The 57,671-nt window shown below is 40.6% G+C and carries 50 protein-coding genes and 1 pseudogene (1 of these 51 running past the window's edge); 37 read left to right on the top strand and 14 right to left on the bottom strand.

The features are described 5' to 3' along the window. From ODU37_RS01820 to ODU37_RS01810, 3 genes are all read left to right on the top strand, one after another. Positions 1-766 carry the 3' portion of a YfcC family protein gene (locus tag ODU37_RS01820; RefSeq protein WP_024413009.1) on the top strand. 737 nt of this gene lie to the left of the window's left edge, so only the last 766 of its 1,503 coding nucleotides appear in the window; the start codon falls outside the window, past its left edge; the stop codon is at positions 764-766. A 118-nt stretch (positions 767-884) separates the two neighbouring features. After that, positions 885-2,225 carry a dipeptidase gene (locus ODU37_RS01815; protein ID WP_013730306.1) on the top strand — a complete coding sequence of 447 codons (1,341 nt, stop codon included), beginning with the start codon at positions 885-887 and terminating at the stop codon, positions 2,223-2,225. 371 nt (positions 2,226-2,596) lie between these two features. Next, positions 2,597-6,856, top strand: a complete 4,260-nt coding sequence (locus tag ODU37_RS01810; protein WP_398580408.1) for a family 16 glycosylhydrolase — start codon at positions 2,597-2,599, stop codon at positions 6,854-6,856. A gap of 289 nt (positions 6,857-7,145) precedes the next feature. On the opposite strand, the gene ODU37_RS01805 is transcribed toward ODU37_RS01810, so the two are convergent. Further along, positions 7,146-7,619: an arginine repressor gene (locus ODU37_RS01805; RefSeq protein WP_002941715.1), complete on the bottom strand. Its 474-nt coding sequence runs from the start codon at positions 7,617-7,619 to the stop codon at positions 7,146-7,148. Positions 7,620-7,682: 63 nt separating this feature from the next. Further along, positions 7,683-8,711 (bottom strand): tRNA preQ1(34) S-adenosylmethionine ribosyltransferase-isomerase QueA, encoded by a 1,029-nt coding sequence (queA, locus tag ODU37_RS01800; protein WP_014638187.1) that lies wholly within the window; start codon positions 8,709-8,711, stop codon positions 7,683-7,685. Positions 8,712-9,058: 347 nt separating this feature from the next. Here queA and ODU37_RS01795 point away from each other — a divergent pair, with 347 nt between their 5' ends. The 10 genes from ODU37_RS01795 (at position 9,059) to dltD (ending at position 17,443) form a co-directional block, all read left to right on the top strand. Beyond that, entirely contained in the window at positions 9,059-9,763 is a 705-nt protein-coding gene (locus ODU37_RS01795) for a glucosamine-6-phosphate deaminase (RefSeq protein WP_023370745.1), read from the top strand. Between the two features lie 466 nt (positions 9,764-10,229). Next, entirely contained in the window at positions 10,230-10,574 is a 345-nt protein-coding gene (locus ODU37_RS01790; protein WP_398580407.1) for an SSU0592/SSU0593 family protein, read from the top strand. A 401-nt stretch (positions 10,575-10,975) separates the two neighbouring features. Then, positions 10,976-11,290 carry an SSU0592/SSU0593 family protein gene (locus ODU37_RS01785; RefSeq protein WP_398580406.1) on the top strand — a complete coding sequence of 105 codons (315 nt, stop codon included), beginning with the start codon at positions 10,976-10,978 and terminating at the stop codon, positions 11,288-11,290. 430 nt (positions 11,291-11,720) lie between these two features. Then, positions 11,721-12,056, top strand: a complete 336-nt coding sequence (locus ODU37_RS01780) for an SSU0592/SSU0593 family protein (RefSeq protein WP_012775034.1) — start codon at positions 11,721-11,723, stop codon at positions 12,054-12,056. 109 nt (positions 12,057-12,165) lie between these two features. Next, on the top strand, positions 12,166-12,513 hold the full coding sequence (locus ODU37_RS01775; RefSeq protein ID WP_172013463.1) for a hypothetical protein: 348 nt from the start codon (positions 12,166-12,168) through the stop codon (positions 12,511-12,513). Between the two features lie 474 nt (positions 12,514-12,987). Then, entirely contained in the window at positions 12,988-13,113 is a 126-nt protein-coding gene (gene dltX, locus ODU37_RS01770) for a teichoic acid D-Ala incorporation-associated protein DltX (protein WP_002937209.1), read from the top strand. Between the two features lie 16 nt (positions 13,114-13,129). After that, positions 13,130-14,665 (top strand): D-alanine--poly(phosphoribitol) ligase subunit DltA, encoded by a 1,536-nt coding sequence (gene dltA / locus ODU37_RS01765; protein ID WP_024413515.1) that lies wholly within the window; start codon positions 13,130-13,132, stop codon positions 14,663-14,665. Then, a complete protein-coding gene (gene dltB / locus ODU37_RS01760) occupies positions 14,662-15,903 on the top strand; it encodes a D-alanyl-lipoteichoic acid biosynthesis protein DltB (RefSeq protein WP_011922177.1) in 1,242 nt (413 codons plus the stop codon). The genes dltA and dltB overlap by 4 nt, the downstream gene beginning before the upstream one ends. A 42-nt stretch (positions 15,904-15,945) precedes the next feature. Beyond that, positions 15,946-16,185 (top strand): D-alanine--poly(phosphoribitol) ligase subunit DltC, encoded by a 240-nt coding sequence (gene dltC / locus ODU37_RS01755; protein ID WP_002937198.1) that lies wholly within the window; start codon positions 15,946-15,948, stop codon positions 16,183-16,185. Next, a complete protein-coding gene (dltD, locus tag ODU37_RS01750; protein WP_249562271.1) occupies positions 16,178-17,443 on the top strand; it encodes a D-alanyl-lipoteichoic acid biosynthesis protein DltD in 1,266 nt (421 codons plus the stop codon). Before dltC ends, dltD begins: the two co-directional genes overlap by 8 nt. 89 nt (positions 17,444-17,532) lie before the next feature. Here the strand turns inward: dltD and ODU37_RS01745 are convergent, their stop codons facing one another. Together ODU37_RS01745 and ODU37_RS01740 are read right to left on the bottom strand one after the other, a co-directional pair. Beyond that, positions 17,533-18,648: a low temperature requirement protein A gene (locus tag ODU37_RS01745; protein ID WP_249562270.1), complete on the bottom strand. Its 1,116-nt coding sequence runs from the start codon at positions 18,646-18,648 to the stop codon at positions 17,533-17,535. Positions 18,649-19,099: 451 nt separating this feature from the next. Further along, a complete protein-coding gene (locus ODU37_RS01740) occupies positions 19,100-20,062 on the bottom strand; it encodes a glutathione S-transferase family protein (RefSeq protein ID WP_172032809.1) in 963 nt (320 codons plus the stop codon). A gap of 132 nt (positions 20,063-20,194) precedes the next feature. On the opposite strand from ODU37_RS01740, the gene ODU37_RS01735 reads away from it, so the two are divergent. Both ODU37_RS01735 and ODU37_RS01730 read left to right on the top strand, forming a co-directional pair. After that, positions 20,195-20,911 (top strand): pseudouridine synthase, encoded by a 717-nt coding sequence (locus tag ODU37_RS01735; RefSeq protein ID WP_105105513.1) that lies wholly within the window; start codon positions 20,195-20,197, stop codon positions 20,909-20,911. A 14-nt stretch (positions 20,912-20,925) separates the two neighbouring features. After that, a complete protein-coding gene (locus tag ODU37_RS01730; RefSeq protein ID WP_249562269.1) occupies positions 20,926-21,405 on the top strand; it encodes a glutathione peroxidase in 480 nt (159 codons plus the stop codon). Between the two features lie 18 nt (positions 21,406-21,423). On the opposite strand, the gene ODU37_RS01725 is transcribed toward ODU37_RS01730, so the two are convergent. The 5 genes from ODU37_RS01725 to ODU37_RS01705 all read right to left on the bottom strand — a co-directional run bounded on the left by ODU37_RS01725 (position 21,424) and on the right by ODU37_RS01705 (position 27,048). Continuing rightward, entirely contained in the window at positions 21,424-22,425 is a 1,002-nt protein-coding gene (locus tag ODU37_RS01725; RefSeq protein WP_249562268.1) for an iron ABC transporter permease, read from the bottom strand. After that, positions 22,422-23,447, bottom strand: coding sequence for an iron ABC transporter permease (locus tag ODU37_RS01720; protein ID WP_172032807.1), 1,026 nt, complete (start codon positions 23,445-23,447; stop codon positions 22,422-22,424). The genes ODU37_RS01725 and ODU37_RS01720 overlap by 4 nt, the downstream gene beginning before the upstream one ends. Positions 23,448-23,460: 13 nt before the next feature. Further along, positions 23,461-24,390 (bottom strand): ABC transporter substrate-binding protein, encoded by a 930-nt coding sequence (locus tag ODU37_RS01715; protein ID WP_249562267.1) that lies wholly within the window; start codon positions 24,388-24,390, stop codon positions 23,461-23,463. A 12-nt stretch (positions 24,391-24,402) separates the two neighbouring features. Beyond that, on the bottom strand, positions 24,403-25,188 hold the full coding sequence (locus tag ODU37_RS01710; RefSeq protein ID WP_014636900.1) for an ABC transporter ATP-binding protein: 786 nt from the start codon (positions 25,186-25,188) through the stop codon (positions 24,403-24,405). Positions 25,189-25,602: 414 nt separating this feature from the next. Further along, positions 25,603-27,048: a UDP-N-acetylmuramoyl-L-alanyl-D-glutamate--L-lysine ligase gene (locus ODU37_RS01705; protein WP_249562266.1), complete on the bottom strand. Its 1,446-nt coding sequence runs from the start codon at positions 27,046-27,048 to the stop codon at positions 25,603-25,605. Between the two features lie 147 nt (positions 27,049-27,195). Between ODU37_RS01705 and ODU37_RS01700 the strand changes: the two genes are divergently transcribed. From ODU37_RS01700 to ODU37_RS01675, 6 genes are all read left to right on the top strand, one after another. Further along, positions 27,196-27,942: a 1-acyl-sn-glycerol-3-phosphate acyltransferase gene (locus ODU37_RS01700; protein WP_014735985.1), complete on the top strand. Its 747-nt coding sequence runs from the start codon at positions 27,196-27,198 to the stop codon at positions 27,940-27,942. A gap of 68 nt (positions 27,943-28,010) precedes the next feature. Next, positions 28,011-28,673, top strand: a complete 663-nt coding sequence (locus ODU37_RS01695) for a helix-hairpin-helix domain-containing protein (protein WP_105153282.1) — start codon at positions 28,011-28,013, stop codon at positions 28,671-28,673. Continuing rightward, positions 28,657-30,894, top strand: a complete 2,238-nt coding sequence (locus ODU37_RS01690; protein WP_105158683.1) for a DNA internalization-related competence protein ComEC/Rec2 — start codon at positions 28,657-28,659, stop codon at positions 30,892-30,894. Before ODU37_RS01695 ends, ODU37_RS01690 begins: the two co-directional genes overlap by 17 nt. A gap of 255 nt (positions 30,895-31,149) precedes the next feature. Further along, positions 31,150-31,806 carry a CBS domain-containing protein gene (locus ODU37_RS01685; RefSeq protein WP_002935353.1) on the top strand — a complete coding sequence of 219 codons (657 nt, stop codon included), beginning with the start codon at positions 31,150-31,152 and terminating at the stop codon, positions 31,804-31,806. A gap of 93 nt (positions 31,807-31,899) precedes the next feature. Next, complete coding sequence (locus ODU37_RS01680; protein ID WP_105159131.1) at positions 31,900-32,727, top strand: hypothetical protein; 828 nt, start codon at positions 31,900-31,902, stop codon at positions 32,725-32,727. Positions 32,728-32,732: 5 nt separating this feature from the next. Continuing rightward, on the top strand, positions 32,733-34,004 hold the full coding sequence (locus ODU37_RS01675) for a toxic anion resistance protein (protein WP_249562265.1): 1,272 nt from the start codon (positions 32,733-32,735) through the stop codon (positions 34,002-34,004). A gap of 36 nt (positions 34,005-34,040) precedes the next feature. Here the strand turns inward: ODU37_RS01675 and ODU37_RS01670 are convergent, their stop codons facing one another. Next, positions 34,041-34,907 (bottom strand): YitT family protein, encoded by an 867-nt coding sequence (locus ODU37_RS01670; protein WP_044668687.1) that lies wholly within the window; start codon positions 34,905-34,907, stop codon positions 34,041-34,043. A gap of 174 nt (positions 34,908-35,081) precedes the next feature. Between ODU37_RS01670 and tmk the strand changes: the two genes are divergently transcribed. From tmk to ODU37_RS01625, 9 genes are all read left to right on the top strand, one after another. Then, entirely contained in the window at positions 35,082-35,720 is a 639-nt protein-coding gene (tmk, locus tag ODU37_RS01665; RefSeq protein ID WP_105159129.1) for a dTMP kinase, read from the top strand. Next, positions 35,717-36,601, top strand: coding sequence for a DNA polymerase III subunit delta' (locus tag ODU37_RS01660; protein ID WP_105159128.1), 885 nt, complete (start codon positions 35,717-35,719; stop codon positions 36,599-36,601). The genes tmk and ODU37_RS01660 overlap by 4 nt, the downstream gene beginning before the upstream one ends. A 19-nt stretch (positions 36,602-36,620) precedes the next feature. Next, entirely contained in the window at positions 36,621-36,938 is a 318-nt protein-coding gene (gene yabA, locus ODU37_RS01655; RefSeq protein ID WP_002935361.1) for a DNA replication initiation control protein YabA, read from the top strand. Position 36,939: 1 nt separating this feature from the next. Continuing rightward, complete coding sequence (gene rsmI / locus ODU37_RS01650; protein WP_105159127.1) at positions 36,940-37,803, top strand: 16S rRNA (cytidine(1402)-2'-O)-methyltransferase; 864 nt, start codon at positions 36,940-36,942, stop codon at positions 37,801-37,803. A 726-nt stretch (positions 37,804-38,529) separates the two neighbouring features. Continuing rightward, positions 38,530-39,621, top strand: coding sequence for a 3-phosphoserine/phosphohydroxythreonine transaminase (gene serC / locus ODU37_RS01645; protein ID WP_015646952.1), 1,092 nt, complete (start codon positions 38,530-38,532; stop codon positions 39,619-39,621). Next, the gene (locus tag ODU37_RS01640) at positions 39,621-40,178 is read left to right on the top strand and encodes a GNAT family N-acetyltransferase (RefSeq protein WP_172041663.1); all 558 of its coding nucleotides are present in this window, start codon (positions 39,621-39,623) and stop codon (positions 40,176-40,178) included. The genes serC and ODU37_RS01640 overlap by 1 nt, the downstream gene beginning before the upstream one ends. A 53-nt stretch (positions 40,179-40,231) precedes the next feature. Further along, entirely contained in the window at positions 40,232-41,413 is a 1,182-nt protein-coding gene (locus ODU37_RS01635; RefSeq protein ID WP_105134758.1) for a phosphoglycerate dehydrogenase, read from the top strand. A 2-nt stretch (positions 41,414-41,415) separates the two neighbouring features. After that, positions 41,416-41,922, top strand: coding sequence for a methylated-DNA--[protein]-cysteine S-methyltransferase (locus ODU37_RS01630; protein WP_105158922.1), 507 nt, complete (start codon positions 41,416-41,418; stop codon positions 41,920-41,922). After that, complete coding sequence (locus tag ODU37_RS01625) at positions 41,906-42,259, top strand: arsenate reductase family protein (RefSeq protein WP_014735973.1); 354 nt, start codon at positions 41,906-41,908, stop codon at positions 42,257-42,259. Before ODU37_RS01630 ends, ODU37_RS01625 begins: the two co-directional genes overlap by 17 nt. A gap of 16 nt (positions 42,260-42,275) precedes the next feature. Here the strand turns inward: ODU37_RS01625 and ODU37_RS01620 are convergent, their stop codons facing one another. Both ODU37_RS01620 and ODU37_RS01615 read right to left on the bottom strand, forming a co-directional pair. Then, positions 42,276-43,175 (bottom strand): cation transporter, encoded by a 900-nt coding sequence (locus ODU37_RS01620; protein ID WP_053867342.1) that lies wholly within the window; start codon positions 43,173-43,175, stop codon positions 42,276-42,278. 389 nt (positions 43,176-43,564) lie between these two features. Then, on the bottom strand, positions 43,565-44,392 hold the full coding sequence (locus tag ODU37_RS01615) for an exodeoxyribonuclease III (protein WP_012775042.1): 828 nt from the start codon (positions 44,390-44,392) through the stop codon (positions 43,565-43,567). Positions 44,393-44,547: 155 nt separating this feature from the next. Here ODU37_RS01615 and ODU37_RS01610 point away from each other — a divergent pair, with 155 nt between their 5' ends. The 3 genes from ODU37_RS01610 (at position 44,548) to ODU37_RS01600 (ending at position 48,923) form a co-directional block, all read left to right on the top strand. Continuing rightward, positions 44,548-46,209 carry a hypothetical protein gene (locus tag ODU37_RS01610; RefSeq protein ID WP_249562264.1) on the top strand — a complete coding sequence of 554 codons (1,662 nt, stop codon included), beginning with the start codon at positions 44,548-44,550 and terminating at the stop codon, positions 46,207-46,209. Between the two features lie 159 nt (positions 46,210-46,368). Further along, entirely contained in the window at positions 46,369-47,757 is a 1,389-nt protein-coding gene (locus tag ODU37_RS01605) for an amino acid permease (RefSeq protein ID WP_011922209.1), read from the top strand. Between the two features lie 329 nt (positions 47,758-48,086). After that, on the top strand, positions 48,087-48,923 hold the full coding sequence (locus tag ODU37_RS01600) for a DUF975 family protein (RefSeq protein ID WP_029172764.1): 837 nt from the start codon (positions 48,087-48,089) through the stop codon (positions 48,921-48,923). Between the two features lie 17 nt (positions 48,924-48,940). Here ODU37_RS01600 and ODU37_RS01595 read toward each other — a convergent pair whose 3' ends face one another. Further along, complete coding sequence (locus ODU37_RS01595) at positions 48,941-49,816, bottom strand: CPBP family intramembrane glutamic endopeptidase (protein ID WP_249562263.1); 876 nt, start codon at positions 49,814-49,816, stop codon at positions 48,941-48,943. Positions 49,817-49,938: 122 nt separating this feature from the next. On the opposite strand from ODU37_RS01595, the gene ODU37_RS01590 reads away from it, so the two are divergent. The 4 genes from ODU37_RS01590 to ODU37_RS01575 all read left to right on the top strand — a co-directional run bounded on the left by ODU37_RS01590 (position 49,939) and on the right by ODU37_RS01575 (position 56,473). Continuing rightward, on the top strand, positions 49,939-50,550 hold the full coding sequence (locus ODU37_RS01590) for a DUF3885 domain-containing protein (protein ID WP_029172766.1): 612 nt from the start codon (positions 49,939-49,941) through the stop codon (positions 50,548-50,550). Between the two features lie 470 nt (positions 50,551-51,020). Further along, positions 51,021-51,113, top strand: coding sequence for a putative holin-like toxin (locus ODU37_RS01585; protein ID WP_222132918.1), 93 nt, complete (start codon positions 51,021-51,023; stop codon positions 51,111-51,113). A gap of 527 nt (positions 51,114-51,640) precedes the next feature. Further along, a complete protein-coding gene (locus tag ODU37_RS01580) occupies positions 51,641-53,371 on the top strand; it encodes a site-specific DNA-methyltransferase (RefSeq protein ID WP_194283626.1) in 1,731 nt (576 codons plus the stop codon). A gap of 3 nt (positions 53,372-53,374) precedes the next feature. Further along, positions 53,375-56,473, top strand: coding sequence for a type III restriction-modification system endonuclease (locus tag ODU37_RS01575; protein ID WP_105158918.1), 3,099 nt, complete (start codon positions 53,375-53,377; stop codon positions 56,471-56,473). Between the two features lie 335 nt (positions 56,474-56,808). On the opposite strand, the pseudogene ODU37_RS01570 reads toward ODU37_RS01575, so the two are convergent. Further along, positions 56,809-57,671: pseudogene (locus tag ODU37_RS01570) on the bottom strand (IS4 family transposase); the annotation flags it as partial.

Raw genomic sequence — 57,671 nt, 5'->3', positions numbered from 1 at the left:
TGTAACAGCAACTCAAGAAGTGAATGCAGAATTATCACCAGCTCAAAAACGTGTTCTCTGGGTATTTGTATTAACATTTGTTCTCATGATTTGTAGCTTTATACCATGGGAAGACTTGGGTGTTACTATCTTTACACAATTTAAAGATTGGTTGATTGGTCTTCCGTTCATCGGTCAAGTGATTGGTTCTTCAACAGCTGCTCTTGGTACTTGGTACTTCCCAGAAGGAGCAATGCTCTTTGGTATCGCAGGGATTGTAGTTGGTTTAGTTTATGGTATGAGTGAAGAACGTTTGGTAAAATCCTTCATGTTCGGTGCGGCTGATATTTTCAGCGTAGCTTTGATTTGTGCTATCGCGCGTGGTATTCAAGTCATCATGAACGATGGTATGATTACTGCCACTATTCTCCACATGGGTGAAGAAGGATTGCAAGGTTTATCTTCACAAGTATTCATCATTTTGACCTATCTCTTCTACCTACCAATGTCCTTCTTGATTCCATCTTCATCAGGTCTTGCAGGGGCTTCTATGGGTATCATGGCACCTCTTGGTGAGTTTGTAAATGTACCAGCAAGCTTGGTTATCACAGCTTTCCAAGCTGCATCAGGTCTCTTGAACTTGGTAGCTCCAACATCAGGTATTGTAATGGGAGCCTTGGCACTTGGTCGTGTTGAAATTGGTACTTGGTATAAATTTGTAGGTAAGTTAATCGTAGGCATCATGATTGCCTCCATAGCTATTTTGGTCATTGCGACATTCTTCTAATCGAAATTCTGGGTCAGATTTTATCATGAATACAGATAAAATTTGGCTCAGTTTTTCCTTTTATGATAGAATAGTGCTAGAAAATATATCATATCTTATTATGTTGAAAGGGGACACAATGAGAACAAGTTTTATTCAGTCATCGCATCAGGAGGCATGTATTCAAGCCATCCAAGAACTGGTTGCTTTTCCTTCTGTTTTGCAAGAACATCAGGCAGATACGCCATTTGGTCAAGCGATTCAGGATGTTCTGGAGCACACGTTGGCTTTGACGGAAAAAATGGGTTTTAAAACTTATTTAGACCCTGCTGGCTATTATGGCTATGCTGAAATTGGGCAAGGCGAAGAATTATTAGCAATCCTTTGCCACTTAGATGTGGTACCTGCTGGTGATCTTAGTCAATGGCAGACGCCGCCTTTTGAGGCTGTGGTAGAGGGAGATTATATTATTGGACGCGGGGTTCAGGATGATAAAGGTCCTTCGATGGCGGCCTTATTTGCAGTAAAAGCACTTCTTGATGCGGGAGTCCAATTTAACAAACGGATTCGTTTCATTTTTGGAACAGATGAAGAGACCTTATGGCGGTGTATGAACCGCTACAATCAGTTGGAAGAAGTGGCAACTATGGGCTTTGCGCCAGATTCTTCCTTCCCTTTGACTTATGCTGAAAAAGGATTGTTACAGGCCAAATTGCATGGTCCAGGTCACCCTTGTCTGAGTATCGAAGCGGGAACTGCTTATAACGTAGTACCTGCCAAGGCAAGCTATTCTGGTCATTTATTAGCAGGAGTTATTGCGGAATTAGATCAATTAGGCTTTGATTATGAAACAAAAGATGATCAAGTAACGGTTCTTGGTATTTCGCGGCACGCCAAGGATGCTGCCGAGGGGGTCAATGCCATCGTTCGTTTGGCAAAGGCCTTGGAACATTTCGAAAGCCATCCAGCCTTGGACTTTATCGTCAATGCAGTTGGTGAAGATGCTACAGGATTTAAGCTTTTTGGTGATGTGACTGATGAACCATCAGGGACACTCAGTTTCAATATTGCAGGTCTAACCATTAGCGCAAAAAAATCAGAAATTCGCTTGGACATTCGTATTCCTGTCACTGCGGATAAAGAAGCCCTAGTTTCTACTTTACAAGCCAAAGCGCAATCATGTGGCTTGACCTATGAAGAGTACGACTACCTTGCTTCCTTGTATGTGCCATTAGACAGCCAGCTGGTATCTACGCTCATGTCTGTTTATCAAGATAAGACAGGAGATTTGACAAGCGAGCCAATCTCGTCAGGTGGGGCCACCTTTGCTCGTACTATGCCAAACTGTGTGGCCTTTGGTGCATGTTTCCCAGATACAGAACAAACAGAGCATCAGGAAAATGAACGGATGCCATTAGAAGACTTATATAAAACAATGGATATTTATGCTGAGGCAGTCTATCGCCTAGCTGCGGAATAGCCATTGTCAGCATTGACTATTAAATTACAGTTTAAAAGCACTTAGTGAAATATCTAAGGGCTTTTCTTATGAAGAATAACATTAAAAAGATGAGATAGAAATGTGTCACTGTTTACAAGAAGTGGACAAAAATATATGAAAGTGTGACTTATTATATGCTGTTTTAAAAATAGACCCCATCTGCATATAGAATAAGTCAAGTTAGACTATTCTACAATAAAACGCTTACATGTTATATTTGTGACAGAAAATGCGATCGCACATCAACCAGTAAACTGAATTTTGAGTCTTATACGAGGCTAAAAAGGTTTACAAACTGCTTTATTTTGGCTATAGGTAGGATAAACTTGCAGACTTTATAGGAGGAAATAATGAAAAAAGAAACAAGTAAGTTTACGAAAAAAGTCATCCTTGGTCAGCTTCTCATCTGTACCAGTTTTTTGGTATGGGCAGGACAGACCGTTGCAGCAGAGGAAGTATCTCAGGGAGAACCAGTAGCAATCAACAATGAAACTCCACCTGCTATTGAAGCAAAACCACTTGTAGAAGCTACTCCATCAACTGAAACAGAACCTTCAACTCCAGAAGAAAAACAGGAGGAACCACAAGTAGCTGGTAAAAATGTGGTAGAAGGGAAAAAGCCAGTAACCAACAGCCAGCATCAGATGGTTTCTGAATTATCAACGGTCCCTTCTGTTTCTATAAAAAATCCAGATGCAGCTACCGATGGGAGTGCTTACGGTAGTAGCGACGATGCCAATAGCAATACCAAAATCATTGCTGGTAAAGAAACTGGCGAATCAGATAACGGTTACTCCAAGTGGGATCATGTTTACGTTCAGTATGATTTTGAAAAAGAAGTTCCCGTCCATACTGTAAAAATTCATCGTAATACTTATGACAATGCAGTGTCTACTTTTAAAGATGTTAAAGTGGAATTGTCTACAAGTGCAGATTTTTCTCCTGAAACCACAGAAGTCATTTTCAAACAGGCAGATGTAGAAGAAACAGTTGCAAATAAAGGACAGCCTCAAGTCATCCAATTGCCAACACCAATCAATGCTCGTTATATTCGTATTTGGGGACGGGGGCATTATATCCAAAATACAAACAGTTCCTGGAAGGGATATAGTAATGGCGTTCTCTTTAACGAGATAGAAGTCTTGGCGCAGGTTGAAGCAGATGCTGGTACGAATGAAGAACCACAAACCGAGCTAGTCAACCTCGCTAAATTAAAAAAACCATATTTCTATGGTAAGGCTCCAACCAATCCAGAAGCCATTAACGATGGCAAGTTCGACGAGAATTATACTACTCAAGAATCAATAGGGAACCAGGCCTATCTTCAATACGAATTTAGAAATGTCTATACTATTGAGGAAATCAAGGTTCAGTTAGCTCCTGGAGAGTATCGTAATTTCCGGATAGATTTGGATGATGATTATAATGATGGTAATAATTATAATACAATCTATAAGAATGAAAATTTCACCATTGACAAGGAACAGATTATAACGATTAAAACTCCGAAGAACTCTAAAGCGCGTTATGTTCGCTTTAGAGGTACTCGCGTAGACGATACTCCTCTTCGCTATTCAGAAATTCAGATTATGGGACGAGGAAAATCTTATGACGAATCTGCTCCAGAATACGTTCCACCAAAATCTGAATACGATACATTAGTCTGGTCTGATGAATTTAATGGCGACAAGATTGATGAAAGTAAATGGCAAATTATTGATGGCATGTGGAATCATGCGGCTATATACAATCGTAAAGCAGTTTCTATCAAAAAAGATGGTGACAAGAGCTATTTGTCTATCCGTAGCACGAACCACAAGGATAAAAAAGCTTTGGTTGAAGCAGTTGGGCACGATCGGTATGATGATAAAGAATTACCAGATAAAGTAACATGGTCTTCTGGTCGCCTAGAATCTAAAGATAAGTATTCTTTCCAATTTGGTCGAATGGCTGTTCGAGCTAAGGTAAATGACTCTAAGGGAATCTGGCCTGCTATTTGGATGTTGGCACAGGATGAGACCGGGCATGACGAAATTGACGTTTTGGAATACCTTGGTCAAAATCCATGGGATGCATGGACAACTAACCATTTTGGTATTTTGGCAAAAAATAAAAAATCTGATGGCTCAGCTTATAAGAATTACGAAGCTTGGAGTCAGGAATTCCATGTCTACGAAGTCGAATGGACTCCAGATGTCATCAAATGGTATATTGATGGAAAATTTGTTTTTCAAACAGACCGTGGTAAGGATCGGGATGGTATGCACACCCGCCCTATGTTCCCGATACTGGAAACCCAAGTTGGTGATGGCTGGGTTGGTGATGTTGATTACAAACGCAACATGACTAAACAGGATAGTGAGTACTTGGTTGATTGGGTTCGAATTTATCAAAAAGCAGATCAAAGTAAGGTACGTTTTGATAATCTAGATGATGCCAAGCCTAATGATTATGTCATTAAGCCACAGCAAAAACTTGGTCACCTCGTAACAGTCTCTAACGGGAAAGCAGCTCATGAAAACAAAAATAATTTCTACTATGGAGGTCAACCACGTTACGAAACAAGCAGGCTCTATGCTGATGGTGATGGCGAAAATGCACTAGTTTACAAGATTGCTAATCCAGAGGCTTTGCACTTAACAACTTATTACAAAACACTTGAAGACTATTCTGTCTATAATAAAGAAGCAGGGGCTAATGAAGGAAAATCTGTTCGCAAACATTTGATAAATGCAAAAGACGGTGAAATTGACTTCACTGTGTACTCATCTGTTGACGGCAAAAGCTGGAATAAAGAGAATGTTACTGTAGTGGATAATTTTGTAGAAGCAACCCCAGCTTATGCACGCACTACATTTGATATTCGCAACATTCGAAAAGGTACTAACTTTGTGAAGATCGTCTTTCCAACGGTCAAAGGTATTTCCTATAAGTTGGAAGATGGAACAGAGAAAGGCCTGCAAGCCAGTGATGTTCAGTTAGCAAAAGTAACTTTTGTAGCTGCTCATCCTGAAGCAGAACCAGAAAAACCTATTGTTGATCAAGAAAAACTAGCTTTGTCCAAAGTCTTTTCACTTGATGCCGGTCGCAAGTATTTCTCTGTAAATCAGATAAAGGAGATTATTGATTTAATTTCTTCTTATGGTTACACGGATATGAACCTCTTATTGGGAAATGATGGTCTGAGATTTTTATTAGATGATATGAATTTGACCGTTGGAGATAAGGTGTATGACAGTGAAGCAGTTAGGAAAGCAATAATAAATGGTAATAAGCATTATTATGACGATCCAAACGGTACAACCTTAAGCCAGAGTGAGATGGATGATATCCTTGCTTATGCTAAGGAAAAAAATATTTCCATTATTCCAACTATCAATAGCCCAGGGCATATGGATGCGATTGTAGAAGCAATGGAAGAATTGGGGATAAAATCGCCAAAATTTAGTTATAATGGTAAAACATCTGCACGTACAGTTGATTTAAAAAATGACCAAGCAGTTGCTTTTACTAAAGCCTTAATTGATAAATATGCTAGTTACTTTGCAGGCAAATCTAAAATTTTCAATATTGGCTTAGATGAGTATGCTAACGATGCTACAAATGCTTCTGGATGGCACATTCTTCAGACACAAGGTGATTATGGTAAGTTTATTCAATATGCCAATGATTTAGCAGCTATCGTCAAGAAGCATGGTTTAGAGCCAATGGCTTTCAATGACGGTATCTATTATAACCACGATACTAGTTCGGGTACTTTTGATAAAGACATTATTGCTTCTTTCTGGACAGGAGGTTGGGGAGGATATGATGTTGCTTCCTCAAAATTCCTTCATGAAAAAGGGCATAAAATTCTTAATACAAATGATGCTTGGTACTATGTTATTGGACGTGAAGCAGAAGGTTTGGGATGGTATAACCTTGATCAAGGTCTTCGAGGAACTAAATCAACAAGGTTTGATCAAGTACCGAAATCTGAGAATACTAAGGTACCCATTATCGGTAGCATGGTTGCGGTATGGGCAGATGACCCAAGCAAGCCTTACAGCTATGACTCAATTAAAAAACTTTTGCACAGTTTTACGGAAAACAATTCTGATTATTTTTGGGCAGAGTACCGAGATTTGCGAGAAGAAGTTGGGAAGATTCCTACTGATTTAAATTCCTATACACCAGAGAGCGTGGCGACTTTAAAAGAGGTCTTGAACAAGATTGATTGGAAACTAAGTAGAAATAACCAAGCGTTTGTTGATGGTTACTTGGCAGAAGTAAAAGCAGCGCGTGAAGCGTTAGTTCCTGTGACAGCAAAAGGAGACAGCGTCAAAGCGGAGCCCTTACCAGAAGGCAAGCTACCTCTGATTACTGCTAAAGGAAAAAGTGTCCAAGCAGAACCACGCCCTGCCTTTAAGGGATACCTGACATCAAACTATGGACCATCTGTCACACCTTTATCCCTCGTATCAAAACCAAGCAGTGAGCAGTCACGCTCCCAGCAAGCAGCTTCTCAGAAGAAAGAATTGCCAAATACAGGCGCAGTAGATGGTCTTGGATTCTCTCTCCTTGGTATGCTTGGTCTGGCATTTGCTAGTCGCCGGAGGAAAGAGGAGTAACATAGCCATTTGAGTGAATGTTCAGGGCTTTCTAATTGTAATTATATAGTTATCTAGTTTTTCTTTCACTCGCTTTGCTGTACCCAAGTATAGCATGTAGCTCATTGCCTTGTACAAAAAGTAAACTAGAAGGCTATGAATAACAGGATAATTTTTTATAGGCTACTAAAAATCCCCGTAATAAATCTTATTACGGGAGATTTTCGTTTATGAGTATAAAGGGAAGTTATTGATATTTATTTGAAAAATTATCTTTAAAATTAAGTATGTTGTTTGTGAACACAAATTTTTATAATTTACTAAAGAAAAATGGTGGAGTAAACTGTTTCAAGTGCTCGAAGCAAGCTTGTGCCCCCTCGACATCTTCACAAATGATGAGACAGACATCGTCACCGCAGACGGTCGCTACAATTTGAGGAATCTCCATGGCATCCAAAATAGAACCGAATGAGTTGGCCAATCCAGGTAGGGTCTTGAGCACCACTTGATGTTGGATAGGTTTTAGCATGACCAAAGCATCTTCCATATAGAGTCGCAGTCGTTTTTCCCAGCGAGTAGGAGCAATGGGGTTGATGACATAGTGAGAAGAATCATCTTCGTTGACTTTGACAAGATTGAGCATCTTGATGTCACGGGAGAGGGTAGATTGGGTGACGGAGACTCCGTTGACCTCTAGTAATTCTTGCAATTCCTGCTGGGTATGTATTTTCTTCTCCATGATTAGAGACAGGATCAGCTGATGGCGGCTTTCAATCTTGTTCATAGGGCCCTCCTTGAGATGTAAGGAAAATAAAATCTGAACTCAGAATAAATTGGTGATAACAGCCTATTGAATAAACATTGCATCCCCAAAACTAAAGAAGCGGTAACGTTCTTCAACAGCATGTTTATAGGCATCTAACGTAAATTCTCTACCTGCAAAGGCAGAAACTAGCATAACCAAAGTAGATTTTGGCAGGTGGAAATTGGTTGAGAAGGCATCAACGATTCGGAAGTTGTAGCCAGGTTTGATGAAGATATTTGTCCAACCAGAATCAGCTTCCAAACGGCCATCAAATTTATTACCGATGGTTTCGAGGGTGCGGATGGATGTCGTGCCGACTGCGACGATACGACCACCGCTATCTTTGACCTGATTGAGGGTTTGAGCAGCTTCTGCTGATAGGTTATAGAATTCCGAGTGCATTTCATGCTCATCAACGTTATCAACAGAGACTGGTCGGAAGGTCCCAAGTCCAACGTGAAGAGTCAAATAGACTAGCTTCACTCCTTTAGCTTCGATTTTTTCGAGTAATTCTTGGGTGAAATGTAGTCCAGCAGTTGGGGCTGCGGCAGAACCGTTTTCCTTAGCATAAACTGTTTGATAGCGTTCACGGTCTTCTAATTTTTCATGAATGTAAGGTGGAAGTGGCATTTCGCCTAGACTTTCCAAGACTTCAAGGAAGATACCTTCATAGGAGAATTCAACAATTCTTCCACCGTGTTCTAATTCTTCTACGATAGTAGCAGTTAATCGTCCGTCACCAAAAGCGACTGTGGTACCGACCTTCAGACGTTTTGCTGGTTTGGCAAGAACTTCCCACTGATCACCTTGGGTATTTTTCAAAAGCAAAAGCTCAACATGTCCCATAGTTTCAGGCTTGTAGCCATAGAGACGGGCAGGCAGAACACGTGTATTGTTCATGACCAGAGCATCACCGGGATTTAGCTGGTCGATGATATGGTCAAAGTGACTGTCAACCATGCTCCGTTTTTCGCGGTCGAGGATCAATAATTTAGAGCTGTCGCGCTTTTCAAGGGGAACTTGAGCGATAAGCTCTTCGGGTAAATCAAAATCAAAATCTGCAGTATTCATATTCACTCCTTAGACTAAAATAAAATATAGGTAAAATAAATCAATAGGGCAAATGGCAAAGCCACCAATAGACTACCAATCAGGTAGAAAATAAACTTTAGGACCTTTGATTTAGAAATAAAATAGCCAGTAAGGCAGAACAGAATACCAATAAAAAATAAGTAAAAAAGCACATCTGTCATAAATGTATTATATCATAGTTAGACACTTAAGTCTTGATGGATGGGAAGAGAATTAAAATTATTCGTGCTGATGTAATACTCTATAAGTATAAATTCTTGACAAAAATTGGTCTATACCATATAATAAAGAAAAACAATAAATGGTATAGACCAAAGAGGTGTGTTATGAAAATTCATGTAGTAAACAATCAAGTTGAAGGAGCAACTGTAGCATTAGACATTTTGAGAGAAAAATTGAACGGAGGTGCCAAGGTATTAGGTTTGGCAACAGGCTCCAGTCCGTTAGAATTTTACAGATTGATTCGTGAGTCAGATTTAGACTTTTCGAATGTGACATCTGTAAACTTGGATGAGTATGTTGGTCTAGGTGAGGAGAGCGACCAATCCTATATTCATTTTATGAAGGAAAATCTTTTCAATGACAAACCGTTTAAGAAATCTTATTTACCGAATGGTTTGGCGACAGATGTAGTTGCTGAAACAGAACGTTACAATAAAATTTTGGCTGAACATCCGGTTGATTTCCAAATTTTGGGTATCGGTCGCAACGGCCATATCGGTTTCAACGAACCAGGTGCTCCATTTGATGGTCAGACTCATCTGGTTGAATTGGCGCCATCAACCATTGAAGCCAACGCCCGCTTCTTTGACAATCCAGAAGATGTACCAAAACAAGCTATCTCCATGGGCATCGCCAACATTATGGCAGCCAAGACCATTGTTCTCATGGCCTATGGTCAGGAAAAAGCTGACGCCATTAAGGCGACTGTGGAAGGGGCAGTGACAGAAGATGTCCCAGCAAGCGTCCTCCAAAACCATGACAATGTCATCCTCATCCTCGACCAAGCAGCAGCGAGTAAATTAGTGTAGTATGTTGTAAACGATTATTCTTAGACATAAAGTTGGTTGTAACAGTACAATAAGTATAATTTCTGAATGAATCTAGGTTCTTTTTCCATTATGAATTTGACAAAAATTGTGAAAAGGCATGTAACTTATATTTTTAAGGGCATGCCTTTTGCTATTCTGATAATCCATATCAGTTGTTATATATTTGAATGGATTATATATAACATTAAGTTGGATGTGAGAGAAAATTTCAACAAGAGATATTGCTATCCTTTATCATGTTGAAAATTGATAGGAACAAGTGAAATGAGCGAAATAGTGTCATTTTTTCTACGTTTTGTATAACGTTTTCAATTTTTTCAGGTAGTTTTCTGGTTTTTATATAATCTTTTTCTAAAGTTGGTTTTTGAGTTATTTTTTTGTGCTATACTGTTACTACGTTTCCGATAGGAGGAAGCAAATATCTATATAAAGGAGATGTTTCATCATGAAACATATTGTAACAAAACGTAATTATAAAGTTGGCGCATGCGCTATGGCACTTGCATTGTTGATGACTACTGCAGGTAGTGCAATTGTAAATGCAGAGCAACGACTTAATTCACCAGTTGGTTTTGAGCAGCGTGACGAAGTACTTCTAGAGCTGAAAGAATCAACCCAACCTTTTGGTCAAGGTGTTCAACATTTAGAGCCTATCAACTCACCTGCGACTCAAATGGCCCCTTCTGTACAAAAATCATCATGGTTTGGTTCATTTTGGAGTGGTGTAAAAACATTCTGGAATGCATTATGTTGTTCTGTGGGACTAACTGGGCTCAAAGTTAGTAAATAACATAGAGTTATAATCTTGTAATATTTAGTCAATTAAATTTGCAAATCCTTCATACTTCACTAACTTTCTTAAATTTTTTAATTTTCTATATATTACCCTCTTAGAAATCTTTTTCATCTATACATTCATAACTTTAATAATATAACTCGAATTAGTATGCCCTCTATGAAAATAGAGGGTTTTAAACATTTTTTCTTTATTACCACAATTATTCGATACAAGTTTTTTGAACCATAAATATAATATTGCATGTGTATTTTTGTTCTTGTATTAATATATGCATATCTTGGAGTTTTATAGTTTTTTATCTAACCTTTTTCTAAAGTTGGAATTTGAGTTGTCTGTTTGTGCTATACTATCATTTGTAGAGACGAATATCGTATAAAGGAGATATTTCAACAATGAAACAACTTGTAACAAAACGTAGTTATAAAATTGGTTTGAGTGCTATGACTTTGGTCTTGCTAATGACCACTGCAGGTGGTGCCACTGCACATGCAAGTACGGGTACCTATAGTGTCGAAACTCGAGGTGATGCCGAAGTGTATAGGCTGTTGGAAACTCCGGCGAGGTCTTTTACACAGGGGAACGTAGTTTTGGAACCTGTGAATAATTCTACAACTAAACCATCTGAAATCAAATCATGGTTTGATTCTTTTTGGAGTAGTGTAAAAACATTTTGGGAAGCAATCTGTCGTGGAGTTGGATGGTGTTAAGTAGAATGTTTACTATTTAGAGTTATATTCTTGTAATATTTAGTCAATTAAATTTGCAAATCCTTCATACCTTCATTAATCTTTCTTAAATTTTTAATTTTCTATAATATTACCCTCTTAAAAATCTTTTTTATCTATACATTCATAACTTTAATAATATAACTCAAAATAGTATGCCCTCTGTGAAAATAGAGGGCTTTAAATTTTTTAGGGATATTCTTTTTATTACTTCGCTTATTCGAGACAAGGTTCTCTTGAACGGAGCGTATCCTATTTCCTGATTTTTATATTAATATTTTTATTTTTTGGAATTTAATGGTTTTTTATCTAATCTTTCTCTAAAGTTGGAATTTACGTTATTTTTTTGTGCTATACTGGCACTACATTGTCTAGAAAAGGGCGAATATTGTATAAAGGAGACATTTCAAAAATGAAACGTATTGTAACAAAACGTAGTTATAAAGTTGGTCTGTGTGCTATGGCTCTTGCTCTGTTGATGAGCACTGCAGGTGGCGTAACTGCAGGTGCACAGGGGCATAATTTTACTTCATCAGATAGCTCTGCAATGAGAAATACTCAGGTGCTTGTTAAGGGAAATACATCAAATCGGAGTTCTCATGATGGTCCAGTAAAAATTGCGATGCCGAGAGCTGCTGGTTCTAAAAAACAAAAAACTTGGTATGAATCTCTTTGGAGTACCATTAAAAAGTTTTTTGAACAACTTCGTCATGGTTTTCATTTAGAAAGACTGTTTAAAAATGGATAGTAATTCAGTTTTGATTTATTAATCTATTAATAATCTTGTAATATTTAGCGCAATTAATTTATAAACCTTCATATTAAAAAAACTAATACTTTGTAAAAGGAGACATTTCATGAAACGAGCTAATTCAAAACTAGCAGCTTTAACACTCATTACAACTCTTGCAGTTACCTCTGTTATTGGGACAACGGTGCATGCCAACGGGCATGCAGAACCTGATCAAGCGGTAGCAGGCAACTATAATCCAATCACAAATGATTATATAAAAAAAACCATTGGAGATAGAGATCCACAGAATATCACTCTACGTGCTAAATTTCCTGAAAATAATAATTTCAAAAATAGAGGAATAACTTCGATTGGAAAAGTTGAAATTCCATCTAAGACTCCTGAAAACTCTTCATGGTTTTGGAAACTTTGGAATCGTTTTACAACTTTTGTCAAAGGTATTTTTAACTAAGGTTTCTATTTTTCGTTGACTTCATATGGATAGAGAACAGTGGTTCATTTGAGCCTTTATTCAAATGAAAAGCGTATAGAATATTGGAGAGATCTAGGCATCTAAATCAGAGATTGTGCAAGAAATTATGTAATAGACCTCACATTTTTTGCGAATGGGATGTTGACACGAATTCTATATTTCTTGAGTCTCGGTTGTAATTTTTCTTAGATAAATTAAAGAGTGAAAAGTTTAGGATATTGTAATTGTTCTAAACTTTTTATATTGCATTGATAAAAAATACAGTCTTTGTGTAACAGGTATATTCTTGTATTTTTTAGTGAAAAAAGAAATAAATTGACAAAATTATGGTAAAATATAGGTTGATTTAAAATTAATCATTTAATGAATGGAATGAGTTCGAAGTAAGTCAAGATTGACTAGACATTGTATTTAAAGCAATTCGCAGGAATAAGAGATGGAAGGAGATAGAACATGCAACATCCAGTTGTACGATTTATCTGTAGAACCCTGTTCTATTTTTTTATATTGTTACTACTTTTGTATCTGTATAGTTATTTAGACATTGGACAGGGAGGATTTATCTATAATGAGTTTTAAGGAGGAGAGTATAAAAATGATTAGCAGCATGTTAGAGCGGGTAGAGCATTTTGCAACAGAAAATCCTGACTACCCTGTTTACCATCATCTAGGACAGTTGTATAGTTATGGGGATTTAAAGGCAGATTCAGATTCTTTAGCAGCCCATATTGATAGTTTGGATTTACCAGCAAACTCTCCTGTCCTTGTTTTTGGCGGACAGGAGTACCAGATGTTGGCAATCTTTGTTGCCTTAACCAAGGCTGGTCATCCGTATATCCCTGTAGATAGTCATTCTGCTTTGGATCGGATTGAAGCCATTCTGGAAATAGCAGAGCCGAGTTTGGTGTTTGCGGTAGCAGACTTTCCGCTAGAGACAAGTTTGCCAGTGCTTGGTTTGTCTGAAGTTGAAGCCATTTTTGAGAAGAAATCGACTTATCAGTTGATGCATCCTGTAAGCGGAGATGATACCTACTATATTATCTTCACTTCTGGGACGACGGGTAAACCAAAAGGGGTGCAAATTTCGCATGACAATTTGCTCAGCTTTACTAACTGGATGATAAGGGATAAGGAGTTTGCGCTACCAGAGCGACCACAAATGTTGGCTCAACCTTCCTATTCGTTTGACTTGTCGGTTATGTATTGGGCTCCGACGCTTGCCCTTGGTGGGACCTTATTTGCTCTACCGAAAGAGTTGACTTTGGATTTTAAGACCTTATTTGCAGCTATTCAAACTTTGCCATTTAAGATTTGGACTTCGACACCATCATTTGTAGATATGGCTTTGCTATCTCGTGAGTTTGATGGGGAACATTTACCAGATTTGACGCATTTCTATTTTGACGGAGAGGAGTTAACTGTAAAAACAGCTCAGAAGCTCCGCGAACGTTTTCCAAAAGCTGTGATTGTTAACGCTTATGGACCGACCGAAGCTACAGTCGCCTTATCAGCAGTTGCCATCACTGATGAGATGCTGGTGAATTATAAACGTTTGCCGATTGGTTATACCAAACCAGACTCGCCAACTTTTATTTTGGATGAGGATGGTCAAGTAGTACCGAATGGTCAACAGGGAGAAATTGTTGTATCAGGTCCTGCTGTCTCTAAAGGATATTTGAATAATCCTGAGAGAACCGAGGCGGCATTTTTCCAGTTTGACGGCTTACAGGCCTATCATACTGGGGATTTGGGTGTAATGACAGATGAAGGTCTGTTACTCTATGGCGGACGTATGGATTTCCAAATTAAATATAATGGTTATCGTATCGAGTTGGAAGAAGTTGCCCAACACTTAAATAAATCAACCTACATTGAGGCTGCGGTGGCTGTTCCACGTTATAATGCTGACCATAAAGTGCAAAATCTGTTAGCTTATGTTGTTCCTAAAGCAGGGATTATGGAGCAGTTCGATCGAGAGTTGGAGTTAACCAGGGTCATTAAGCAGGAGTTAAAAGAACGGATGATGGATTATATGATGCCTTCGAAGTTTATTTATCGAGACAGTCTTCCTTTGACTGCAAATGGGAAGATTGATATTAAGGGGTTGATCGCTGAGGTGAATGCTCAATGATGGAGTTTTTCAAACAGCTACCTCAGTTAGAGCCTTATGGAAATCCATTGTACTTTTTCTATCTAGTCTTGGCGCTAGTACCAATTTTTATAGGACTCTTTTTTAAAAAACGTTTCCCCTTGTATGAAACAGGTGTTAGTTTAGCCTTCATTGTCTTGATGTTTACAGGTACAAAGACAATGCAGTTGCTGTCTTTATTGGCCTATATTATTTGGCAGACAATGTTGATTTTTTTCTACAAGCATTATCGTCAACGGGCAAATCAAAGCTGGGTCTTCTATCTAATCGTGTGTTTAGCTGTTTTTCCGTTGACTTGGGTAAAGTTGGCACCGACTTTTAGTCAGCATGGGGCAATTTTCGGTTTTTTAGGTATTTCTTATTTAACGTTTCGGTCGGTCGGAATGGTGATTGAAATGCGGGACGGTTTACTAACGGAATTTAGTTTGGGAAGTTTTTTGCGATTTTTGCTATTTATGCCAACTATTTCGAGTGGTCCTATTGATCGTTATAGACGGTTTACGGAAGATTACAAACAAATTCCTGAGCGAACTGAGTTATTAAATATGCTCGATCAGACTGTGCATTATATTATGATGGGCTTCTTATATAAGTTTATTCTAGCCTATTTTATCGGGCATACTTTACTGGAGCCTTTAAAGGCAGTAGCCTTGGATCAAGGTGGATGGTTTAACTTACCTACTATTGGAGTTATGTATCTTTATGGTTTTGAATTATTCTTTGACTTTGCAGGCTATTCCATGTTTGCCATAGGTATTTCCAATCTTATGGGTATTCGCTGCCCAATTAACTTTGATCAACCGTTCAAATCGCGTGATCTTAAGGAATTTTGGAATCGATGGCATATCAGCTTATCTTTTTGGTTCCGTGATTTCGTCTTCATGCGTCTGGTTAAGACTTTGTTGAAACATAAGGTTTTCAAAAATCGAAATACGGTATCTAATGTTGCCTATCTGCTAAATATGCTCTTGATGGGCTTGTGGCATGGTGTAACATGGTATTATATTGCATATGGTCTCTTTCATGCTTTGGGCTTGATCATCAATGATGCTTGGATTCGTAAGAAGAAATCAATTAATTTAGCTCGAAAAAAAGCTGGGCAAGAACCACTGCCGGATAATCGTTGGACGAGTTTCGCTGGTATGTTTGTGACCTTCCATACGGTCATGTTCTCTTTCTTGATATTTTCAGGATTTTTAGATAAATTGTGGTTCAAGTAGACAATAGGTAACGATTGTATGAATCGTAGAAAGGAATATAAAATGGATGTAAAAGAAACAATATTGAATATTATCGAAGAATTATTTATGGAAGATGTATCTGAAATGATGGATGAAGACCTATTTGATGCGGGTGTTTTGGATAGTATGGGGACCGTAGAACTTATTGTGGAGTTAGAAAGTCGTTTTAATATTACAGTTCCAGTTTCAGAGTTTGGTCGTGAAGATTGGAATACAGCTAACAAAATCATTTCTGGTGTTGTGGAGTTGATGCATGCGTAAGCAATTGTGGCAGATTTTTGGGCCTGTGATTTGTGCAACGTTTTTAGTTATTCTCACGTTGTTGTTTTTCCCGAGTTCTTCTCGGTCAAATTTCAAAGAAGAAAAACAAGATGCAGTAGCATTGTCTTATATTAGTTTTAAGAGCAAATATAAGAAAAATAGGGCTCTGGGAGACAAAAATCATCGTTTTGTTCCTTTCTTTGGGTCAAGTGAATGGTCACGTTTTGATAGTATGCATCCGTCAGTGTTGGCAGATGCCTATCAGAGAGAGTATACCCCCTATTTGTTAGGACAACGTGGTGCAGCTTCGCTGACACAATATTTTGGCATGCAACAGATTGGGGCACATTTAAAAAATAGTCAGGCTATCTATGTTGTTTCTCCTCAATGGTTTTCACCCAAAGGGGCATCATCTAAGGCATTTGAACAATATTTTAGTAGTGATCAAGCTACTCATTTTCTGCAAACAAGTGCTGGGGATGACTATGATAGATATGCAGCAAAGCGTTTCTTAGAGCTTAAATCAGACTGTAGTTTGACAGGAATGTTTCAAAAAGTAGCTAGTGGTAAGGAATTGTCGAAATGGGATAGAGAGCAGTTGATCTGGCAAGCCTATTTATTAGAAAAGCAAGATGCCTTATTTAGTCGCTTTGCTGATTCTGGTAGTAATTTAGGATTGGTAGAAACGGAAGCGATGAAACTTCCAGAGACTTTTTCCTATGACCGCTTGAGTAAAGTGGCTAATGAGGACGGGAGTCGTTCTACTCAATCAAATGATTTCCAAATTGATGATAGGTTTTATAGAAATCGCCTTCAGTCAAAAATCAAAAAACTCAAACAATCCCAGACAAAAATATCTTATCTGCAATCACCGGAGTACAATGATTTTCAGCTGGTTTTGAATGAATTTGCTAAACATCAGACTGATGTGCTATTTGTAATTCCCCCGGTTAATGAACGTTGGATGAACTACACTGGTCTCAATAAAGATATGTATCGGGCAACAGTAGCAAAGATTAAGTACCAGTTGACCAGTCAAGGTTTCAATCATATTGCTGATTTGTCGGAGCAGGGGGGGATAGATTATTTTATGCAAGATACGATCCACATCGGTTGGCAAGGCTGGCTGGAGCTTGATAAGTATATCCACCCATTCTTGACAGAACAACAGGCGCCTGTTCATTATCAGCTAAAAAAAGAATTTTTAACTTCCGAATGGGCTACGTACAAGGGAGATTTTAACCTATTTTTGAAATAGTTAGATACAGTTATAATAAAAAGCAAGAAGGCTTTGAATTAGGAAGTCTCCTTGCTTTTTTTGTTCTTTTATTGTAATAAACTGAATGATTATATATCTTCTCCCAACAAACTTTGGTTGGCTTTGCGGAAGCGAATAACATGATAGGCAACCATAGCGTGTGAGAGCAGGTTTAAGATAACAAATAGTAGGATATTTGAATGACCATCCAGCAATAAGGCAACATTTCCAATTAGTAAAATGAGAGCATAGATAAACAGCCCTCTCCTGCCAACGTGATGGACTTGTTGATTATAGAAGGAGGTCGAAAGGATACCACTATAGAAGAGAAGGTTTCCTACAATCAGCATGGGCAAGGCCAAATGATTGTGGTGGCTAGGGAAAAGTTCCATTGCCACTGTGAAGAAATTCAAACCAAGGACAATCACCAAGTGAGCGTATAGCAGAACAGTCGCATCTGCCTTGCGGTGATGGTCGATAGTGAGATAGGTCTGAGAAATATAGAAGATGAACAGAGTCGCCATAGCGAAGAAGAGGAGGATTCCTTCCAAAGGAAGTTCTAGAAGCGGGTAATTTTTGATAATAGCGATGACGGTCTCACCGAAAGTGATAATGGTGATTAGCTGGCAACGTTCCACCATGTGCGGAAAGTTGACGGGGTCATGACTTATTCTCTTTTGGAAGAAGAAGGAAATCAAGAAGGGAATGATATAGACAATCAACATTCTCTCATCGTTGGTCCAGAGCTTGAAAACGACTAAAATGGTTGCACCAGCAAAGATAGCAATATAAGAGGCTAACATCTGCAAGGTTGCCTTAATGTCCTCATTAAAGCCAATCCGTCTTCCTCTCAGATAGTATTGTAGGAAGATTAGGACATAGGACAGTGTCAAGAAGGCGTTAAATGGCAGAGCTGTTTTTTCAAAATCATTGCTGAAATTGAGGGACATGTTTCCAATCAGGTACATGGATGGAATAATCGTAAAAATATCTAGAAAGTCTCGTTCGCCGTATTTATTTAGATAGATGGTTTCATTCATCCACAAGGTCATGATAATCAAGTTTGCAGTGATAAAGGTGACAATCTCCTTGAAACCGATATGGTCACCATGTAGCAAGCCCGTCAGTGAAGAAGTAGCAAGGACAAAGACCAAATCATAAAACAATTCATAGTTGGATACACGTTTTGCCTTAATGTCAGACATGTTAATCTCCTCTTTCTGAAAATCTGAAATATTATACCACAGAAATTGTGAGGGAGCAAACTAGTCATTTTGGGATAATGTTCGTGGGAATTTCTGTAAGTGTCATTCGATTCTTGATTCTTTAGTGGATAAAAACTTGTTTTTAATAGTATAAATTATCCCTTTTATGATATACTATCTAAGTCGCAATCACTAAACAGCGCAGGTTGGGAGGTGAGAACTTTATGCTACATACATTTCTTGAACTTGTTTTGCTACCGCTGCTAGTCAGCGTAGTTGCAGAACTTATTGCGGAGTGGCTAATCCGTAAGTGGCAAAACAAACGCGACAATTAACTTAGCCTGCGTGCCTTGAGCAAGCACAAAAAACACCCACGGTGGCCGCCATGGGTGTTTTCTTTATGCTTGCATTTCTTGAACTCGTAAGCATCCCTAGTATAACACACTTGACTTTAGTTTTCAAGTGTCCAGTCCAAGTCAGGGCCGACTGGGACAATACCTGTTGGGTTAATGGTCTTGTGGCTACCATAGTAATGCTGCTTGATATGGTCGAAGTCCACCGTTTCAGCAATACCTGCATGGTTGTAAAGATGTTTGGTATAGTTCCATAGGTTTGGATAATCAACCAAGGCCTTGCTATTGCATTTGAAATGCCCAAAGTAAACAGGATCGAATCGTACCAAAGTGGTAAAGAGTCGAATATCAGCCTCTGTCAGCTGATTGCCCACCAGATAGTTCTTGTCTGCCAAATGCTCTTCTAATTTATCTAAGGCGACAAAAAGGTTCTTGACCTCTTTTTCATAAACTTTTTGGTTGGTTGAAAATCCAGCCTTGTAGACGCCGTTGTTGATGTTTGGATAGACAAAGTCATTCATGGCATCAATCTCGGCTTGCAGGTTTGCTGGATAGTAGTCATCGTAATTTCCAGTAATATCATTAAAAGCAGAGTTGAACATGCGCATGATTTCAGCGGATTCGTTGCTGACGATGGTATTTGTTTCCTTATCCCAAAGGACAGGCACAGTCACACGGCCAGTGTAATTTGGGTCGGCTTTCAAATACACCTGATAGAGATAGTCGCTGTTAAAGAGGGAATCCTTGATAACACCAGATCCATCCGCGAAAGTCCAACCATTTTCCAACATGAGCGGATGGACGATTGACTGGGAAATGTGGTCTTCCAGACCCTTCAATTTTCGCATGATTAAGGTCCGACTGGCCCAAGGACAGGCCAAAGAAATGTAGAGATGGTAACGTCCTGATTCAGCCTTAAAACCACCCTCACCTGTCGGCCCTGCTTGTCCATCAGGTGTAATCCAGTTGCGAAATTGTGTTACGGTACGGACAAATTTACCGCCTGTTGACTTGGTGTCATACCATTGATCCACCCATTTACCATCTTGTAAAAGTCCCATGAATTTTCTCCCTTACTGAAAAAATAGGAAATTCCATTATGGATTTCCTTTGTAAAAAAATATATCACTAACTAGTATTATAAAGGTTTTTTAAAAAGAGTCAAGCCATATGATTTGTGATACAATAGTCCCATGAGATTAGACAAATGTATGGAGGCGGCTCAGATTGGCTCGCGCAAGCAAGTTAAAAAACTTTTCAAAGCCCAGCAAATCAAGATTAACGGACAAGCAGCTCAAAGCCTAAGCCAAATTGTTGACCCAGAGTTGCAAACGATCCAAGTATCGGGTAAAAAAGTTGCATTAGAAGGCTCTGCCTATTATTTACTTTACAAACCAGCTGGAGTCGTTTCAGCTGTGAGGGATAAAGACCACCAAACTGTCATCGACTTGATTTCCCCACAAGACAGTAGGGAAGGTCTCTACCCCGTCGGTCGTTTAGACAGGGACACCGAAGGTCTAGTCCTTATCACCAACAACGGTCCGCTCGGCTATCGGATGCTCCATCCCAGCCATCATGTGGAAAAGGTCTATTATGTAGAGGTGAATGGACGGTTGGGAGAGGATGCACCAGCATTTTTTGCCTCAGGCATTGCATTCTTGGATGGAACACGGTGTCAGCCTGCAGACTTAACTATTTTGGAAGCTACTTTGGACCATAGCAGAGCGACCATCAAGCTGGCTGAAGGCAAATTTCATCAGGTTAAGAAGATGTTTTTGGCCTATGGTCTCAAGGTCACCTATCTCAAACGCATCGCTTTTGGTGGGTTTGAGCTCGGAGATTTGGAACGAGGTGCATACAGACAACTCAGTCCAAATGAAATGGAACATTTGTTAACTTATTTTGATTAATGTAGGAAATGAGAATGAGCATTTACGATATTGCAGTTCAAAAACAAGATAGAACAGACCAGTCCATGGCTGATTATCAAGGACAGGTGCTTTTGATTGTCAATACGGCGCCAGGTTGTGGGTTGGCACCTCAATACAAGGAACTACAGGAGTTATATGATTGCTATAAAGACAGAGGTTTTGTCGTGCTAGATTTTCCTTGCAATCAATTTTTAAATCAGGCTCCCGGTTCTGCTGAAGAAATCAATCAGACCTGTAGTTTGACTTATGGAACAACCTTTCCTCGCTTTGCAAAAATTGAAGTGAACGGTGTAGGAGCTAGTCCGCTATATCGCTATCTTAAGAAAGAAAAATCGACCTTATTAGGAGGTCGAATCGAGTGGAATTTTACCAAGTTTTTGGTGGATAGACAAGGGCGTGTGGTCAAACGCTATTTACCAACGACTAGTCCATTAAAACTTAAAGAGGATATTGAACTTTACCTAGAAAAATAACAAGAAGGCTGGAGTCATCTAGCCTTCTTGTTTTAGTAACCACAGAAAATAGGGAGCGCCGATAAGGGAGACGATGATACCGGTTGGGATGCCTGTTCCGACAAGTAGTACTCGTCCTATGGTATCCGCTAGAAGTAGAATGAAGCTTCCTATTATCATAGTAGCTGGAATGATGACACGATGGTCATTTCCTAACCATTTGCGCACAATGTGACCAGCAATGAGACCAACGAAGGTGATATTACCAACTAAAATGACACTAAGAGAGGCTAGGGCGGTAGCCAATACCAAGGTAATCCGCCTTTCACGCTGTAAGTGGAGTCCCAAAGCCATGGCTGTCTGGTCGTTTAGATTCATAATATTGAGTGAGCGACTTCGACTAAACGTTGCCATCCATACCAATAGAAGAAGAGGAGTATAGATTGCGATAGTTTTCCAATCTCCACCATTTACTCGACCGCTGAGCCACTGGACAATGTATTCCATCTTAAAGTCATCTAATTGGCTGATGATGCTGACCATGATACCAGACAGCATGCTCGAAATTCCAACTCCCGTGATAATTAAGCGTGCAGGATGGATGCCGTACAGCTTCTTACGTGCAATCCAGTAAACTAGAAAAATGGTTAATCCACCGCCCATCATAGCAAATAGAGGCATGAGACTCAATAAGCCAGGGCTGATTTTTGAAGAGAGACCGACAAATAGTGCCACAACAAGACCAGCTCCTGCGTTGATTCCTAATATTCCAGAATCTGCCAGAGGATTGCGGGTCAAAGTTTGTAGCAACAAACCCGCCAAAGCCAGAGAAGCCCCTCCGATAATGGAGGCGATTATTCTAGGTAAGCGAATTCGTCCAATGATAAGTAGAGTCGATGAACTGGCACGCCCACTCATGATGACGATGAGATCCGAAAAGGATGAATTGCTATAGCCGATAGATAAGGAAAGTAGGAAAATGACAAATAAAAGGATTAGCAGGAATGTGAATATTTTTAGATAGTTGTGATGTCTTATCAAAAGTGTTTCTCCTTTCTAATCAACCATAGGAAGCAAGGGAGACCAATGATACTGATGACTGCGCTAATGGGAGTTTCAACAGGTGGATTGATAGAACGGCAAACCAAATCTACCCAGATGAGGAAACTAGCCCCTGCAAAAGCAGTTAATGGCAAGAGTAGCTTGTAATTTTTCCCTGTAAACATGCGGATAAAGTGAGGAATAATGAGTCCGACAAAAGAAAGTGAGCCCACAAGAGCTACCGCAGAAGCTGAGAGTAGAAGGACAATTCCCAACAAAATCAAGGTCATCAGTAAGGTTCGTTGCCCTAGATTTTTAGCAACGGTTTCGTTGAGACTCAGGATGGTCAGCTGATGCGAAAAGAGTTGAGCAAGGATGAGGCCAATGATGATAAGAGGAGCGATGATGGCCAGCATCTTCCAGTTTACCTGTACCAATCCCCCTGCTTGCCAGCCAATCACTGCAGTTGATAAATCAAAGTAGATAGTAATAGCCTGACCAATAGCAGAAAATAGACTTGCTACCATGGCGCCAGATAAAATTAACCGTAGTTGATTGTAGCCTTTTTGTACCTGATAAGCTAGACCAAAGACTAGACCGGCTGCCAGACAGGAGCCCAGTAAACATATTAATAAAATTTGACTGTAGTGCAAACCACCGAATAGAGCATAGGCAACGATGAGAGCAAGTCCTGCGCCAGCATTGATTCCTAATAAGCCAGGATCAGCAATCGGATTGCGTGTAATTCCTTGCATCATTGCCCCAGCTTGAGCCATGGCAGCTCCCACCAAGATGGCGGCTACCATTCTAGGCAAACGCAAATCGATGATAACATCCTGAGCGGAAGAATCTGTCAGTGGATGCCTTAGGGTTTCTATCAGTTGTTGGTGGCTATAAGAAATAGCTCCAAAGCGTAAACTAAGATAGCCTCCAGCTATGAAAGAAAGACAGATGATGAAAAAAACAAGCCAAATATTCTTTGGCTTTGTTTTGGGATAATGAGAACTTACTAGTTTGTTCATATATCCAGTCCTTTTACTGAAGTTTTTGAATTGCTGAGACAAAGGCGTCAATTTGTAAATCTAAAGACATCGGGTCGGAGAAGTAGAAGAGGTTGTAGTCTACCTCGATGACGTGACCATTCTTTACAGCAGGTAGATTTTTCCAAATATCACTTTCTTTGAGAGATGCAGCTGCTTCTTTTGTTTTATCATTGACGTTAACAAGCACATAGTCGCCAACGTATTCTGGAAGGGCTTCCTGAGATACCCCAAACCAGCCTTCTTTACTGATAATGTCTTCTTGAACCTTTGCAGGAGCAGCAAAACCGAGAGCGCGATAGACTAATTCTCCACCACGACCAAAGTTGTTACCGTAAAGGAAGATGTTTTTATCGAAGAAGTCCATGACAGTAAATGTTGAACTTGTATCAATCAATCCGTTCAATTCCTCTTTCGCAGTAGCAACTTTCTTATCCCATTGATTTAACCAGGCTTGTGCTTCCTTTTCTTTTCCAAAAATCTGACCAATATCTGTCAGCATTTTCAAGTAGTCACTCTTTCCATAAGTGATTTCAATAACTGGAGCAATTTCTTTCAGTGTTTCTAAGTTATCATCACCAGCAAATACTAGAATAACATCTGGCTTTTGTGCGGCAATCGCTTCTGTATCTGCCGTTGTCAATTGTGGAACATCCTTTAGTTTGTCTCCAAAGACGGGACTATTTTTCTCTAAATCTAGACTATAGCTAGATACATCAATTCCTAATTGTAAGAGATAGCCTGTGTAAGAGTAAGCAAAGTTGACAACTTTTTTAGGATTTTTTGGAATGTCACCGTGGTAAGTAATGCCTTCAATCTTTGGCATGCTAGACAGTTCTACGTCTGTTGAAGAGGAAGAGGTAGAACAAGCTGTTAAGAAAATCAGCCCAACAAATAAACTAAAAATAGCTAAAAACTTTTTCATTTTTTCTCCTTATTATTTTTTTAAATCGTAAGTTAGCAAAATAGGGTAATCTTGACCAGCAACCTGCATCAATTGAGGTTCAATGCTAAAAATGTCCCTCAGTATCTCAGTTGTCATCATATTGGACACAGACCCATGGTAGCGAATATCTCCCTCTTTCATGGCAATCATATAATCTGAAAATCGAGCTGATAAATTGACATCGTGAAGGACCATCACAATGGTTTTCTGTCGGCTTTGATTCAGTTCTTTTAAAAGTTCTAAGACTTCCAATTGATGATTGAGATCAAGATAGGTTGTTGGTTCATCTAAGAAAATGGTATCCGTATCTTGGGCAAGTGCCATCGCAATCCAAACACGTTGCCTCTGACCACCTGATAAATCATCAACTGGTAACCTAGCGTAGGGAGCGGTCTGGGTGACTTCCAAGGCCCAGTTGATTTTCTCTCTATCCTGATCTGTGAGATGTCCCAGCCCATTTTGATGCGGAAAGCGACCATAGGAGACCAGTTCATAAACGGAAATCCCTTCTGTCGCTTCTAAGACCTGAGGGAGCAGGGCCAATTTTTTTGCGACTTCTTTGGTTGGTAGTTGTGAAATGGCTTGTCCATCTAAATAGATAGCCCCTTCTTGAACAGGAATAATCCTTGTCAACGCCTTAAGCAAGGTCGATTTTCCACAGCCATTGGCACCAATGATTGTCGTTATACTTCCTTTTGGAATACTTGTTGATAATTCATCAATAATAATCCGGTTGTCGTAAGAGACTTGGATATTTTCCGCTTGAATCGAAGACACAAACTCCTCCTTTCCAGAATATGATTCATTAATAATTTGTTCCGACCAGTATTATATCAAAAAAATCCACCAAAACAAAGAGTTTTCTGAAAATTTTAATTCAATGAGAATCGTTATAAAAAAGAGGCTGGGCAGAAAGTCCAGCCTCGCTTCTCAGAGCTCGTGTCAACATCTCAGCGCAGTGGTTGATTGGCAGATTTGTTCGTGTTTCACACTCCAAATCTGACCTCTACGACTGATGCGAACAGAGTTCGCTTCATCTCCAACCTCAAACTGTCTCCCAGACAGTTTGAGCTGTGCGGGGGTGGGAGTGAAACAGTCTAGGGATAGACTGTTTCAGCTCAACAACTAGAAATAAAGACTTGTTGACGAACTCTTTTTAAACTGGTCGAGTTCTTTCCCACTCCCCGTATGTTACAAATATTGTTTTGCTACTTCCAAATCACCGTCATAGGCGGCCTTTTCGCCGTTTACAATCTGGTAGGTATCGGCTCCCTTGCCTGCGATGATGACCGCGTCCCGAGAAGAAGTTGTCTGGCTCATAGCGGTACGGATAGCTTCTTCCCGGTCCAAGATAAAGTCACTTGGGCGAGTCATGTGGGCACGGATTTGTTCAGCAATAGCAGCTGGGTCTTCGCGGTTGGGGTCATCAGCTGTCAGAATGACCTCAATCTGCGGATAGTCGTTGAGCAGCAGTCCGAAGTCCTTGCGGCGACTTTCTCCCTTGTTACCAGGAGCTCCCAGAATCAAAATTACCTTTCCTGTCTGGTGTTCTAAGACGACATCAATCAGCTTCTTGACACTATCGCCGTTGTGGGCATAGTCTACAAAAACCTTGGCACCGTTCTGCTGGGTCAGGACTTCCATGCGGCCAGGGACATTGGTTTGGGCAATCCCTGTGTGAATATCTTCCAGACTTGCTCCCAAGCGAAGACAGGCTAATCCTGCTGCGATGGCATTTTCTTGATTGAAGCCACCGATCAGCTGAATATCGTAGTGGCCAGCTAATTTGCCGGTCACTGTGAAATCAAAACCTGCTGACTGACTAATCTGGTTTTCAGAAGTCGGTCCATAAAAGTCATGGTCTTTGGAGCTAACTTGGTCTTTCACCACTAGAAAATGGTCCATTCCAGCATTGACAATAGCCGCTCTGCTATTGTCAATCAAAAGCCGCTTATGGTAAAAATAGTCCTCAAAAGTCGGGTGCTCAATGGGGCCGATGTGGTCGGGGCTGATGTTGAGGAAGACGCCGACATCAAAGGTCAGCCCGTAAACCCGCTTGACCAAGTAAGCCTGACTGGACACCTCCATAATCAAGTGGGTCATGCCGTTCTTGGCCGCCTCCGCCATCATAGCAAAGAGGTCCAGACTCTCAGGCGTGGTCAAGGTGGACTTGAAGAAGGTTTTGCCGTCCAGCGTGGTATTCATGGTCGAAAGCATGGCAGGTTTCTTGCTCTGTTTAAGGATGTTAAAAGCAAAATAAGCCGCCGTTGTCTTACCCTTGGTGCCGGTGAAGGCTAGGAGTTTGAGCTGTTTCTGGGGATGACCATGAAAATCCATGGCAATCAGGCTCATAGCCTGCTTGATGTCGTGGACGATGATAGCAGGAATGCCGACCTCATAGTCGATTTCAGACACGTAAAAAGCCAGCCCAGCCTCAATAGCCTTTTCCAGAAATTCCTTCTTAAAGGCCAAACCCTTGGCAAAAAAGAGAGTCGTTGGGCTAACAGTCCGGCTGTCATAGCTGAGGGCATCAAACTGGACATCCGTCCAAGTGCTGTCAGTCTGGTTATTCTGTTTGATATGGCGGAAGTTGTCATCCGCCTTTAAGATGTCTAGTACACGTTCAATTTTAATCATGCTTCTATTGTAAACCTATCTAGTGGTTTTTACAAGTCGGGACCTTGTAATTAGTGGGCATTTTAATGGCAGGTTCTGAAAGAAAGTGACATTTCGTTCTGAAGCAAATTTGTGCTATAATAGGAGGGATTGAAAAAGGAGAAGTTTATGTTTTATTCTTATCTACGAACACTATTAACATTCTTGTTGTGGGCCATCAATGGCAATATTCACTATCATGATAGAGAGAAGATTTTGCCACAGGAGGAGAATTATATTCTTATCGCTCCGCACAAAACCTTCTGGGATCCAGTCTTTCTTGGCTACGCAGCTGCTCCTAAGCAGTTCATCTTTATGGCTAAAAAAGAACTCTTCAAGGACCGCGGTTTTGGCTGGTGGATTTCAAAATGTGGAGCCTTTCCAATTGACCGTGACAATCCTGGCATGGCAGCCATCAAGTATCCAGTTAACATGTTGAAAAAAAGTGACCGTTCGCTGGTCATGTTTCCTTCTGGAAGTCGTCATTCATCTGAGCTCAAAGGTGGTGTGGCGGTCATTGCCAAGTCAGCCAAGGTCAAACTCATGCCAGCTACCTATGTGGGTCCCATGACTATCAAGGGGCTCTTAGCTGGTGAGCGAATCGATGTGGCTTTTGGAAATCCTATCGATGTTTCGGACATCAAGCGTATGGATGATGCAGGTACAGCAGAAGTAACTAGCCGAATTGAGGCTGAGTTCAAACGCTTAGATGACCATGCGGCATCTTTCCAAACCAAGAAAAAACCAAATATCTTGACTTATATCTATCGTATCCCAGTTCTTTTGCTGGTTGCTCTTATCTTGGGATTGACCTATGCCTTTAGCTATATTGCCAGCTTTTTCTGGCAACCAAGTACTCAGTTGGATAAAAAATAATATAATGAAACTCGTAAATTTGCGAGTTTTTTTGTTTCTTTTACGAACTATATAGGTGGAGGTAATTTATGGATACGATTAAAACTTATATAGAAATGCTTAAAGAATACAAGTGGCAAATTGCTCTGCCCGCAGTGGCTGGCTTGCTAATGGCGACGTTCTTAATATTCAGTCAACCAGCCAAGTCTGACCAGACAGGACTGACAGATTTTCCGCAGACCGCACAAACTTCTAGTAGCTCTGACTTGGTCGAGGAAACCAGTACAGAAGCAAGTGAAGAGCCCAGCCAGCTGGTCGTTGATGTCAAAGGAGCGGTAGTAAAACCAGGGCTCTACACTTTAGAAGCTGGTGCGCGTGTCAATGATGCAGTTGAAGCAGCTGGCGGCTTGACCAGTCAGGCAGAGCCCAAGTCTATCAATCTGGCTCAGAAGCTTAGCGACGAAGCGGTGGTCTATGTGGCCGATAAGGATGAAAATATCTCGGTGGTTGCCAGTACGACTGCCAGCTCTGCTATGTCCCAAGACGAAAAAAATACCAGTCTAGTCAATCTGAATACGGCGACTGAGGCCGATTTGCAGACCATTTCTGGTATTGGTGCCAAGCGAGCGACGGACATTATCGCCTATCGTGAGGCCAACGGTGGCTTCAAGTCGGTGGATGACCTCAACAATGTGTCGGGCATCGGCGACAAGACTATGGAAAGCATCCGGCCTTATGTCACGGTTGAGTAAGCTCCCCTGCCAGCCCATCCACTTGGCCATCTTAGCAGTGGCGGCCTACTTTGTAGTCCACTCTTTTTCTCTCTTGACAATGGGCCTATTCAGTTTGGTGTTAACTGTCTTTGGTGTTCGGCAAGGTAAGACAGTTTTTCTCAAAACGCTGCCGCTTTTAGCCCTATGTGGTCTGGTTTTCGGATGCCAGAAGGTCCAATGGGAGCGGGCAGACCAGTCAGCCCCAGAGCAAGTCACAACTGTGCAGGTCATTCCAGATACTATTGACATTAACGGGGACAGTCTGTCCTTTCGCGGTCGGGCTGACGGACAAATCTATCAGGTGTTTTACAAATTAGCCAGTCAGGAGGAGCAGGCTTATTTTCAAAAGCTGGCAGACCTGGTCCAGCTAGAAGTGGAAGCAGAGGTCAGCCTGCCAGCTGGTCAGCGGAATTTCAAGGGTTTTGATTATCAGGCCTATCTGAAAACACAGGGCATCTACCGAACAGTCAAGATTACGGCAATCAAGAAGATTGTCCCTGTCCAGTCTTGGAATGTCTTTGACTGGCTATCAAGCTGGCGGAGGCAAGCCTTGGTCTATGTCAAAACCAATTTTCCGGCTCCCATGAGCCACTACATGACAGGGCTCTTGTTTGGGGAGCTTGATAGTGATTTCGACCAGATGAGTGACCTCTATTCCAGTCTAGGAATCATTCATCTCTTTGCCCTGTCTGGTATGCAGGTGGGCTTTTTCATCGACAAGTTTCGTTGGATTTTGTTGCGTCTGGGCTTGACCAAGGAAACAGTGGATAAGTTACAGATTCCCTTTTCCATTGTTTATGCTGGTTTGACAGGCTTTTCTGTGTCGGTGGTGCGGTCCTTGGTCCAGAAAATTCTGGGTAATATGGGCTTGCGGAAGCTGGATAATTTTGTGGTGACAGTTTTTGTCTGTCTGTTGATACTGCCCCGATTTCTGCTGACAGCTGGTGGTGTCCTGACCTTTACCTATGCTTTCTTGCTGACGGTTTTTGATTTTGAAGACTTGGGGCAGGTCAAAAAGGCTGTGGTGGAGAGCCTCAGTATTTCGCTGGGAATTTTGCCGGTGCTTATGACCTATTTCTATGCCTTTCAGCCTTTGTCTATCCTCTTGACTTTTGTCTTTTCCTTTGTCTTTGATGTCCTGCTTTTGCCAGGCTTGTCGGTCATTTTTCTCCTCTCACCCTTGGTCAAGATGACCTGGGTCAACGGATTTTTTGTCTTTATGGAAAAAATCATTGTCTGGGTGGCAGATTTGGGATTTCGGCCTTGGATACTGGGCAAGCCGTCTGAGCTGGTCCTCTTGCTTTTGCTGGTCAGCCTCTTCTTGCTCTACGATTTTCACAGGAGAAAGAAATGGGTGCTCGGACTGAGCATGGTCCTTGCTCTGCTATTTTTCATAACTAAACACCCGCTGGAGAACGAGGTGACGGTGGTGGACATCGGGCAGGGGGACAGCATCTTTTTGCGGGATATGCGGGGGCGGACGGTCCTGATTGATGTGGGCGGACGAGTTGATTTTGCGGCTAAGGAGGAGTGGCAGGAGCGGTCTAGGCAGGCAAATGCAGAGCGGACTTTGATTCCCTATCTGCATAGTCGGGGCGTGGACAGGATTGATAGTTTGGTCCTGACCCACACCGACACAGACCATGTGGGCGATGTGCTGGAAGTGGCGAAGCAGGTCCAGATTGGTCGGATTGTCGTGTCGCTGGGAAGTCTGACAGTGCCTGACTTTGTAGCGACTTTGAAAGAAATCAATGCTCCTGTCCATGTGGTAAAAGTGGGCGACCGCCTACCAATTTTTGACTCCTATCTGGAGGTCCTCTATCCAGACGGGACAGGCGACGGTGGCAATAATGACTCCATTGTCCTTTACGGTCGCTTGTTGGAAACCAATTTCCTCTTTACAGGGGACTTGGAGCAGGGGGAATTGGACTTGATAAAAGCCTATCCCAACCTGCCTGTCGATGTCCTCAAAGCCGGTCACCACGGTTCCAAAGGTTCTTCCTATCCTGAATTTTTAGACCATATCGGTGCCAAGATTGCCTTGGTATCTGCTGGAGAAAATAACCGCTACAAGCATCCCCATCAAGAAACCTTGGACCGCTTTGACAGTCGGAATATCCAAGTCTATCGTACCGACCAGCAAGGGGCAATCCGCTTCCGAGGCTGGAAGGAGTGGAGGATTGAAACGGTGAGGAGGTAAAATGATAAAACCTATGCACTTATGGTTCTATAGTTTCAAAGTTTATGTGCTTGCTGCCTTATTGGAAAGATGCTAACAATCTGTGATTGTAGCAGATTTGGGCTATCTCAGTCAGCAGTCTTGCTCATTCCATTGTATTTCAAATAGTCTATATTTTGAATTTAAGAATTGATTTTCATTTCTTTTCATTAAATATTGAAATCGTTTTCGGATTTGTGGTATAATAAAGTATGATTTACCAAAGGAGGAAGTCCTATGTCTGTTAAAGATTTTATGACCCGTAAAGTTGTTTATATTTCACCAGATACAACCATTGCACACGCTGCAGATATTATGCGTGAACAGGATTTGCACCGTCTACCTGTTATTGAAAATGATAAGTTGGTTGGTTTGGTCACTGAGGGAACGATCGCAGAAGCTAGTCCATCGAAAGCAACTAGCCTATCTATTTACGAGATGAACTACCTTTTGAATAAGACTAAGGTCAAGGATGTGATGATTAAGAATGTTATTACAGTCTCAGGTTACGCTAGTCTTGAAGATGCTGCTTATCTCATGTATAAAAACAAAGTGGGGATTCTTCCAGTTGTTGATAACGGTCAACTGTATGGGGTCATTACTGATCGTGATATTTTTGCAGCTTTTCTTCATGTCTCAGGTTATGGAGAGGAAGGAGTACGCGCTCGGTTCCTTGTTGAAAATAAGGCAGGGGAGTTAGAAAAAATTATTCGATTGGTGGCAGATAAGGATTATAATATTGTGTCTACTGTGCAACTTGCTACCAAGTCTGGAAAAGTTGTCATCGAAGTGCAGATTGACGGAAAAGTTGATGTTGAAGAAGTTCGAACTCTTTTCGAGGGTGCAGGTATCCAAGTGGATAGCTTGGTTCCGACTGTTGCTAAAAATATTTAAAAACCGAGATTTCTCGGTTTTTTTCTTTAGCTATCATTCTAGTATTTTAGGGGAATGTGATATAATAAAGTATATCATGTATGAGGAGGCTCTATGGGGCACAAATATAAAAAATATAAGAAATATGGTAAAAATAATTCAGGACTTGTGGCCCTCCTTGTTTTATTGGCAATCGGTTTTGTCATGAGTTTCTGGTATATCTTATTGCCCATTGGGCTCCTAATTGGCTATTTTTACAAGAGAGAGGCTATCCAGCGTTTTTTGAATAGAGATTCTATAAAACGCTTGCAGGTATTAGCGCTATCTATTCGTTCGGGCTATGAAAAGCATCAAGGGCTCTTGGTGGAAAAGGGTGAGGATAAGGTTGTGTTACAGTTGCGAAGCAGACTGTTAGGACAATTATTTGAATTAGATCAGCTCTATCAAAAAGTTGGAAAATATCTGAATGGATATGAAAGTAAAGAAGTTGTAGATACCTTGCAACTAAAATATCATTTAAAACTGCCAGAAGCTAAAACAGAAGAAAATACTGACACACAGGTTTCTACTGGTGGTAATGCAGTGATGGATGAACAAGGCATGATAGCGGATTTAGCTCCTGAAATTCTAGAAACCTATTGTAATATTCAAAGAGACAATCTTGTTATTCTTGAAAAGCTGGAAAAGGCGACAGATAAGAGGGAAGAATTGACAGCTATCCATGAGGCCAATATGAATCGGTTTAACGATATTTTACAGGGCTATTTGAAAATCAAAAAATCACCGAAAGATTATTTCAACGCAGAAGAACGATTGGTGCAGGCGAAATCAGCCATGGAAATTTTTGATAAGGATTTGGATGATACCATCAAACAATTTAACGAAGCGGATATGAAAGATTTTGAAGTCAGTCTGCGTATGATGAAAAGAGAAGAGGAATAGGGAAGATGTCAGGATTTAATTTCGATATTGATCAGATTGCTAATAATAGTTTATCAACTAAAGATAAGACAACAGAGCCTATTCAAGCGACTCCGACTGGAGATAATTCAAAAGTGTCTTTCTTGGCACAGTTGACACCGGAACAACAAACAGGTATTCGTGCCAAGGCTCCCCAATTGGTGGATAATTTCTTAGCTAATCAAAATGCCCTCTTGGATTTTGGTAAGGAAGCGGTAGAAGAAGTCAATGCCACGGTCAATCACATTTTGTCAGAACAGAAGAAGATTGAAATTCCACAGGTGGATGAGCTTTTGGCCAATACCAACCGTGAATTGAATGGTTTTGTGGCTAAGTATAAGGACATTTCCACAACTGCTGAATTAGAAAAGAAACCAGGTTTCTTCCAACGCCTGTTCAAGCAGACCAAAAATGATTTGCAGGAATTTTATTTTGATTCGCAGACCATTGAAAAGAAAATGGATAGCATGGCAGCCAGTGTGGTCAAGCAGGAAGAGGTGTTGGCGCGCAATATTGTTTCTGCAGAGCTTTTGATTGAAAATAATACCAAGTCTATCGAGAATTTGGTGGGGGTCATCGCCTTTATTGAAGCGACTGGTCAGGAAGTGGCAGAGCGTGCAAAATTGGCACAAGAAAACCTCGCAACTTTAGTACCGACTACAGTCGATTATCAAGTAGCTTCTGAGAAGTTAGCACGTGTAACAGAGGTTGCTAATATCCTCGAACAACAACATTCTGAGTATATGAGTCGCTTGTATGTCGCGTGGACAACGACACCGCAGATGCGTAATCTGGTCAAGGTTTCTTCGGATATGAAACAGCGCCTTGGGATGTTACGTCGCAATACTATTCCAACAATGAAATTGTCCATTGCACAGTTGGGCATCTTACAACAATCTATCAAGTCTAGCCAGACGGCAGATGCGATTGTCAATGCTAATAATGCTGCCCTTCAAATGCTTGCGGATACATCAAAAGAAGCCATCCCGATGATGGAACGCACAGCTCAGAATCCGACCCTTTCAGTAGCATCTGTTACCAAATTGGCAGAAAGTTTGGTTGTCCAAAATAATGGCATTATTGCAGCTATAGATGAAGGGCGTCAGAAACGTCGGGAGTTGGAAGCAGCTATTGTACGGTCAGCAGAGACTATCAACGATTCTGTTAAGCTACGCGATCAAAAAATTATTGCTGCTTTGCTGGAGCAAGGCAAAGAAGCACAGTCTGAGGCAGAGCAACCACTTGAAACCAATCAATAATATAAAACCTGCAGTTCAGCGAAACTGCAGGTTTGTTTAATGGCGTTCTATTGGTTTTTTATCTCGATCTAAAGTAAATCCCTCACCGAGTACTTCATGTGCGTCTGTAATGGTGATAAATGCGTGGGGGTCAATGCGATGAATAAGCTCCTTCATCTCTTGGAGTTGGCTCTTATATATGACCGAGTAAATCATGTTGACATCGGCTTTGCTGTAGAAACCTTGTGCTTTGATAAAGGTGACACCACGCTCGATTTCACAATCAATAGCCTGAGCCAGTTGGTCAGATTTTTGAGAAACAATCATAACACCCTTGCTACCATATCCGCCCTCCGTGACAAAATCAATAACCTTGGAAGCAATAGCAACCATCATTAAAGTATATAGAACTGTTCGGAGGTCTTTAAAAACAATAACAATCAGAGTTAGGATGAGGATGTCAACTGCAAGAATGATTTGTCCAATGGAGTAAGGTAGGAATTTATGACCTATACGAGCAATAATATCGCTTCCCCCAGTCGTTCCGCCAGCACGGAAGATGGTTCCTAATCCTAGTCCCATAAGAATCCCACCAAGGATACTAACGAGTATCAAATCTTGTTGTAGATTGATTGAAAAATGGATTTTTTCAAAAATGGCCAACCAAAAGGTAACGCTAAAGGTTCCTAAGATACTGAGATAGAGAGTCTTCCTTCCGAGTATTTTCCACCCGAGGATGAACAATGGAATATTAATCACAATGTTCATTATCCAAGGTTGAATATGAAAAAGGTAGTAAATAATCAGCGTCAATCCAGTTGCGCCACCCTCGAATAGACGATTGGGCATGATTAAATAATTTAGCCCAAAGGCAAATAGCCCTGCACCAAGCAAAATAAGTAAAATATTTTTCAAACGAACCATAAGCATCTCCGAATATGTGTATATATCAATTTTAAAAGATTTTCTTCTTAAAAACAAGTCAATTTTCAAGTGATTTTTTGACTAATTTTTGGTAAAATGGAATGAATATCTAAGAACCAGTCTTCACAAGTGAAGTGCTGAACTGTGCATACTGGTACTAAGAGCGAGGGAAAGATGAGAAACGGTTTTTTTATTACATTTGAAGGTCCAGATGGGGCAGGGAAAACAACGGTATTGCAACAGTTATTGCCAGCCTTGCAGGAATTGATGCCAGAAGTAGTCACAACTAGAGAGCCAGGTGGGGTGGCTATTGCAGAAGAAATTCGCAATATAATTCTCAATCCTGCCAATACTGAAATGGATGATAAGACGGAGCTGTTATTGTTCATTGCAGCACGACGTCAGCATTTGAAAGAGAAGATTCTTCCACCCTTGGCACAGGGGAAATTGCTCTTGATTGATCGTTTTATCGATTCCTCTATTGCCTATCAAGGATTTGGACGGGGTTTGGATATAGATGACATTCATTGGCTCAACCAGTTTGCAACAGATGGTTTAAAGCCAGATTTAACCCTCTATTTTGATATTGATACAGAAGAGGGGCTAGCTCGAATTGCCCGCAATGCTGACCGTGATGTGGATCGCTTGGATATGGAAAAAGCAGATATGCATAGACGGGTGCGTCAAGGCTATCTTAATATTTTAGAGCAAGAACCAGAGCGGTTTGTAAAGATTGATGCCAGCCAGCCACTAGAGGCTGTTGTTGCAGATGCTCTGGCGGTCATTAAGAAACGGTTTGCAGAAAGAACATGAAGATTGAAGAACTTAGAAACTTACAACCCAGTGTATTTCAACGTTTTGTGACAATTTTAGAGCAGAGACGTTTGGCACATGCCTATCTATTTTCAGGTGACTTTGCTAGTTTTGATATGGCAATTTTTCTCAGTCAATCGTTATTTTGTCAGGAGAAAGAAGGCGTCCTTCCTTGTCAGAAGTGTCGGTCTTGTCGTCTAATTGAAGCAAATGAGTTTTCAGATCTTACTGTTATTGCACCGCAGGGAAATGTTATCAAAACAGATACGATACGTGAATTAGTTAAGAATTTTTCACAATCTGGATTTGAATCCAATAAGCAGGTTTTCATTATTCGTGATGCTGAGAAAATGCATGCTAACGCAGCCAACTCTTTGCTAAAAGTGATTGAAGAACCTCAGTCAGCCATTCACATCTTCTTATTGACCAATCAGGAAGAAGCTGTCCTTCCTACTATCAAGAGTCGGACACAGATTATAGGTTTTCCTAAAAATATTCCGGCCATGGAGCGAATGTTAGAAGAGGAGGGCTTGTTAAAAACACAAGCGAATCTCTTAGCTCAACTGGTTTCAAGTCAAGAAGAAGCGAAAAAGTTAGCAGAAAATAAAAACTTTTTAGATTTGATGGGACAGACAAAGAAATTTACAGACTTGCTCTTGGTGGAGCCTACACGTGCGTATTTGCAAGTTGGAATCCTAGTGTCTTTAGCTGTGGAAAAAGCTGAGCAGGGACATTTGTTTGACCTTCTGAGTCTGATATTATCTGAGAAAATGATGGAATCGGCAAACGTACGTGAAAAAATGGATGCTGTTCTTAAGGCTAAGAAGATGTGGCAGGCAAACGTAAGTCTACAAAATAGTCTAGAGTACATAACTCTGTAAAATAAAAGAAAGGGAGATAATGGATAAAAAAGAAATTTTTGATGCCCTAGATGATTTTTCGCAAAATCTTCTAACCACGTTGGCAGAAGTGGATGCTATCAAAAAGCATTTACAGGGAGTTATTGATGAAAATACGACCCTCCGTTTGGAAAATTCCAAGTTGCGCGAACGTTTGGAAAAAGAAGATAAGACAGGCCATAAATCTTCCAACTTTGGTAAGGAGAATTTGGAGAATATTTACGAAGATGGTTTCCATATTTGTACCTTCTCTTATGGTCAACGTAGGGATAATGATGAACCTTGTATGTTCTGTGTGGAATTATTGAATCGAGATTAGGATGAAAGTACAAAAATCATTTAAGGGACAGACGAGTTTTGGGACTTTATATCTGGTGCCAACGCCTATTGGAAACTTACAGGATATGACATTCCGAGCTGTTCAGACCTTGAAAGAGGTGGATATAATTGCAGCGGAAGATACGAGAAACACAGGCCTCCTACTCAAACATTTTGAAGTAGAAACCAAGCAAATGTCTTTTCATGAACACAATGCCCATGAAAAAATTCCAGTTTTGATTGATTGGCTCAAATCTGGTCAGTCCATTGCGCAAGTTTCTGATGCAGGCCTGCCTTCCATTTCGGATCCTGGTCATGATCTGGTACGGGCAGCGATTGCGGAAGATATTCCTGTTGTAGCACTTCCAGGAGCATCGGCAGGAATTACAGCTTTGATTGCATCTGGTTTGGCACCCCAGCCACATATTTTTTATGGATTTTTACCGAGAAAAGCGGGACAACAAAAAGAATTTTTCCAAGAAAAAAAGACCTATCCTGAGACGCAAATTTTCTATGAATCTCCATATCGTGTGGTAGATACCTTAAAAAATATGTTAACAGTTTATGGTGATCGTCAGGTAACGGTTGTTCGAGAATTGACCAAGTTATACGAAGAATACCAGAGAGGAAGCATTTCCAAATTACTAGAGTATTTGGAAGAAAATCCACTTAAGGGAGAATGCTTGATTATTGTCGAGGGTGCTGGTGAGGAAGTCTATCCTTCTGCTGACGAAGTGGACTTGAAGGCTGAGGTAGAAAGGGAAATTGCAAGAGGCATAAAACCTAATCAGGCTATCAAAGAAGTGGCCAAACGCTACCAACTCAAAAAACAAGAAGTATACGATATATATCATGGACTAGGTTAAGGCCTAGTTTTTTTGTATGTTTATGCAATTTTATACTCTTCGAAAATCAAAATTATCCGTTGTCAAGAGCCTTGATGAGTGGGAGCGGGAAAGAACTAGACCAGTCTAAAAAGAGTTCATCAACAAGTCTTTATTTCTATTTGTTGAGCTGAAACAGTCTATTTCCAGACTGTTTCACTCCCACCCCCGCATAGTTCCAACTGTCTGGGGGACAGTTGGAAGTTGGAAATAGAGCGAACAAAGTTTGCTACAAAACTGTCTGGGAGACAGTTTGAGGTTGGAGATGAAGCAAACTCTGTTCGCATCAGTCGTATAGGTCAGATTTGGAGTGTGAAACACGAATTGCTGAGATTTGCTTCGCAAATCCTATCTCCAACCTTTAACAGTCCACTGGACTGTTAAACCCAATCAACCACTGCGCTGAGATGTTGACACGAACTCTGAGAAGCGAGGATGGACTTTCTGCCCAGCCTCAGCCTGTTACCTTGAAATGAGAAAGTAACAGAGTTCTATCTTCGGCTTCGTTTCCTAGGCTACTTTTGATTTTCATTGAAACCTGATAAATCCCTGTGAGGCAAGCGCCTCGTTTATGGCTAAAAGTAAGAGGTGCTTTAGAAAGTAGAATAAATATAAGAAATCCGAATATTTTTACAAAATAATCATATTTTATGGAATTGTCTGAATATTTGTGATATAATGAACAGACTAACTTAATGGAGGGATTTTATGACAATCTACAACTTCTCTGCAGGTCCTGCAGTATTGCCAAAACCAGTACTTGAACGCGCCCAAGCTGAATTCTTGGACTACAATGGTTCGGGAATGAGCGTTTTGGAGATGTCGCATCGCTCCAAGGACTTCGATGATATTATTAAAGGTGCTGAGGCAACGCTTCGTGAATTGATGGCCATTCCAGATAATTATAAGGTTATTTTCTTGCAAGGTGGAGCTTCTTTGGAATTCACAATGATTCCCCTCAACTTCGCTCAAGGCAAGAAAGCCTACTATCTTGTAGGTGGCTCATGGGGTAAAAAAGCCTATACTGAGGCTGTGAAGCTGTCTAAAACAATTGCCTTTGAACCAATTTTGCTTGGATCAACGGAAGATATTACCTATGCAGAATTGCCAACCTTCGATAAAAATGATATTGATCCAACTGCTGCTTACGTGCATTTGACAACAAATAACACTATTGAAGGAACAGCAGTTTATGATATTCCTGACACCAATGGTGTGCCAGTCATTGCTGATATGTCTTCAAACATCTTAGCGGCTCGCTATAATGTTGAAGATTTTGCCATGATTTATGCTGGTGCTCAGAAAAATATTGGTCCTGCTGGTGTGACGGTGGTGATTGTTCGTGAGGACTTCCTCAATGATCAACCAATGCTTTCAAGCATGTTGGACTACCGTATTCAAGCAGAAAATGACTCTCTTTATAATACGCCACCAGCTTATTCTATCTATATTTCTAAACTCGTCTTTGAATGGGTAAAAGAAATTGGTGGTGTTGATGAGATGGAGAAAATCAACCGTGAAAAATCTGGTTTGCTTTATGACTATATCGACCAGTCTAATTTCTATACAAACCCTGTTCGTAAAAAAGAAGAGCGTTCAGTAGCGAACATTCCTTTTGTCTCACCAAGTGAAGAATTAGATGCTAAATTTGTCAAAGAAGCAACAGCAGCTGGTTTTAAAAACATCAAAGGTCACCGTTCAGTAGGTGGGATGCGGGCGTCGCTTTATAATGCTTTCCCACGTCAAGGTGTGGTTGAATTGATTGAATTCATGAAAAAATTTGCAGCGGAGAATGCTTAATGGAAATTAGATTAGCACATCCAAATGAGATGGAGGCTATTGTCGATATTCTTGAAGATGCTCGTGCATTTCTAGCAACCTCTGGTATCAATCAATGGCAGGGAGAGTATCCTAATAAAGAGAATATCTTTGATGACATTCTTTCTGGCAGAGGTTACGTTGGTCTAGTTGACGGTAAGGTGGCAGCCTATGCCGCCGTTCATCGTGGTCAAGAAGTAGAATATGAGGCCATATATGAAGGAAAATGGCAGCATAATCATCCTGTATACACAACATTTCATAGAATTGCAGTAGCTGACGAATTTCGTGGTCAAGGAATCATACAAACTTTTTTGCAAGGTTTAATTGAAGGTCAAAAAGGACCGGATTTCCGCTGTGATACCCACGAGCAGAATAAGACAATGCAGCACATTCTAAAAAAATTAGGCTATGTCTATTGTGGTAAAGTCCCAATAGATGGAGAACGTCTAGCCTATCAAAAAATCAAGCAAAAGAGCGAGCGGAGTCTTTACCAGGAAATCAGTGAAGACGACCGTTGGTTACTCGGAAATAATTAATGAAATAAAGAAAGAAAAGGCGGCAGCTATTCCGCCTTTTTAGGTAAAAATAAATGGTATTTAGCGTACGTACTTTTAACAATATCAATCAAATTGGTCTTAAGGAATTAGGCAATAAATTCCAGATTGACGGAGATCATGCAGCAAATCCAGATGCCTTTATTATTCGATCTGAAAATTTGCATGGATTTGATTTTCCTGAAAATCTAAAAGCTATTGCCCGTGCTGGTGCAGGGACTAACAATATTCCAATCGAAGAGGCAACAGAGAAAGGTATTGTTGTCTTTAACACTCCAGGTGCCAATGCCAATGCCGTAAAAGAGGCAGTCATTGCTTCCATCCTCTTGTCAGCACGTGACTATATCGGAGCGACTGCATGGGCAAATACATTGTCAGGAGATGATGTACCTAAGCAGGTTGAAGCAGGTAAGAAGCAGTTTGCTGGGACAGAAATTTCAGGTAAGACTCTTGGTGTTATCGGACTTGGTGCTATCGGTGCGCGTATTGCCAACGATGCCCGCCGTTTGGGAATGAATGTTCTCGGTTACGATCCTTATGTATCAGTAGAAACTGCATGGACCATTTCAAGCCATGTCAAACGCGTGGATGACTTGAAAGAAATCTTTACCAATGCGGATTACATTACTGTTCATGTTCCTTTGACAGATAAGACACGAGGACTCTTCAATGCGGATAGCTTTGGTCAAATGAGAAAAGGAACAACCTTGATAAACTTTGCCCGAGGTGAATTGGTTAATAATGCTGATTTGTTTGAAGCAATTGAGGCAGGAGTTATCAAGAACTATATCACGGATTTTGGGACAGAAGAAGTGCTCAACAAGGACAACATTATCGTCTTCCCGCACGTTGGTGGGTCAACAGAGGAAGCAGAGCTCAACTGTGCCATTGCTGCTGGTCAGACCATTCGTCGTTTTATGGAGACGGGTGAAATTATCAACTCAGTTAACTTCCCAAATGTGAAACAATTCCTAGATGCACCGTATCGTATTACCTTGATTAATAAGAATATTCCTAATATGGTGGCAACGATCACAACGGCTGTATCTGAGTTGGGAATCAATATCGATAATATCATCAATAAGTCTAAAGGTGACTATGCCTATACTTTACTTGATTTGGATGAAGGGGATAAAGTGAAAATTGAGCAGTTGGTTGCTAAATTTGAAGCAACGGATGCAATTGTCAAAGTGCGTGTCATTCAGAATAAAAACTAATCATGCTGTATAAACAAGTCTATCACAGTCCACTTGGCCCCATGTCATTAATTGCTAGTGATAAGGGATTAAGAGGGGCCTGGTTTGAGGGACAAAAATATTTTGAACGAGGCTTGAATGAGAAAGCTATTTTAGCCTCCCATCCCATTTTAGACCAGACAGCTCGATTGCTTGACCAGTATTTTTCAGGGGATCAGGTGGACTTTTCAAACCTTCCATTAGAAGCTGTGGGAACAAATTTCCAAGAGCATGTCTGGCAATTATTGAAGATTATTCCGATGGGTCAGACGATTACCTATGGACAACTGGCTCAGCAACTGGGCCTTCGTTCTGGTCAGGCAGTAGGAGGAGCAGTTGGGCGTAATCCTTATTCTATTATTGTTCCTTGTCACCGAGTTCTCAATCAGAAAGGACAGTTGACAGGTTATGCAGGTGGACTGGATAAGAAAATCTGGCTCTTGCGACATGAGAATCCAGAATTTGAGGTGAAAGATGATTTTATTTTATGAGTATCCAAAATGTTCGACTTGCCGAGTAGCAAAGGCGGAGCTGAAGAGTTTGGGATTGGAATTTGAAGCTATTGACATTAAGTCAACACCGCCTAGTGCTGAAGAGCTAAAAGCTTGGATGGAGGCGACGGGACTAGAATTGAAAAAGTATTTTAATACTTCTGGGAATAGCTATCGTGAACTAGGTTTGAAAGATAAGTTTGATAGTCTTAGCTTGGAGCAGGCACTTAATCTTCTAGCTAATGATGGTATGCTGATTAAGCGTCCCCTACTAATTCAGGATGGTAAAATCTTACAGATTGGCTATCGAACAAAATACGAAAATCTCGGTTTATAAGCCGAGATTTTGTTTATTATAGCGCATATTCTATTGAAATATATTCATGATGTTTTTTCAAAAGATAGAGCATCTGAGGCTTATCTTCTAAGAGTTTTTGGATAATTTCGTGATGGACATTGTGGAGATTGATTTTAACGCGAATCTTCATGCCTTGTTTGAAAATATGGATTTCGACATCATTGCTATCTTCCTTTAAGTAAGGCTCCAATAGCTGATAGATAGAATCATGTATCTCAGGGAAATGGATCGTTCCGTTGGCGAGTTCCTTGAAAGATACCACTAATAAGTTCCAAGGTTCCTTAAATGAAATGATTGCTAATGCTAGTGTCAAAAAGAAGTCACCAGTATAATGCAGGAAGCCTAACCAAGAGTTGATAGGAACAAGATAGAGCAGAAGAATTGCAATTCCAATTGCACCTGAAATGAGTCCGTCTATAAGATTGCCTTTTGCTTCTGCTAATATGATAGTAGACAGATGATTGACTTTGGCACTCATATGGCGGTTGTATAGGTAAAGCCCCATGCAGACAAAAAACATGGTTATGGTATAAGGTAGAACGGGACCTGTAGTCATTTGATGACCGATTCCATGAACAAAGTAAGCAAAGGCTGTCGCGCTAGTTTCAAGTACAGCAAATACAAGGAGTAGTAGAGTTGCGAGAGATTTCATGATAGCGTAGAGAGGTTCTAGAAAATACAGTCCTTGAGGAAAAGTCTCGGTTTTCCGATGGCTATTTTTCGATATGTAAACTGCAACTAAGGACGAAATAAATGCTATTAGAGAAAAGACTCCGTCTAGGAGGAGGGCGTTTAGGTCAGTCATGATATAAACGGCAATGCCAGCTAGTCCAGATAAACCGTTCACAACAGAGGAAACAGTTAGAGATTTGCGTTCGATAATTTTATGGTCCATAATCCCTCCTTTTAATATATATATTTATTTTACCATAAAATGACATCGCTTTCAAATCAAGCAAATTAAAACAAGGTAGAGTGATAAGAAATAAAGGCTCAAAACCCTTGCAATAGACCTACGGGTTTTAAGCCTTTAATATCTGTTATCTGATAATTGAAATCATGTTATACTCTTCGAAAATCAAAATCAGACGTTGTTGACTTGATTTGATGAGTGAAAGGCTCTAGTGGAACCTTTCAGCCTGTTACCTTGAAACAAAATAGTAACAGGGTTCTATCTGCGTAAGTAGAAACGAACTACGTTCGCTCTATCTCCAACCTCCAAAGGTTCCCCAAACCTTTGGAGCTAGTCTGATTTTGATTTTCATTGAGTATTAATATCCACTATTAGAATGAAATCTCCATTACAATTGGTGTATGGTCCTGACGAGCACCGGAGTCAATCATATCTGACTTACTTACTTTGTCGGCGATGCGGTCGCTGACAAGCCAGTAATCAATTCTCCAGCCTGTGTTGTTGATTTTACTGGTGCGGCTACGTTGTGCCCACCAAGTATAGGCGTTGAGAACATCACCGTGCAAGTGGCGGAAGGTATCTGTAAAACCTTTTGCGAGAAGATTTGTAAAACCTTGACGTTCTTCATCTGTAAATCCTGGAGATTGACGGTTACTTGCGGGATTAGCAAGGTCAATTTCCTTGTGAGCAACGTTGTAGTCACCTGTTGCAAGAACAGGTTTGTGGCTATCAAGTTTTGCTAAGTAGTCAGCATACTGTACATCCCAGATTTGACGGTCAGCAAGTCGTTTCAAGCCATCACCAGCATTTGGCGTATAAACTTGTGTGACATAGAAGTCGTCAAATTCTAGCGTGATGATACGCCCTTCAGAATCCATGGTTGTTGGAGCACCAATCTCAGGGAAGGTAATGGTTGGAGTTAGATGGTTTTTGTAGAGGAAGAGCGTACCAGCATAGCCTTTGCGAGCTGGTTCTACAGATGAACGCCAGGTATTGGCATATCCAGGGAAGTAGCTTTCCAAAATTTCTAGATGCTTTTTAGTCGGTCCCTTATCTGACAATTTTGTTTCCTGAATGGCGATAATATCAGCGTCTTCTGTCACAAGTGTATCGATGACTGCGCGTGATAATAGGGCGCGAGGAGATTCTGCAGTCAATGCAGCGTTAAGAGAATCAATGTTCCAAGAAATGAGTTTCATAATTTTCCTTTTCTAGTCTGTTACTGTTTTACATTATACCAAAAATAAAAGTTGCAGGCGAATATGGAAACTTGAAAAAAATTTTATAATTCTTGTATTATAATATTAAAATTGTGATACAATAGAACTAATAAATCTGTGTCAAGGAGGTTATTATGAAAAGAAAATTATTTGTTTTTGCCTGGTTAGCCCTAGTTTTGGAAATGCTAATCTACTACTGGTACCAGCTGCCTGCTTTAAATATTTTGAGTGTGGACTTCTGGATATTTTTCCTTCAATCTGTCGGACTGGTTTGGCTCATACTTTCCATGTTCAGCTCCAAAGGTGCTTTTCAAAAGGTGACTAAGATTTCCGGTCGCCAAAGACAAGTAGATACCTATCAGATTAAAACCTCGCAACTGCCAGCTTACTTAAAATGGTTGGGACGAATTTGGGTATTGGTTGTCCTGGGGTTGCTGGGGCTGGGGCTTATCAACTCACGTGTATTTCGTGCTAAGGATTACGCTGCTGTCATAAGCGTCAAGGATGCGGATTTTAAAGCAGATTTTCCTGAAACAGACATATCCAAATTGGCTCTTTTAGACCGTGCCTCAGCCGAAAAAATCGGTGATACTTATCTAGGTACCATTGACAAGGTCTCCCAGTTTGGCATTTCGGATGATTATCGCCAGATTACTATCGGTCAGCAACCATTCCGTGTATCGCCTTTGGAATATAAGAATTTTTGGAAATGGCTGAGCAACCATCAAGATGGGATTGGTTACTACGTGAAGGTTAATCAGACAACAGGGAAGGCAGAACTTGCCAAGTTGAGCAAAGCCATGCACTATTCAGATTCCGAATTTTTACTGAATGATACCTTGCGTCATCTTCGCCTGCAATACCCGACAACTATTTTTGGGAAACCATCCTTCGAAGTGGATGACCAAGGAAATCCGTATTATATTGCAACGATTTACGAGCCAAAATTTGGACTTTCATCAAATGACCCGATTGGCGCTATTGTATTGGATGCAGTAACAGGGGAAAGTAAGAAGTATAGTCTGGAAGATATTCCAGAGTGGGTAGACCGTGTTTATTCAGCAGACAATGTTATCAGCCGTGTAGATGACCACTATACTTATCAAAATGGTTTCTGGAATACCATTTTCAGTCAAACTGGTGTGAAAAATACAACAGACAGCTATAATTATATTTCTATCGGCTCAGATATTTATCTCTACACAGGTATCACCTCAGCAACTGCTGATTCATCCAACCTTGGATTTATTCTTGTCAATATGAGAACTCGTGAAATTACCAACTACAAATTGGCTTCGGCGACTGAAACAGCAGCGCAAGAGTCCGCAGAAGGTGAAGTGCAGGAAAAAGGCTATAAAGCCACTGCTCCAAGCCTGGTTAAGTTGGCAGATACAGCCTACTATTTAGTATCCTTGAAAGATGATGCTGGCTTGGTTAAATCATACGCTCTTGTTGATGCCGAAGATTATCAACAGGTTACTGTTAACAACGATATTGCGCTCTTAATTTCTCAAGTCACAGGAACGGATGCTTCTAGCCTTTCAGGATTGACGGTGACTGAAAATGGAGAAGTTGGTGAACAGACTGAGGTTATCAGTGGAAAAGTAGAAGCTTTAGCGAGTCAAATAATTGGCGGTGCGACAATCTACTATATTGAGTCTGAGGGCAAGATTTACAAAGTCAAAGCAACGGAAGATAGTACAGATCGATTACCATTTATCAAAGTAGGAGATCACTTTAGCGGTCAGTTAGATAAGAAAAATTATCTTAAAAACTTTAAGGTTAATCCAGAATAATCATAAGAAAGAGTGAGGTAGAAAAGCCTTGCTCTTTTGCTTGTCGTCACCCATGCGAAATATTTCAACTTATGGTATAATGGGGCGTTGTGGTTCTCTGACAGGAATCGGTAGCTTGTTCTGTCGAGTATCCATATTCTTATTCTGAAGGAGTATTTTGTGAGTTTATTTAGAAAAAAACAAGCAGTCGGTCGCCATAGTCAAATGCGTCGGCATTTAGGCTTAGTTGATTTGATATTTTTAGGTATCGGTTCGATGGTTGGAACAGGTATCTTTACGGTAACTGGTTTGGCAGCAGCCCAGTATGCAGGGCCAGCTCTGATTATCTCAATTGTTATTGCAGCAATTTCAGTCGGACTAACAGCCTTGTTTTACGCAGAATTTGCCTCGCGTATACCGACTAACGGTGGTGCCTATGGTTATCTCTACTCGGTTTTTGGTGAATTTCCTGCCTGGATTGCTGGCTGGCTGACAATCATGGAATTCTTGACTGCTGTATCGAGTGTTGCATCTGGTTGGGGAGCTTATTTGAAAGGACTCCTGGCTAATTTTGGTATCGCTATGCCGACAGCTCTGAATGGAACTTTTAACCCCGCTGCAGGTACCTATGTAGACCTCTTACCAGTTCTCGTCTTGATTTTTGTGGTAGGAGTGGTCTTGCTTAATTCTAAGGCAGCTCTGCGTTTCAATTCAGCCTTGGTAGTTTTGAAATTTTCAGCGTTGGCTTTATTTATTTTAGTAGGGTTATTCTTTATCAAACCAGAAAACTGGTCGAACTTCTCTCCTTTTGGTTTTGGTGCCATTTATGGTGGACAAGCAGGAATTATGGCAGGAGCGTCTCTCATGTTCTTTGCCTTCCTGGGATTTGAGTCTATTTCATTAGCAATTGATGAGGTGAAAAAACCTGAGAAGAATGTACCAAAGGGAATCGTGTTGTCTCTATCCATTGTAACAATTCTTTATATTGTAGTGACATTAGTATTGACTGGTATGGTTCACTATACTAAGTTGAATGTGGCAGATGCGGTAGCCTTTGCACTTCGAGAAGTTGGATTGGATTGGGCAGCGAGTTATATTTCTATTGTTGCAATCCTAACATTGATTACAGTATGTATTTCGATGACCTACGCCTTGTCGAGAATGGTCTATTCCATCAGTCGTGATGGTTTGCTACCGAAATCATTGAGCCGATTGACACAAACAAGTAAGGTTCCTAAAAATGCGACCATTCTTGTGGGGATTTTTGCAGCTATTTGTGCAGGTATTTTCCCACTAGCAAGTATTGCTTCCTTCCTCAATATCTGTACCTTAGCTTATTTGATCATGCTGGCGTTGGGTATTATTCGTCTGCGTCAAGTCGAAGGATTGCCAAAAGATGGACAATTTAAAACACCTCTTGTTCCCTTGTTACCTATCCTCTCGATTATCATTTGTCTTTCATTTATGTTCCAGTATAGTTTAGATACTTGGTTGGCATTCGGAGTATCCTTGGTTATTGGAATTTTGATTTACTTCTGTTATGGCTATCGTCATTCGGAAGCAAAATAATAGATTTCCCTTCTTTATTTGAAGGGATTTTTTGTACAATTTTTTTATAGAAATAATGGAAAACTTAAAAATAAAATAGTATAATATATATAACGTTACAAATATATGAAAGGAGAAACGTATCCACAGTAGCCTAGAGAGTATGGTGTTAATAAATTATTAGGAATCCCTTCGTATTTTGGAGGGATTTTCCTGTTTTTAAGAGATGTTCTGGAAAATTAATGGATAAAGTTTTATACTAATAGTAGGATGGTAAAGTAGTCCGATGTAGATAGAATATTTGCGACGTGACTTTATAAATAAGGAGAGAAAATTGGAGGGGAATTGTGATGAGGACGAGTGATATAGTATCAAGAGCGATGATGACTCGCGAGCGGACAAGAGGTACAACACTACTATTTTTACCCTCCATTTTGCTATCTATTGTTTATGCTATACCAGTAACAATTTTTCGCCTACTGACATTTCTAGAGCTCCGTCAAAACAGTGCTTTTGTGGAAGGGCGATTGGTTTCTTCAATCAGTTTGACCTATTTAGGTGAGTTCGGCTTCGCTCTGCTATTACAGCTATTCATCGGTCTGTCCTGTTTTCATTTATTGGAATTGTTAAGAGGGGATAGACAGGAGTTTTCTTTAAAAGATAGTTTTTCATTTCTAAAGACAGAATGGAAGAAGCCTATCTGGATCACTTTTCTTTATTATTATTTGCTTCTTTTTATGGCTGGACTTCCAGCTAATCTAGGGGCTGCTTTATTTATTAAAGGTTTCACAATGAGTAGTTTGATGGTCTTATCTCCTGGGGCAATGGCAGAGCTGGCAGTTCATCAGCCTAGTCAATTAATGAAGATAGGGGCTCCGATTTTCCTGCTAGGAATGATTATTTACCTTTTTGTCTACTATACCTACTCACAGGTTGTGTTTGTCTTGTATGACCATTTGGATAATGCTAGTTATACTGGTCCTCTGGCTGTATTTAGGGAAAGTCGTTTCTTGATGAAAGGGAACTATTGGCAACGTATTTGGTTAGATTTATCCTTTTTAGGTTGGTTTATTGGGGAATTATTGACCCTTCATTTGTTATCTTTTTTTGTGACTCCTTACTATCATTTATCTAGGACTATTTTCTACGAAAAATTGAAAAAACAAAGACTGTCAGCTGTAGAGTAGCTAACAGTCTTTTATGATTATAGGGAGCTTGTTTTGGGCTTGAAATAGAGGTCGTAAACCAACCAGGAAATCATTATTCCTTGGACAAGCAAGCTGATGACGGATCCTTCTACACCAAACTTTCCACCAGATAGCCACTCAGGACCAGTGATACCGATTTGAACAAAGGCCTGACCAGCATCGGTGCCGCTGACTGGGAAAGCAAAAACATTCCCTTGGAAACAGTTCCACGCAGCGTGTAAGCCACCAATCACCCAAATGTTTCCTGTTTTGAGCATAATGAGGCAGGCAAGAACGGCAAATAGGGTTAAATCCAAAATTGGAATGAGTGAAATAGCATTGTTCCCGAGGTGGAGAAATGTGAAGAAGAGGGAAGAAACAATGATACCAATAGGAATATTGTGTTTAGCTGAAAGTAATGAGAACATCCATCCTCTTGTTAGAATTTCTTCTGTCGTACCCTGGATAGACCAGGCAAGGATAAGGATGATAAATTCTCCGACTAATTTTGTAGAGAACTGGATGCTTGTAAATTCAATCGCGCCTAATCCCCACATGATGAGTGTGCAAGTGGTCAGCATTGCAGCTCCGATTCCCCACCCGAGTAGAAAATCTTTTCCCGCCCCTTTTTTGGTAAAACCAAGTCCTGCCCACGGGCTTTTTTCAATATACCGTGCCCATAAAATGACCATCAGACTGATAAAAGCGAAGGCGAACAGTTCAAAACTTACAGAAAGGGTTTCGCTAACTGGGAGTAAAAAGGTTACTGGAGTAAGAATAACCGCTCCTAGTGAATCTCCCACTATCAACAAAATAGTAGCTACAATAGGAGAGGTGAGGATGTTGAGATTGAAAGCTGATTGAGCTTTCTCATTAATAAATTCGGTTTTCATAGGACCTCCTTTTACTAGATACTTTACTAGTTCACTATTCTATCATATTTTTCCAAAGAAGACTAGACCTAATTTCCTAGTATATGGTAGAATAGTACAAAGCTATATAAGGAGAATAGTATATGGAATTGAATCAATGGCTGAAGTCCTTTCAACTGAAAGATAATCGACTAGTGGGCCCATTCTTCTATAGCACACCTTTTGCTCTTAGATTTGAAATCGGGCCTGCAGACGAAGCAGAAGAATTATCAAGAGCAATCTATCTTGAAAGAGCCTATGCACGTGCAGTAGAACTTTTTGAGCAGGCTAGTTCAGAATACGACTATGTGCTCCTTTCGCTCCTTCGACAGGAAGATAGGGATATAGACACCTACCTCTGGCATTTTTCATCGAAATTTAACTTCGACAAGCTTCCTGAGCCTGAGTTGATAGAAGTGGAGGATTTGACGGGAGATGTGCTAGTCTTTGAGCGCTATCTCTTTCCAGTTACCGACCAGGACCTGAAGGCTTTGTTGAGGGAGATTGTCAAAGCCGACCATGGAAGTTTTAACTATCTATCAAGTTCCGTTCTCTTCCTATCTAGTCAGGACAATATCATCTATCATTGCTATGATGATCGGGGAGTTGATGTCGCTGTGGTGGATGACGACAAGCGTCGCCAGCTCTTTACGGACTGCCATGACCTCCTTTTGGATTATGATATGGAGGAGATGGAGAGAAGGGTGAGGGGGTAGGAAACCACTACTAAAGGTGATATACCATCTCTTATATAAAAGTCCTTCACAAGTGAATACAGGTTCAAAAAATCCACAGTAAAATCTGTGGAAAATATGGTAGAATAGAACAGTAGAAAAGTTCCAAAAGCGGGGTGGAAATCTATTTTGGGAGGTGGCAACTTTATTTTTGATGGAAAGCAAAACTTTCTCATAAAAAAACGGGAGTGGGAAAGAACTCAACCATTCATAGAAGAGTTCGTTTTCCCACCCCCGCACAGTTGATTAGGTTAGATTTGGAGTGTAAAACACGAACAAATCTGCCAATCAACCACTGCGCTGAGATGTTGACACTAACTTTGAGAAGCGGTGCTGGGCTTTTTGCCCAGCCTCTAAAAGTTGCACTAATTCGATTTTTGAAAAATATCGTTTCAAAAATCTCACGTTAATACCAAAGACAATCAACATTTCTATTGATTTTACTCTAACTAATGTCTGCCGCAGAGGCTCTCGGGCTGATGTTTCAGTTTGGCACGTTACTAATTGTGCTACTGACATTTATTTTTAACAATCGTAAAAAATAAAAGACAGCCAACTGCTATGAAACTTTGACAGAGTGAACTAGCAGTAGCAGGTTGACTGTAATCTTCATTCGTCCCGTCTTTAAAATGCTCAAACAGTCTAGGAGACTGTTTGAGGTCGTTTCCCCAAAAAACAGAAGGAAACGAACACGGCGGATTGGGTTGGAGCTCAATCCCTTTTTCACACTCACTATATTACAAACTAAAATTGTTTGACAATTTTTTATCTACATCATCAAAAACGGCTTGACAGCCTAAGAAAAGGAGAATACCATGAGCAGAGCAGAGCAGAGCAGAGCAGAGCAGAGCAGAGCAGAGCAGAGCAGAGCAGAGCAGAGCAGAGCAGAGCAGAGCAGAGCAGAGCAGAGCAGAGCAGAGCAGAGCAGAGCAGAGCAGAGCAGAAGCTTGGAGAATACACTCAAGTTGAAAAGCTAGACCTAACTTCAAAAGATGTTTTATCAGACAATATTACCAAAATTGGTCAGCTTTTTCCTGAGGTTCTGACAGAAAGTAGTGATGAAAATGGCAGGTTGCGTCCAGCTATTGACTTTGAAAAGCTACGACAATTCCTTTCAAGAGACATTGTAGAGGGACGGGAGTCCTATGAGTTTACCTGGGTCGGCAAACGTGGAGCGATTGCCGAGGCTGGTAAACCGACCCACAAGACCCTCCGACCAGATCTTGAGGAAAGTGTTGATTTTGACAAGTCTGAAAATATCTTTATAACAGGGGATAACCTTGAAGTCCTCAAGGTCTTACAGGAGTCTTATCTGGGCAAGATTGACATGGTTTACATTGACCCACCTTACAATACAGGGAAGGACTTTGTCTACTCGGATAAATTCCAGATGAGTGAGGAAGAACTGGCAGATGAAATGGACCTGCGAGATGAGGATGGTTTGCAACGAGTGGGCTTGACTAAGAATGAAAAATCCTCCGCCCGCTATCACTCCGACTGGCTTAATATGATGTATCCCCGTCTAGTCCTTGCCCGAAACCTTCTCAAAGACAGTGGTGTTATCTTTATCTCCATTGACGACAACGAGCAAGCCAATCTCAAAGCTATCTGTGATGAGATATTTGGGGAGGAGAATTTTGTCGGCTCTCTTATTCATCAAAGAGCTAAGGGAGGAGGACAGGCAAAATTTGTAGTAAAAGGACATGACGTCATTCATGTTTATGCAAGAAGAATAGAATTTCTATCTCCGTTAGTCAAACCCAAAGTTATTCAGGGAAAAATCATTTCAAAGAATGGTATAGATTATCTAAAGAATGATGACATATATCGAAAACAATTTGGGAAGTATGAAAAAGGAACAGAAAGACGACTTTATTATGAAGATGCTTTAGAAGTAAAAGGGCAAAAAATAAAAGACGAAATTGATAATAGACTTTCAGCGGGGGAGATCTTTTTAGAAGAAAGAGAAAATGGGAAACATATTTTATATAGCTTGACCCCAGTTTCAGAAGCAACTTCTAAGCTATACTCAATAATAAAAGTATTATCAGAAGAGGGAAAGAATCGTTTGGAAGATTTAGGAATTGATGAGTTATTTTCCTATCCTAAACCGACAGATTTAATAAAGCAGATTGTACAGACTCATAATAGAAAACAGATGCTAATCCTCGACTTCTTCGCTGGTTCTGCAACTACTGCTGATGCCGTTATGCAGTTGAACGCTGAAGACGGTGGTAATCGTAAGTATATTCTCTGTACGCTGGACGAGCATGTAGCAGACAAGTCGGCTGCTAAAGAAGCGGGCTATGAAACCATTGATCAAATTTCTCGTGTGCGAATCCGTCGGGCTGCTAAAAAGATTCAGGAAGAACATCCAGAAACAGTTGGCAAGCAAGACTTTGGCTTTCGAGCTTACAAGCTGGACACTTCCAACTTCAAAGATGTCACCCAAACACCAGATAGCTTTAGCCAAGAAAGCCTATTTGACAGTGTTTCCAACATCAAAGACGGTCGGACAGATCTTGACTTGCTCTTCCAAATTATGCTGACTTGGGGTATGGAGTTGTCGCTTTCAATCACGAAAACTCAAATTGACGATACAGATGTTTACAATGTGGCAGACGGTGCCTTGATTGCTTGCTTTGCAGATGAGATTTCAGAAAGCGTCCTCCGTCAAATCGCCAAAGAAGAACCACTCCGTGCTGTCTTCAAGGACGAATCTTTTGCCAACTCCGCAGCAAAAATCAACCTAGGCCAAATCTTCAAAGAGGAAGCACCAAATACCAAAGTGAAGGTGGTGTAGGAGATGAAACTTCAATTTAAACAACAGCAATTTCAGTTAGATGCGGTGGCCTCTGTTGTAGATATTTTTGCTGGTCAGGGCAAGCATAGCGGTTTTGATTACCATATGGATAAAGGTCAGGGAATGGATGCGGAACTGGATATGAATTTTATCGGTTTCCGCAATGCTCCTATCCAGCTTTCACAGGACATTATCAGCCAGCAGGTACGAAGTCAGCAGCTCCGCTATGGACTTAAACCTTCCGAAAACCTATCCATCCAAAAAGTCGACGGTCGTCCGTCTTACAATTTGACCATTGAGATGGAGACAGGGACAGGGAAGACTTATACCTACATCCGCACCCTGATGGAGCTCAACAAGCAGTATGCCTGGCTCAAGTTTATCATCGTGGTGCCGAGCATTGCTATTCGTGAGGGAGTGCTCAAGTCCTTTGAAATCATGGCGGACCATTTCCAGATGGAGTATGGCAAGAAGCCACGCTATTTTGTCTATGATTCTAGCCGTTTGGGCGAGCTGGACAAGTTTGCCAACTCCTCGGACATTCAGGTCATGATTATCAACTCACAAGCCTTTAATGCCACTGGAGCAGATGCCCGTCGCATTCACACCGAGCAGGAAAGTTTCCGCTGGAGAAAGCCGATTGATGTCATTGCGGCGACCAATCCTATTTTGATTATCGATGAGCCTCAGTCGGTTGAGGGGAAAAAGACTAAAGAACGCTTGGAGGACTTCAAGCCTCTATTTACCCTCCGCTATTCAGCGACTCATAAGGACAAGCACGATATGATCTATCGTCTGGATGCCCTGGACGCTTACAATAAAAAGTTGGTCAAGAAGATTGCTGTTAAGACCGTGGAGCAGACTGCAACCACAGGAACACAAGGCTACCTTTATCTGCAAGAACTGGTTCCGCAAAAATCAGGTTCTCCTAAGGCTCGAATTGAGTTTGAAGTGCGGACCAAGTCAGGTGATGTCAAGCGTGTGACCAAATTGGTTGAAGAACCTTTTGCCCTCTTTGAAGAGTCAGGCAACCTACCAGCTTATCGGGACGGTTGGACTTTGAGTCATTTCGATGCACGTGAAGGTGAAAATTCTATTCAGATCGGTGCCAATCGCAAACTCTATGTGGGTGAAGTGATTGGGGAGACCAATGAAGATGATATTCGTCGTATTCAGATAAGAGAAACCATTGCCAGTCACTTGCAAAAAGAAGAACGCCTTTACAAACGAGGCATTAAGGTGCTATCCCTTTTCTTCATTGATGAAGTTGCCAAGTATAAGTGCTACGACGGGCAAAGTGAAGCCTACAATGGAACCTATGCCCAGATTTTTGAAGAAGAATATGAGGCTCAGGTCAAGGCTTTGTTGGCTGATCCCAATCTCCATGGAAGCAACTTTTGGCATTATCTCAATAAGCACCAAGAAGGCAATCCTGTTCACGCAGGTTATTTCTCCGTTGATAAGGTGAAAAAATCGGATAAGGTCAAGTTTGTGGACTATAAGTCTGCTACGGAGAAGAAAAATAACCAGTCCAACGATAAGGATGTCTATGATTTGATTATGAAGGACAAGGAACGACTCTTATCCTTTGAGGAACCTGTTCGCTTTATCTTCTCCCACTCAGCTCTCAAAGAAGGCTGGGACAATCCAAATGTCTTCCAGATTTGTACCTTGAAAAATACAGGTACAGAAACAGAAAAGCGGCAAAAGATTGGTCGTGGTATGCGTCTTGCCGTTGACCAAAAAGGTGTCCGTCAGGATGAGGAGCTTTTAGGAGCTGATGTTCATAACATTAACAAGCTGACTGTCATCGCCAATGAAAGCTACGAAGACTTTGCCAAGAATTTGCAAAAAGAACTCAAGGAAGTTCTGGCTGACCGTCCAAGTAAAGTGGAAGTGGACCTCTTTGTCGATAAAGTCTTGGAAAATGAAGCTGGTCAAAAACTGACTGTCACCAAGGAAGTGGCTAAAGAGATTGAATACCAGTTGATTAAGCAAGATTATATTGACAGCAAGGGGAATCTGACCGCTACTTATTTTGAACAAAAAGAAACAAGTCAGTTTACTCTATCTGAAAATCTGGCAGGCTATGAAGTGGCTGTAAAAGATATTCTAGAAACAATTTACGATGCTAATCGCTACCAGATTGAACGTGAAAATGATTCGGAAGTGGTTTTTGCCAGAGAAATCAACCCTGATAACTACAATCGCCAAGAGTTTAAGCGTTTGTGGGAAAGTATTCATCACAAGTCCACCTATTATGTGGAGTTTGATGATGAAGAGTTGATTGAAAAGTCCGTTAAGGTTTTAAATGAAGTCCTCTTTGTCAAAAAGCCAAGCTATATGATTACAGAGGCAGAAGCAAGAGAAATGAAGGCTGAACAAGGTTTGGATTTCAAGGTCAATAAGGACGGCAAGCGTCAGGCTGAGTTAGACAAGTCATCTATTCAACTCCGCTATGATTTGCTAGGAGAAATCGCCAGTCGCACGGAGTTGAAACGGAAAACAGTTGCCAATATCTTGAAACAGATCTCACCAAGCAAGTTTGACATGTTTGCCTATAACCCTGAGGCATTTATTCAACAAGCTAGCAGACTCATCAATGAGCAAAAGGCGAGTCAAGTGATTGAGCATATCCGCTACAATATCCTAGAGGAAACTTTTGATAGTTCCATTTTTACGGACAATCCTTTGAGTGGTAAGGTGTCAGATGCCAATATGCTCAAGTCTGAGAAGGGCGTTTATAATTATGTGAAGGTTGATTCTGGAACGGAGAGGAAGTTCAAAGAGGACTTGGAGCGATTCGACGATGTCATGGTCTATGCCAAATTGCCTAGCAAGTTTAAGATTTCTACGCCGCTGGGTGATTACAATCCAGACTGGGCTATTGCCTTCCGAGATGGTTCGGTCAAGCATGTCTACTTCGTAGCTGAAACCAAGGGTTCTATGTCAACCTTGCAATTGAAGGGGGCAGAGTTGGCTAAGATTGAGTGTGCTAAGGCCCACTTTAAAGCCTTGAAGGAAAAAGGATTGATTGCGGATGATAGGATTTATGATGTGGTTGATTCCTATGAAAAATTATTAGAAATCGTGAGAGGATAGGTTGCTGAGTAATCCTTCTCGCCACTGAAGGAGAATATTTATGGGTGCGTTTCTATTTTTTACATTTGCGATTTATTATCTGCTGGACATTGTCGCCATAGTCAAGGCTTTGTTTGGATTTTCAACAAGTGATGATTGCTGATTTGGAGAGGAGTTTTGAGCAATTGTATATTGAGTATAAATAAAGAGACTGGGCAAAAAGACCAATGTCATTAAGTTAAGCATTTAAGTAGCTAAAGAAACTATTCCCGTCTGAGCAGTTCATGACAAAACGGGAATAGTTTTTGTATTTAGGGCGCACAAAAAGGAGGTTTTTTAACCCAATTTTTCAACTATTATGTTACTCTATAAGTGAAGCTTACAGGTACCTTGCTTTTTATCTTTCTTTGGAAGGTTCGATTAGGTCGGACGATGGATAAATGTTTGGCAATGTAGGTTTCCAATTGGAAGGAAGTGAGTTCAGCTCTAAGAAATTTTCGACAGGCATAAACAGCGTCTGAAAAACAAATTTTATAAGTCTGTTTTAACTTTGATGTTTTAATGGTGACGTGTGAGGTTAGCCATTTACAAATATTAAAGTTGATAAAGCGAGCGTAGATTTCTTGGAGAATCCCTTCCTTCTTTTTTGCATGAAAATGAGTCAGACCGATACTGTATTTTAGGTCACGAAAACTGGTCTCTATGCCCCATCTGTAAGCATAGAGATCTTTTAATTTTTCTGGTGAATAATCCGTATTTGTCACCAAAGTTTCAAAGAAACCCGGCTTGATTTCGAGACGCACCATTCGAAAATGAAGTTCGTAAAACTGGAGTGGATCATTTTTTCGGCTAGAGCTTGGTAGAAAGTCAAAGGGTGAGTGATTAGGTAAACAGCGATAGTGATTAGGTAAATTTTGATACTGTTGTTTCATCTCATTGGTCTGTTTCCGGCAGATGTTTAGGTCAAATTTTTCATCAAAACAAGAGGTGTCAGGGAGGTTAAATCCTGACTTCATAGAATGATTCCCGTCACGAATACGAATAATATAGGACCAATTTCTTTCTTGACAGTGTGCCATGACATTGTAGGATTCATACCCTCTGTCCATAATAACTAGAGCTTGCTCGAAAGGGACAGCTCTCCATCATATCAATAAAAGCCGCACGCTCATCAAACTCCCGATTATCCTGAATCCGTAAATCGTGATAAATCTCTTGT

Source organism: Streptococcus sp. 2021WUSS109 (assembly GCF_044427305.1).
GTDB classification, from domain to species: Bacteria; Bacillota; Bacilli; order Lactobacillales; family Streptococcaceae; genus Streptococcus; species Streptococcus suis.
Note: the sequence above shows the minus strand (reverse complement) of the source record. Positions and strands in the feature narration are given on the sequence as shown.

Coding starts and splice junctions, on each gene's coding strand:
- ODU37_RS01815 (WP_013730306.1), top strand. CDS start 885: ATGAGAACAAGTTTTATTCAGTCATCGCATCAGGAGGCATGTATTCAA.
- ODU37_RS01810 (WP_398580408.1), top strand. CDS start 2,597: ATGAAAAAAGAAACAAGTAAGTTTACGAAAAAAGTCATCCTTGGTCAG.
- ODU37_RS01805 (WP_002941715.1), bottom strand. CDS start 7,619: ATGAACAAGATTGAAAGCCGCCATCAGCTGATCCTGTCTCTAATCATG.
- queA (WP_014638187.1), bottom strand. CDS start 8,711: ATGAATACTGCAGATTTTGATTTTGATTTACCCGAAGAGCTTATCGCT.
- ODU37_RS01795 (WP_023370745.1), top strand. CDS start 9,059: ATGAAAATTCATGTAGTAAACAATCAAGTTGAAGGAGCAACTGTAGCA.
- ODU37_RS01790 (WP_398580407.1), top strand. CDS start 10,230: ATGAAACATATTGTAACAAAACGTAATTATAAAGTTGGCGCATGCGCT.
- ODU37_RS01785 (WP_398580406.1), top strand. CDS start 10,976: ATGAAACAACTTGTAACAAAACGTAGTTATAAAATTGGTTTGAGTGCT.
- ODU37_RS01780 (WP_012775034.1), top strand. CDS start 11,721: ATGAAACGTATTGTAACAAAACGTAGTTATAAAGTTGGTCTGTGTGCT.
- ODU37_RS01775 (WP_172013463.1), top strand. CDS start 12,166: ATGAAACGAGCTAATTCAAAACTAGCAGCTTTAACACTCATTACAACT.
- dltX (WP_002937209.1), top strand. CDS start 12,988: ATGCAACATCCAGTTGTACGATTTATCTGTAGAACCCTGTTCTATTTT.
- dltA (WP_024413515.1), top strand. CDS start 13,130: ATGATTAGCAGCATGTTAGAGCGGGTAGAGCATTTTGCAACAGAAAAT.
- dltB (WP_011922177.1), top strand. CDS start 14,662: ATGATGGAGTTTTTCAAACAGCTACCTCAGTTAGAGCCTTATGGAAAT.
- dltC (WP_002937198.1), top strand. CDS start 15,946: ATGGATGTAAAAGAAACAATATTGAATATTATCGAAGAATTATTTATG.
- dltD (WP_249562271.1), top strand. CDS start 16,178: ATGCGTAAGCAATTGTGGCAGATTTTTGGGCCTGTGATTTGTGCAACG.
- ODU37_RS01745 (WP_249562270.1), bottom strand. CDS start 18,648: ATGTCTGACATTAAGGCAAAACGTGTATCCAACTATGAATTGTTTTAT.
- ODU37_RS01740 (WP_172032809.1), bottom strand. CDS start 20,062: ATGGGACTTTTACAAGATGGTAAATGGGTGGATCAATGGTATGACACC.
- ODU37_RS01735 (WP_105105513.1), top strand. CDS start 20,195: ATGAGATTAGACAAATGTATGGAGGCGGCTCAGATTGGCTCGCGCAAG.
- ODU37_RS01730 (WP_249562269.1), top strand. CDS start 20,926: ATGAGCATTTACGATATTGCAGTTCAAAAACAAGATAGAACAGACCAG.
- ODU37_RS01720 (WP_172032807.1), bottom strand. CDS start 23,447: ATGAACAAACTAGTAAGTTCTCATTATCCCAAAACAAAGCCAAAGAAT.
- ODU37_RS01715 (WP_249562267.1), bottom strand. CDS start 24,390: ATGAAAAAGTTTTTAGCTATTTTTAGTTTATTTGTTGGGCTGATTTTC.
- ODU37_RS01705 (WP_249562266.1), bottom strand. CDS start 27,048: ATGATTAAAATTGAACGTGTACTAGACATCTTAAAGGCGGATGACAAC.
- ODU37_RS01700 (WP_014735985.1), top strand. CDS start 27,196: ATGTTTTATTCTTATCTACGAACACTATTAACATTCTTGTTGTGGGCC.
- ODU37_RS01695 (WP_105153282.1), top strand. CDS start 28,011: ATGGATACGATTAAAACTTATATAGAAATGCTTAAAGAATACAAGTGG.
- ODU37_RS01690 (WP_105158683.1), top strand. CDS start 28,657: ATGTCACGGTTGAGTAAGCTCCCCTGCCAGCCCATCCACTTGGCCATC.
- ODU37_RS01685 (WP_002935353.1), top strand. CDS start 31,150: ATGTCTGTTAAAGATTTTATGACCCGTAAAGTTGTTTATATTTCACCA.
- ODU37_RS01680 (WP_105159131.1), top strand. CDS start 31,900: ATGGGGCACAAATATAAAAAATATAAGAAATATGGTAAAAATAATTCA.
- ODU37_RS01675 (WP_249562265.1), top strand. CDS start 32,733: ATGTCAGGATTTAATTTCGATATTGATCAGATTGCTAATAATAGTTTA.
- ODU37_RS01670 (WP_044668687.1), bottom strand. CDS start 34,907: ATGGTTCGTTTGAAAAATATTTTACTTATTTTGCTTGGTGCAGGGCTA.
- tmk (WP_105159129.1), top strand. CDS start 35,082: ATGAGAAACGGTTTTTTTATTACATTTGAAGGTCCAGATGGGGCAGGG.
- ODU37_RS01660 (WP_105159128.1), top strand. CDS start 35,717: ATGAAGATTGAAGAACTTAGAAACTTACAACCCAGTGTATTTCAACGT.
- yabA (WP_002935361.1), top strand. CDS start 36,621: ATGGATAAAAAAGAAATTTTTGATGCCCTAGATGATTTTTCGCAAAAT.
- rsmI (WP_105159127.1), top strand. CDS start 36,940: ATGAAAGTACAAAAATCATTTAAGGGACAGACGAGTTTTGGGACTTTA.
- serC (WP_015646952.1), top strand. CDS start 38,530: ATGACAATCTACAACTTCTCTGCAGGTCCTGCAGTATTGCCAAAACCA.
- ODU37_RS01640 (WP_172041663.1), top strand. CDS start 39,621: ATGGAAATTAGATTAGCACATCCAAATGAGATGGAGGCTATTGTCGAT.
- ODU37_RS01635 (WP_105134758.1), top strand. CDS start 40,232: ATGGTATTTAGCGTACGTACTTTTAACAATATCAATCAAATTGGTCTT.
- ODU37_RS01630 (WP_105158922.1), top strand. CDS start 41,416: ATGCTGTATAAACAAGTCTATCACAGTCCACTTGGCCCCATGTCATTA.
- ODU37_RS01625 (WP_014735973.1), top strand. CDS start 41,906: ATGATTTTATTTTATGAGTATCCAAAATGTTCGACTTGCCGAGTAGCA.
- ODU37_RS01620 (WP_053867342.1), bottom strand. CDS start 43,175: ATGGACCATAAAATTATCGAACGCAAATCTCTAACTGTTTCCTCTGTT.
- ODU37_RS01615 (WP_012775042.1), bottom strand. CDS start 44,392: ATGAAACTCATTTCTTGGAACATTGATTCTCTTAACGCTGCATTGACT.
- ODU37_RS01610 (WP_249562264.1), top strand. CDS start 44,548: ATGAAAAGAAAATTATTTGTTTTTGCCTGGTTAGCCCTAGTTTTGGAA.
- ODU37_RS01600 (WP_029172764.1), top strand. CDS start 48,087: ATGAGGACGAGTGATATAGTATCAAGAGCGATGATGACTCGCGAGCGG.
- ODU37_RS01595 (WP_249562263.1), bottom strand. CDS start 49,816: ATGAAAACCGAATTTATTAATGAGAAAGCTCAATCAGCTTTCAATCTC.
- ODU37_RS01590 (WP_029172766.1), top strand. CDS start 49,939: ATGGAATTGAATCAATGGCTGAAGTCCTTTCAACTGAAAGATAATCGA.
- ODU37_RS01585 (WP_222132918.1), top strand. CDS start 51,021: ATGTCTGCCGCAGAGGCTCTCGGGCTGATGTTTCAGTTTGGCACGTTA.
- ODU37_RS01575 (WP_105158918.1), top strand. CDS start 53,375: ATGAAACTTCAATTTAAACAACAGCAATTTCAGTTAGATGCGGTGGCC.